This window comes from Erwinia mallotivora, from assembly GCF_000590885.1.
Classification (GTDB): domain Bacteria; phylum Pseudomonadota; class Gammaproteobacteria; order Enterobacterales; family Enterobacteriaceae; genus Erwinia; species Erwinia mallotivora.
Genome location: NZ_JFHN01000049.1, coordinates 1 through 50,612, shown reverse-complemented (window position 1 = coordinate 50,612; position 50,612 = coordinate 1). Strand labels below are relative to the sequence as shown.

The 50,612-nt window shown below is 54.3% G+C and carries 53 protein-coding genes and 2 pseudogenes; 9 read left to right on the top strand and 46 right to left on the bottom strand.

The genetic code is table 11. The features are described 5' to 3' along the window. Positions 1 to 97 precede the first annotated feature (97 nt). The 4 genes and pseudogenes from BG55_RS11330 to BG55_RS22280 all read right to left on the bottom strand — a co-directional run. Positions 98 to 667, bottom strand: a pseudogene (locus BG55_RS11330) (LEM-3-like GIY-YIG domain-containing protein); the annotation flags it as partial. 91 nt (positions 668 to 758) lie between these two features. Beyond that, positions 759 to 1,247, bottom strand: a complete 489-nt coding sequence (locus BG55_RS11325; RefSeq protein ID WP_034937651.1) for a hypothetical protein — start codon at positions 1,245 to 1,247, stop codon at positions 759 to 761. Positions 1,248 to 1,337: 90 nt separating this feature from the next. Next, positions 1,338 to 2,249, bottom strand: a complete 912-nt coding sequence (locus tag BG55_RS11320; protein WP_034937650.1) for an integrase domain-containing protein — start codon at positions 2,247 to 2,249, stop codon at positions 1,338 to 1,340. A gap of 982 nt (positions 2,250 to 3,231) precedes the next feature. Beyond that, a complete protein-coding gene (locus BG55_RS22280) occupies positions 3,232 to 4,404 on the bottom strand; it encodes a hypothetical protein (protein WP_235192752.1) in 1,173 nt (390 codons plus the stop codon). Positions 4,405 to 4,648: 244 nt separating this feature from the next. Between BG55_RS22280 and BG55_RS11310 the strand changes: the two genes are divergently transcribed. Next, positions 4,649 to 4,939 carry a hypothetical protein gene (locus tag BG55_RS11310; RefSeq protein ID WP_034937648.1) on the top strand — a complete coding sequence of 97 codons (291 nt, stop codon included), beginning with the start codon at positions 4,649 to 4,651 and terminating at the stop codon, positions 4,937 to 4,939. 45 nt (positions 4,940 to 4,984) lie between these two features. Here BG55_RS11310 and BG55_RS11305 read toward each other — a convergent pair whose 3' ends face one another. From BG55_RS11305 to BG55_RS11280, 6 genes and pseudogenes are all read right to left on the bottom strand, one after another. Further along, complete coding sequence (locus BG55_RS11305; protein WP_034937646.1) at positions 4,985 to 6,508, bottom strand: conjugal transfer protein TraG N-terminal domain-containing protein; 1,524 nt, start codon at positions 6,506 to 6,508, stop codon at positions 4,985 to 4,987. 10 nt (positions 6,509 to 6,518) lie between these two features. Next, positions 6,519 to 6,854, bottom strand: a complete 336-nt coding sequence (locus BG55_RS11300) for a hypothetical protein (protein WP_235192751.1) — start codon at positions 6,852 to 6,854, stop codon at positions 6,519 to 6,521. A 1-nt stretch (position 6,855) separates the two neighbouring features. Further along, on the bottom strand, positions 6,856 to 8,274 hold the full coding sequence (locus BG55_RS11295; protein ID WP_052018797.1) for an integrating conjugative element protein: 1,419 nt from the start codon (positions 8,272 to 8,274) through the stop codon (positions 6,856 to 6,858). Between the two features lie 12 nt (positions 8,275 to 8,286). Next, entirely contained in the window at positions 8,287 to 9,258 is a 972-nt protein-coding gene (locus BG55_RS11290) for a TIGR03756 family integrating conjugative element protein (RefSeq protein WP_034937644.1), read from the bottom strand. Continuing rightward, positions 9,255 to 9,659 carry a TIGR03757 family integrating conjugative element protein gene (locus tag BG55_RS11285; protein ID WP_034937642.1) on the bottom strand — a complete coding sequence of 135 codons (405 nt, stop codon included), beginning with the start codon at positions 9,657 to 9,659 and terminating at the stop codon, positions 9,255 to 9,257. Before BG55_RS11285 ends, BG55_RS11290 begins: the two co-directional genes overlap by 4 nt. Positions 9,660 to 9,829: 170 nt before the next feature. After that, positions 9,830 to 12,211 (bottom strand): annotated as a pseudogene (locus BG55_RS11280) (ATP-binding protein). Positions 12,212 to 12,336: 125 nt separating this feature from the next. Between BG55_RS11280 and BG55_RS11275 the strand changes: the two are divergent. From BG55_RS11275 to BG55_RS11265, 3 genes are all read left to right on the top strand, one after another. After that, positions 12,337 to 12,570, top strand: a complete 234-nt coding sequence (locus BG55_RS11275; protein WP_034937641.1) for a PerC family transcriptional regulator — start codon at positions 12,337 to 12,339, stop codon at positions 12,568 to 12,570. A 117-nt stretch (positions 12,571 to 12,687) separates the two neighbouring features. Then, positions 12,688 to 13,143, top strand: a complete 456-nt coding sequence (locus BG55_RS11270) for an Hcp family type VI secretion system effector (protein ID WP_034937639.1) — start codon at positions 12,688 to 12,690, stop codon at positions 13,141 to 13,143. Positions 13,144 to 13,160: 17 nt separating this feature from the next. Beyond that, positions 13,161 to 13,979 carry a DUF4225 domain-containing protein gene (locus BG55_RS11265; protein ID WP_034937636.1) on the top strand — a complete coding sequence of 273 codons (819 nt, stop codon included), beginning with the start codon at positions 13,161 to 13,163 and terminating at the stop codon, positions 13,977 to 13,979. Here BG55_RS11265 and BG55_RS11260 read toward each other — a convergent pair. From BG55_RS11260 to BG55_RS11205, 12 genes are all read right to left on the bottom strand, one after another. Beyond that, positions 13,973 to 14,290, bottom strand: coding sequence for a hypothetical protein (locus BG55_RS11260; RefSeq protein ID WP_034937634.1), 318 nt, complete (start codon positions 14,288 to 14,290; stop codon positions 13,973 to 13,975). The genes BG55_RS11265 and BG55_RS11260 overlap by 7 nt on opposite strands. Before the next feature lie 185 nt (positions 14,291 to 14,475). Further along, complete coding sequence (locus BG55_RS11255) at positions 14,476 to 14,880, bottom strand: hypothetical protein (protein WP_034937632.1); 405 nt, start codon at positions 14,878 to 14,880, stop codon at positions 14,476 to 14,478. Beyond that, on the bottom strand, positions 14,877 to 17,702 hold the full coding sequence (locus BG55_RS11250; protein WP_034937630.1) for a conjugative transfer ATPase: 2,826 nt from the start codon (positions 17,700 to 17,702) through the stop codon (positions 14,877 to 14,879). Before BG55_RS11250 ends, BG55_RS11255 begins: the two co-directional genes overlap by 4 nt. After that, a complete protein-coding gene (locus BG55_RS11245; protein WP_034937628.1) occupies positions 17,702 to 18,106 on the bottom strand; it encodes a TIGR03751 family conjugal transfer lipoprotein in 405 nt (134 codons plus the stop codon). The genes BG55_RS11250 and BG55_RS11245 overlap by 1 nt, the downstream gene beginning before the upstream one ends. Beyond that, on the bottom strand, positions 18,093 to 18,353 hold the full coding sequence (locus BG55_RS11240; protein WP_084276286.1) for a DUF7446 family protein: 261 nt from the start codon (positions 18,351 to 18,353) through the stop codon (positions 18,093 to 18,095). Before BG55_RS11240 ends, BG55_RS11245 begins: the two co-directional genes overlap by 14 nt. 11 nt (positions 18,354 to 18,364) lie before the next feature. Further along, positions 18,365 to 19,897, bottom strand: a complete 1,533-nt coding sequence (locus tag BG55_RS11235; protein ID WP_152542750.1) for a TIGR03752 family integrating conjugative element protein — start codon at positions 19,895 to 19,897, stop codon at positions 18,365 to 18,367. Continuing rightward, a complete protein-coding gene (locus BG55_RS11230) occupies positions 19,894 to 20,772 on the bottom strand; it encodes a TIGR03749 family integrating conjugative element protein (protein ID WP_034937623.1) in 879 nt (292 codons plus the stop codon). Before BG55_RS11230 ends, BG55_RS11235 begins: the two co-directional genes overlap by 4 nt. Positions 20,773 to 20,780: 8 nt before the next feature. Further along, positions 20,781 to 21,440: a PFL_4703 family integrating conjugative element protein gene (locus tag BG55_RS11225; RefSeq protein ID WP_034937621.1), complete on the bottom strand. Its 660-nt coding sequence runs from the start codon at positions 21,438 to 21,440 to the stop codon at positions 20,781 to 20,783. Further along, positions 21,437 to 21,811: a TIGR03750 family conjugal transfer protein gene (locus BG55_RS11220; RefSeq protein WP_034937620.1), complete on the bottom strand. Its 375-nt coding sequence runs from the start codon at positions 21,809 to 21,811 to the stop codon at positions 21,437 to 21,439. Before BG55_RS11220 ends, BG55_RS11225 begins: the two co-directional genes overlap by 4 nt. Before the next feature lie 9 nt (positions 21,812 to 21,820). Continuing rightward, complete coding sequence (locus BG55_RS11215; RefSeq protein ID WP_420889619.1) at positions 21,821 to 22,129, bottom strand: TIGR03745 family integrating conjugative element membrane protein; 309 nt, start codon at positions 22,127 to 22,129, stop codon at positions 21,821 to 21,823. A 70-nt stretch (positions 22,130 to 22,199) separates the two neighbouring features. Beyond that, complete coding sequence (locus BG55_RS11210; RefSeq protein WP_034937613.1) at positions 22,200 to 22,445, bottom strand: TIGR03758 family integrating conjugative element protein; 246 nt, start codon at positions 22,443 to 22,445, stop codon at positions 22,200 to 22,202. After that, on the bottom strand, positions 22,436 to 22,750 hold the full coding sequence (locus tag BG55_RS11205; RefSeq protein ID WP_034937611.1) for an integrative conjugative element protein, RAQPRD family: 315 nt from the start codon (positions 22,748 to 22,750) through the stop codon (positions 22,436 to 22,438). The genes BG55_RS11210 and BG55_RS11205 overlap by 10 nt, the downstream gene beginning before the upstream one ends. A gap of 309 nt (positions 22,751 to 23,059) precedes the next feature. Between BG55_RS11205 and BG55_RS11200 the strand changes: the two genes are divergently transcribed. Genes BG55_RS11200 through BG55_RS11190 form a run of 3 tightly spaced genes read left to right on the top strand, consistent with a single transcriptional unit; the run spans position 23,060 to position 26,000 of the window. After that, complete coding sequence (locus BG55_RS11200; protein WP_034937608.1) at positions 23,060 to 23,398, top strand: hypothetical protein; 339 nt, start codon at positions 23,060 to 23,062, stop codon at positions 23,396 to 23,398. A 48-nt stretch (positions 23,399 to 23,446) separates the two neighbouring features. Next, positions 23,447 to 24,697 carry a hypothetical protein gene (locus BG55_RS11195; protein WP_034937606.1) on the top strand — a complete coding sequence of 417 codons (1,251 nt, stop codon included), beginning with the start codon at positions 23,447 to 23,449 and terminating at the stop codon, positions 24,695 to 24,697. Beyond that, positions 24,690 to 26,000 (top strand): ISL3 family transposase, encoded by a 1,311-nt coding sequence (locus BG55_RS11190; RefSeq protein ID WP_034937604.1) that lies wholly within the window; start codon positions 24,690 to 24,692, stop codon positions 25,998 to 26,000. The genes BG55_RS11195 and BG55_RS11190 overlap by 8 nt, the downstream gene beginning before the upstream one ends. Positions 26,001 to 26,114: 114 nt before the next feature. Here the strand turns inward: BG55_RS11190 and BG55_RS11185 are convergent, their stop codons facing one another. The 21 genes from BG55_RS11185 to pilL2 form a co-directional block, all read right to left on the bottom strand. Continuing rightward, on the bottom strand, positions 26,115 to 27,230 hold the full coding sequence (locus tag BG55_RS11185) for an FRG domain-containing protein (protein ID WP_034937603.1): 1,116 nt from the start codon (positions 27,228 to 27,230) through the stop codon (positions 26,115 to 26,117). 105 nt (positions 27,231 to 27,335) lie between these two features. Then, positions 27,336 to 28,088, bottom strand: coding sequence for a TIGR03747 family integrating conjugative element membrane protein (locus BG55_RS11180; RefSeq protein ID WP_034937601.1), 753 nt, complete (start codon positions 28,086 to 28,088; stop codon positions 27,336 to 27,338). Continuing rightward, positions 28,075 to 30,186, bottom strand: a complete 2,112-nt coding sequence (traD, locus tag BG55_RS11175; protein ID WP_034937600.1) for a type IV conjugative transfer system coupling protein TraD — start codon at positions 30,184 to 30,186, stop codon at positions 28,075 to 28,077. The genes BG55_RS11180 and traD overlap by 14 nt, the downstream gene beginning before the upstream one ends. Continuing rightward, positions 30,183 to 30,539, bottom strand: a complete 357-nt coding sequence (locus tag BG55_RS11170; protein ID WP_052018796.1) for a hypothetical protein — start codon at positions 30,537 to 30,539, stop codon at positions 30,183 to 30,185. Before BG55_RS11170 ends, traD begins: the two co-directional genes overlap by 4 nt. 9 nt (positions 30,540 to 30,548) lie before the next feature. Beyond that, positions 30,549 to 31,181: a restriction endonuclease gene (locus tag BG55_RS11165; RefSeq protein ID WP_071995009.1), complete on the bottom strand. Its 633-nt coding sequence runs from the start codon at positions 31,179 to 31,181 to the stop codon at positions 30,549 to 30,551. Then, entirely contained in the window at positions 31,178 to 31,738 is a 561-nt protein-coding gene (locus tag BG55_RS11160; protein ID WP_084276280.1) for an integrating conjugative element protein, read from the bottom strand. Before BG55_RS11160 ends, BG55_RS11165 begins: the two co-directional genes overlap by 4 nt. Continuing rightward, positions 31,735 to 32,316: a transglycosylase SLT domain-containing protein gene (locus BG55_RS11155; protein ID WP_235192754.1), complete on the bottom strand. Its 582-nt coding sequence runs from the start codon at positions 32,314 to 32,316 to the stop codon at positions 31,735 to 31,737. The genes BG55_RS11160 and BG55_RS11155 overlap by 4 nt, the downstream gene beginning before the upstream one ends. Before the next feature lie 26 nt (positions 32,317 to 32,342). Next, complete coding sequence (locus BG55_RS11150) at positions 32,343 to 33,056, bottom strand: TIGR03759 family integrating conjugative element protein (RefSeq protein ID WP_034937596.1); 714 nt, start codon at positions 33,054 to 33,056, stop codon at positions 32,343 to 32,345. Positions 33,057 to 33,071: 15 nt separating this feature from the next. Beyond that, positions 33,072 to 33,932 (bottom strand): hypothetical protein, encoded by an 861-nt coding sequence (locus tag BG55_RS11145; protein ID WP_034937594.1) that lies wholly within the window; start codon positions 33,930 to 33,932, stop codon positions 33,072 to 33,074. Positions 33,933 to 34,216: 284 nt separating this feature from the next. After that, the gene (locus BG55_RS11140) at positions 34,217 to 35,188 is read right to left on the bottom strand and encodes a hypothetical protein (protein ID WP_034937592.1); all 972 of its coding nucleotides are present in this window, start codon (positions 35,186 to 35,188) and stop codon (positions 34,217 to 34,219) included. A 206-nt stretch (positions 35,189 to 35,394) separates the two neighbouring features. Then, positions 35,395 to 36,765, bottom strand: a complete 1,371-nt coding sequence (gene pilV, locus BG55_RS11135; RefSeq protein ID WP_235192750.1) for a shufflon system plasmid conjugative transfer pilus tip adhesin PilV — start codon at positions 36,763 to 36,765, stop codon at positions 35,395 to 35,397. A 5-nt stretch (positions 36,766 to 36,770) separates the two neighbouring features. Continuing rightward, complete coding sequence (locus BG55_RS11130) at positions 36,771 to 37,433, bottom strand: prepilin peptidase (protein ID WP_034937589.1); 663 nt, start codon at positions 37,431 to 37,433, stop codon at positions 36,771 to 36,773. Further along, positions 37,430 to 37,906: a lytic transglycosylase domain-containing protein gene (locus tag BG55_RS11125; RefSeq protein ID WP_034937588.1), complete on the bottom strand. Its 477-nt coding sequence runs from the start codon at positions 37,904 to 37,906 to the stop codon at positions 37,430 to 37,432. Before BG55_RS11125 ends, BG55_RS11130 begins: the two co-directional genes overlap by 4 nt. 4 nt (positions 37,907 to 37,910) lie before the next feature. After that, positions 37,911 to 38,504: a type 4 pilus major pilin gene (locus tag BG55_RS11120; protein WP_034937586.1), complete on the bottom strand. Its 594-nt coding sequence runs from the start codon at positions 38,502 to 38,504 to the stop codon at positions 37,911 to 37,913. 9 nt (positions 38,505 to 38,513) lie between these two features. Next, positions 38,514 to 39,629, bottom strand: a complete 1,116-nt coding sequence (locus BG55_RS11115; protein ID WP_034937585.1) for a type II secretion system F family protein — start codon at positions 39,627 to 39,629, stop codon at positions 38,514 to 38,516. Continuing rightward, positions 39,619 to 41,181 carry a GspE/PulE family protein gene (locus BG55_RS11110; protein ID WP_034937583.1) on the bottom strand — a complete coding sequence of 521 codons (1,563 nt, stop codon included), beginning with the start codon at positions 41,179 to 41,181 and terminating at the stop codon, positions 39,619 to 39,621. Before BG55_RS11110 ends, BG55_RS11115 begins: the two co-directional genes overlap by 11 nt. Before the next feature lie 7 nt (positions 41,182 to 41,188). Next, positions 41,189 to 41,677 (bottom strand): type IV pilus biogenesis protein PilP, encoded by a 489-nt coding sequence (gene pilP, locus BG55_RS11105; protein ID WP_034937581.1) that lies wholly within the window; start codon positions 41,675 to 41,677, stop codon positions 41,189 to 41,191. Continuing rightward, entirely contained in the window at positions 41,664 to 42,947 is a 1,284-nt protein-coding gene (gene pilO2, locus BG55_RS11100; protein WP_034937580.1) for a type 4b pilus protein PilO2, read from the bottom strand. Before pilO2 ends, pilP begins: the two co-directional genes overlap by 14 nt. Positions 42,948 to 42,949: 2 nt before the next feature. Further along, positions 42,950 to 44,620 (bottom strand): PilN family type IVB pilus formation outer membrane protein, encoded by a 1,671-nt coding sequence (gene pilN, locus BG55_RS11095; protein WP_034937579.1) that lies wholly within the window; start codon positions 44,618 to 44,620, stop codon positions 42,950 to 42,952. Positions 44,621 to 44,639: 19 nt separating this feature from the next. Continuing rightward, positions 44,640 to 45,083 (bottom strand): type IV pilus biogenesis protein PilM, encoded by a 444-nt coding sequence (pilM, locus tag BG55_RS11090; RefSeq protein ID WP_034937577.1) that lies wholly within the window; start codon positions 45,081 to 45,083, stop codon positions 44,640 to 44,642. A 1-nt stretch (position 45,084) separates the two neighbouring features. Further along, entirely contained in the window at positions 45,085 to 46,308 is a 1,224-nt protein-coding gene (gene pilL2, locus BG55_RS11085) for a PFGI-1 class ICE element type IV pilus protein PilL2 (protein WP_034937574.1), read from the bottom strand. 373 nt (positions 46,309 to 46,681) lie between these two features. Between pilL2 and BG55_RS11080 the strand changes: the two genes are divergently transcribed. Continuing rightward, positions 46,682 to 48,226, top strand: coding sequence for a methyl-accepting chemotaxis protein (locus BG55_RS11080; RefSeq protein ID WP_034937571.1), 1,545 nt, complete (start codon positions 46,682 to 46,684; stop codon positions 48,224 to 48,226). Between the two features lie 203 nt (positions 48,227 to 48,429). Here the strand turns inward: BG55_RS11080 and BG55_RS22570 are convergent, their stop codons facing one another. Next, complete coding sequence (locus BG55_RS22570) at positions 48,430 to 48,600, bottom strand: type II toxin-antitoxin system VapC family toxin (RefSeq protein WP_152542748.1); 171 nt, start codon at positions 48,598 to 48,600, stop codon at positions 48,430 to 48,432. Positions 48,601 to 49,453: 853 nt separating this feature from the next. Here BG55_RS22570 and BG55_RS11070 point away from each other — a divergent pair. Further along, entirely contained in the window at positions 49,454 to 49,873 is a 420-nt protein-coding gene (locus tag BG55_RS11070) for a hypothetical protein (RefSeq protein ID WP_034932960.1), read from the top strand. 29 nt (positions 49,874 to 49,902) lie between these two features. Here BG55_RS11070 and bamE read toward each other — a convergent pair whose 3' ends face one another. After that, a complete protein-coding gene (gene bamE / locus BG55_RS11065; protein ID WP_034932962.1) occupies positions 49,903 to 50,277 on the bottom strand; it encodes an SEN1984 family lipoprotein in 375 nt (124 codons plus the stop codon). Further along, the coding region (locus tag BG55_RS11060; protein WP_034937568.1) for a DUF4755 domain-containing protein at positions 50,274 to 50,612 on the bottom strand (339 nt) is incomplete at its 5' end. The genes BG55_RS11060 and bamE, both read right to left, overlap by 4 nt.

Sequence of the window (50,612 nt, the reverse complement as noted above, 5' to 3'; positions counted from 1 at the left end):
CTCGTGTTTTGTATAAGGATTCGACACCCATATCAAAACCGGTAACTCTCAACCTTTCAAGGCTATATGTCAGATCAAGTCGCGACTAATACAAATTAAGCCATTCATCAGCTACATATACCCCCCTCACGATCCCCTTCACCGTGGCCAGTATGACTTCAGCCTTACGGGCACGCTCGACACTGACACGCCAGCTAAAACGTACGGCATCATAGAGATCAACATCACCTGAGCTTCTGTTGACAGAGATAATCAGGACTTTATGTTGGAACACAACGGTTTCAGGTTGGTATGTTGCTATCAATTCTTTGATATGCGCAGCACCAAATTCATTGCTGCCAGCACCATTCATGATGTTAGTTAAACCGGGATAGGCGTCAATAAGTGCGGCTTCAACCTCGTAAGCAGTCTTTTCATCAGCCATACCGTGTCTGTGGATAATATGGATAACCTCAAGGCCCGCCAATCTTATTTCCCGAAGCTGCCTGAGTTTGTTACTGAGTAGCTCATCATCGGCTGCGGCGACCTCACCGCGCATGTGAGCAAATACACGATTACCTTTCCCTTTTCCCACATAGAAGGTGCTTCCATCCCTTGGATCAATTAATCGGTATACATACCAGCCAAGATGTTCAATAACTCCCGGTGGAAACTCATCGATATCCATGTCATCACTCCTGTCACTTGATTCATCTGAGATAAGTTAAACTTAGATATGCCGATTAACAACTCAAAGTGCCCATCAATCAGAAATTTATCTAAACAGAAAACTCAGCAATATTGACCACCTTCCCTTTGAGTACCTTATGGAAGACTCGCCTGCAATCCACTGGAATATTCCCCCAGTAAATAAGCGATATTTCTAACGACTCATAACTTGAAGATTTTGATATCAACTTTCTGTTTTCACTTCTGAGTGTGATATGAACTTTTGAAAGCTCAACCACCTTCTGTTCGAACGCTTCAAAACCATCCTTTAAAAATCCTTCACTGACCCATTTTGTCAGAGAACTTTGGAACCTAAGGTAATGCTCTCTTTCAAATATGCCAGGCCGATATCCATTTTTAAGCGCTTCCTCTAATGCCCGTTGAGAAACATAACCTGAAAAGCAAGTATGACGTGTCAGAAGATCAGGATAGGCATGTGTCAGAATAGTCCTGACCCGCCTTGCTGTTGCAGGCGTGTGTTGATGAACATACAACATCACTTTATAAACATCCTGCAAACTCTCTCGATCCTTATTCATTAAATACCCCATCAATACTTATAGAATTAAAATTATTGTAATCATAATAAGAACAGACTCGATACCACCGGGAATAAAAAATTTTAAACACTACTCATCGTTACGATAATAGACCTGCCTGATGTAACGTCCACGTCCATCTCCATGCCCAAGATCCATAGAGATCATCGCCATTACCTCTTTTTCATTATATCCCTGACTCTTATGGTAGTCAGATAATTCGCGGGCAAAATTATAGCGCATACTGTGAGGCGCTTTTTCTCCCGTCAGCCCTGCCTTCCTGACGAAATAACGATAACGATTGATCGCCTGGTGAATGCCGGGTTTATCGATAAATCGCCCATTTCGCTCTTTAGCCTCTTTTTCAGCGTAAAGGATTGCACGACGCGCCTCATCACGGTTAATAATCGTGGTGTCTCTTGGTCGCCCCCCTTTGGTCCCAAAAACAACCCGAATTGATTTATCGCCATTATCCACCGCTCGTTTCCAGGTGGATAATGATTTACAGGCTTCAATGGCTTCCTTTGTGCGCAAACCGAATGCATAGGCAAGCCACATTGTTGCCGCGATGCCACGGTCCTGTTTTTCAATTTCATTAAATGCTTTTGAAAACTCATCCTGTGTAAGAGCCGTTTTTGTTCCGTCCCGGTTTACGCCTGAGATACCCAACGCTTTATTGCTGAGCCGTTCGTTTTCCGGATCGGCCAGACGATGTTTTCCGGCCGCGCTGAAAATGCTGCGTAATACCGACATTTCATTCTGAAGAGTGCGATGGCTCAGATTAAGGCTTTTACGATAATCAATATAACTCTCAACGTAGCGAACTTTAAGTGCATCCACGCTGCGAAGTTTTATACCTGAATTTTTCAGGTGTTCCAGAAAATATCGACCTATACGCTGCCGGTCTGCAATGGTGGCATAACCGCCAGCTCCTTTTCTGGCGAAAGAGATAAACTCTTTCCTGAATCCCTCAATTTTTGAACGCGTATTTTTGTGCTTCATAAGCCCTCGTATCCTCATTAATGCAAAGTCTTTCTGCCGCGAACCACTGGTAAGCGGTCCCCGGCAGAAAGACTGGCTGATATGACCAGTACGTTGGTCAGACGTCCATGCGTGTCGGTTAGTTTGCCATCATGGCCGTCAGGTACTGTGTAGCATGGCGAGGCTGAGTTGAGTTGTTGCAGGAGCCCGTTTAGCACTCTGTGCGACGGTTTGTTGCTCCCCGTTCGTCTGATTAAGACGAACGCCTCAGTACCTGAACGATTTTCTCCTTATTTCATGTAGTTAAGACTTGAAAAAGTCATTAGTTAATTTTTGCGTTTTGCGGACGTCCGTGAAAACGGACGCAAAACAGAGACGTATTAAACGAGGCGATTTGGTGATTCCCGTGAAACCATCCTTAAAATCGCGTTTGAAGGCACGTATTACGTGGTGTTGACGTATGCCGCTTTGCGGCGTCACTTGGTACTCGTTTCACTCGAACGCAAGTGACGCCGCGCTCCTCTGCTCACAATGCCGTCGTGGAAGATGCCCAAATGTTCCAAATGGTCATAACCACGTCGCAAAGTTTGCATCGAATGCAGTCGTCAGGATTCGGGACGAAACGAAGAAAACAGACCTGACCGGTCCGTAAAGAAGCGCTGCGAAGGCAGGCTGATAGTTGAGTAAAATCCTTTATCGCGCTTAACACGATCCCCATTCTCAAAGGCTGACGGGTTTACCGCCCGAAGGCGTCGTCTCTCAGGTTATGACAACTTTGGCGTGTGATTACCCGAAGGCGTTCCTCTCAAATCACCGGAACATTGGCATGTTGCGTATTGCAACGGTACATCGGGGGAGATAGTAGATCGGACGGCGATCCTTTTTCAAGAAGGATTTGAATTTTCAGCCAATGAGATGAAATATCAGGGGTTCAGTAACGTTAATTAGGATATTACCTCAATAGCAATATCCCTGAGAAGGCAGAATTTTTCTTGCGAAAAATTTATATTTTTACGGTGGACGATTCACGCATTTTATACATCAGCGTGGCGACTTTTCCGCCCAGGAAAACGGAGAAAAGAATAAACCAAAGCCAACGAAAATTGCTACTTCTGGCTGATTCACTAAGTTCATTACCCTCCTTATTCAGAATCTTTTTATTCCTTAATAGTGATGAAAAAACACATTCGCTTGCTATTGCAACTGCTCCCAGTGCGGCATGAATGTATTTATTTTCGATAATCGCACCGCAGTACTGGATCGGTGTCTCCTGGCATAATCTTGATGAAGGTGCTAATCGAGTTACACCCTGTCCTAACTGCTTCTCAGGACACGTCTGCATGTTATATTCATTTAACTCTTCACGTATTTTCTCAGCCTGAGAATCAGACATATCATGGGCTTTATATAAACCAATCACAGTATCAGGTGTGAATTGCATAAAAACAGATGGGAGCTGATAAGTATAATCGTTAAGCTTCCCCTGAATATCAGATGCCCACTGACAGGAAAGTGCATTCTTAACAACACCGCTTCTACACTGTTCATCATAGTATTCTACCTGTTTTAATAAATAGGCACTTGATGAATTGATATCCCTGCTGGTTTCCTGATGAGCAGACTGGATTGAACTAACTTCTTTATCATGCACCCAGAATATCCCGTTTGCTGCGGCAGTGAGTATAAGAAAAATATCAAACACCGTTCTGAAAAACTCACCTGCACGAAAAGCTGCCTGAATCAGTATAAGAACAGCCCAACCTGTAAGTATTCCAGCGATAACCAGGCAGCTCATGCCTGCCGGACTGCCCACCTCTCCAGCTCCGCCAATATTATAATAATAAGGAAGCCATCTGATGGCTGGAAAATATCCTGACATCGCAAGCAGGCCGGGCAATATCAAAATAATGGCACAAATAATCACCCCGGTTATTTTCCGTAAAACATATGCAGCGGTGAGAAGGAGAAGGATAATAACAACCATGCTGATGATTATCACTGGCAACATAATCCCGACTTGTTCGTCAGGTGAAAATACCATTGTCGCGAAAGCGCTCACACCATTGTTTTCGTATCGTATTGTTGAGGCTAATCCTGTGCCATCGAGCGTCTGGAGTATGCTGTAAGCCGCGCTGTAACAGAAAAGAAAGTAAGGGGTAAGAAATTTTATAAGCACATTATTTCCTTGTTCATTAAACAAAAAATAAAAAACTTAAGTTTTAGTAAACATTCCTGCAAGCATTATTTTTCTCGTTTTCGTACACATACGAAGCAATCTGTTCGCCTTTATCCCGAACCTCACCTTCCCAAAAGTGTACAAAAAGTTGCCAATACCTCCGGTTTCCAGTAACCTGGATACATAAGAAAACCATCAGTAATATCTGGTGGATGTGCTTACCCATCACTTCACAGGTAACGATATGAGCGGAAACGGCTTTGACCCAAAAGATGTGGCGGAGATTTGCTCCCGGAAAAAAAGTAAATTAAGGATGAAGAAGGCTGATTTCAAAGAGTTGGGACGTAATGTTTTACTGGGTTCTCTTGATATTGCTACAAGTGGCTTTGTGGCCACAGGTTTAATAGCATCGTCATTTAAAACTAAGAAAAGTGCTAAGAATTCAACGAACAAATGTAATGGCTGGAACCACGGTGCAGAAGGCTGGGGAAATTATGTAAATGGAGAGAAATTGCATTATCAGGAAGATGAATAGAGCTGAACAGTTTGAACCCGTTCAGCCTTCTTTTACTACTCTTAACTACCCTTTTGTTACCTGATTAATAGCTGCTGCTTGTGCTTTTTTGCCAGCCTCTTCTCCAGCTTGTTTTGATTGAATCGAGCCTTTCTCCATTGCTGACGACACCGCAGCACCGAGCTGCACACCGGCCCAACTTAACATCCCCATCCAGAACGCAGGAAAAACCACATACATCATCCCCAGCACCAGGTTCATAATCCAGCCGTCATTGGTTGAGCTGACAAAATCAGCCAGTGGGACAGCGCTGCCTGTCAGTCCCTGCGCCGACATATTGTCATACAGAATGTTGATCAGCCGGTCATCCAGCCAGCCCGCCAGTTCCCACCAGAAGGTGATGAACTGAAGGGCAAACAACGCAAACGAAATGGTCACAATGGTTTTCGGCTCATACGCGCTGAACATCATCAGCACCGGTATGACGGTGATGATCATCATCTGTAACAACGCCTGTATCATCGGCAGCGCCTGCTTGAGCGCATCAAACCCCGGCAGCGCCTCAGCCTGCTTCAGCCCCAGACCGATGGTTGACGTCAGACGCGTCAGGTTACCCGCCACGCCGGTGGTGTTATCGGCACTGCCCACCGCATAGGTTGTACCGCCACCGGATAATCCGGCATTGCGCGGGCTGACCAGCCACTGCAACGCCACGGACTCCCACTGCGTCCCCGGAAACTGCCGCTGCATCTCTTTACGGGTGTCCTCGCTGAAGCTGGCCAGCACCCGCTGGCGCAGCCCGGATGCGCCGTCCGACCACCAGGTTTTGCAGGTGGGATAGCCGCCCTGCCCCGTGTCCGGATACCCGCTGTCACGCGCGCTGTCATACGGCCACTGGCTGCGCGGTGTCATCGCCGTGTAGTAATCGTAATAGCCGGACGTGTTGAGAAAATAGTCGCTGCCAATCCAGCCCACCGAGTTAATGGTCGCGTCGCTCAGCTGGCTGTTGCTGTTCTTCAGCCGGAAGTAAGCCCGCGAGTAGCACTGGTCGGCAAAGTCCTGCACCTCCTGAAGCAGCACCGGGTCACGCAGCTTTGTGTTCTGCACGTCAAAGCGCATCTGGCGCAACTGCGTGCCGCAGGGGATGGACGCAATCATTGCCTGAGTGGTCCCTTTTGACATCATGTGCAGAAGGTACCACCACACCGGCACCTGTGCCGTGCGGCCGTCAAAATCATTCACCAGCCCCTTATAGCCGGAGTTCTGCGGCGTGGGTACGCTGACGCCGCACTGTTTCGCCCGCGAGCTGTCAAATTTAATGGTGCTGATATCCACCGGCAGCAGCGGGATGCAGCAGAACAGCATCACCAGGAAGGAGACGTAAATAGCGTGCTCGATGCGCGGTAGCGCCAGCATACCCTTGTTACCCTCATCCGCGCCCTCTTCCCGCACCTTCAGCCAGACGCCCAGCACCTTAAACACCAGCGGCAGTGCAAACAGGCCGGTGCTGCTGAGAATGCTCCACATCGCATTGTTCATCACCCAGCCGAAGAGGACGAGAAAATATTCCAGAAAACTGTTCGCCGTCATGTCCGTCTCCTCACGCCGCGCCGGACCAGGCCACGTACTCCGTGGCCAGAATAAACAGCACCGCCAGCGCTTCGGTGCGCGGCAGGCGTAAACGGACCTGCGGCCAGCGGCGTATCACCCGTGGCCGTACCCACCAGAACCATACTGTTGCAAGACCGGTAAGGAGGGTCAGCCGCCAGGCGAACAGCCACCAACGGCTGTCATGCAGCCACTCGCGCGTCAGGTGCCCGTCCGGGTCATACGCCATAAACACCGACGCCACGGCGAACATCCCCGCCGTCAGCAGCATCATGGATAAGATAAGGAGTGCCACGCGGGCGGCTCGGCCTTTCAGTTTCATTGTCATATCAGTTCGCTCCCGAGGATGACGGCTGGCCCATCTGGCTGAAGCCCTGGTCCTGACTGCCGGTTTTCTGCTGCATCTGGTTGTCCTGGTTGCGTGCGCCCTGACGCGCAAGCGTGGTCAGCAGGCTGTTGCTGCTGATGGACTTACGCAGCTCCATCTCGTTACGCAGCGCGTTCAGCTCGCGGTCAAGCGCGTCCACGCGGCGGTCACCCTCGGCGATCGCCTCCGGCTGTTCGGCGGCGTTCGGCTCGGACTCGCCGGTGGTCAGCATCCGGCGCATGGTCAGCGCGGTTTCCACCGTATCGGACATCGCCAGCTCGCCGGCCAGTCGCTGGACCAGTGCCGCCTTGTCCGGGTCATCGCGCAGCGACTGGATGACGCCACGGGTCACCACCAGACTGCCGGTCTTCAGCCCGGCCAGGTTATCGGTGGTAGGCTGAAGCTGGCCGTTGACCAGCTTAGCAAGCTGTTCCAGGTTGGTTTTTGTCGCGTCCTCCAGTACCGGAGAAAAACCAGTGCCGGCCACCGCGCTGCCCGGCTGGTTATCGGTGCCACCGCTGGTACATTCGCTGGTTTCCCGGCAGGTGCGTATCGAGCGGTCGCCCAGCACCTTCACCACCGCCGCAGCGGCGTCGTCTGAGGTTTTCCAGCGCTGGCAGACGGTGCCATTGCAGCTGTCGGTGCCCACGCTGCTGCCGCTGGTGACCGGCAGGCTGTTCATCATGTTAAAGCCGGCTTTTGCCAGGTCGCGGCTCGGCTGGATGGCCTGTTGCCCCTTGCCGCCGCGCTTCTGGCCGCCCACCCAGGTGACCCCCTCCTCACCGGTGGCTTTGTTCAGCTTCTGGTCGCCGGAGACGGCGTCCCCGTCGCTGGACGCCACGATATCTTTGTACTCTTCGGCCACCGCCGCCTGCTGCCACTTGCTGCCCATCGTGTAGTCGGCCAGCTTTTTCGACATGTTCTGGCAGTTGAGCTGCGCCTTATCAAAGTTCAGGCCCGCCTGAAGCACCCCATTGGTCAGCATTTCATACAGGCCCGGGTTGGCCCGCTGTATGGCCATTGCCGGCATGCTCATTACCGCGCCGGTCGCGCCCTGAATGACGTTACCCATCAGGTCCTTAAAACCGCTGGTGACGCCGTTAAGCTGATTGCCAACGGTGGTCTTCAGGTCAAAGTTGCCGCACATCAAATCGGAACTCCAGCCGCCGTTCAGGCCCAGGCGGGACATGTTGCTGCGGCTGGCCGGCGGGGAGATAACTGAGCCGCCGCCGATGGAGTAGAACAGGCCGTCATTAACTGCGCCGCTCACCGCCGCACCGGAAGACGAAAGCGACGTGTCCAGGGCGATGGCCGGAAGGGAGAGCAGGATAAGCAGCGCGAAAGGTGCCGGGTAAAGACGCCGTAAAGGGTGCCGTGTCATCAGAAAATATCCTCAGGAGAAGTCGGTGCTGTAAAGGAAGGTCTGGCCGCGTCGTTTGCAGCAGCTGTAAGGCTGCCAGAGCGCCCAGGCATAATTGCCGTCTTCGGCGTTCTCTCCGCCGACGTCCGGGAAGACCGCACAGCTTTGAGAAAGCTGTGGTGACAGGCGCTGCCACTTGTGGTTTTGCGTGCCGGTGTTTTCCTGCACCGGCTCCGGGGGCCAGTAGCCCGCCGACCGCTGACCGGTCAGCGGCGTGTAAACATGAAGCTGGCCCTGACGGGTGATGATGTCGGCAACCCGCTGTACCACCACGGCGGCGGATTTGTAGCCGTCGGTCTGGGTGACAAAGCCGCTGCGGGGATAGACGTTGCCCCACATGTTGCCGGCGGTCGTGCTGCCCACCTCCCGACTGCCGGGCACCAGTGCCTCCGGATAGAGCGCTTCCGGAACGCCGGTGCGCCAGGTCAGCGCATCGAGGCCGCTGGCAAAATACGGCATAAAAGGCGTGGCCGCGCTGCTGCACGAGTAGCCGGGTACCATGCCGCCAATCAGTTTTGTCGCCGGGTGACCATATGCATCACCGTAGTAAAAATGCAGGTTCTGCTTACGTGTGCCGGGCATCTTCATCTCCTGCCGCCCACCGCCGGTTTCCACACCCGCAGCCCCGCCCACAAGCGCACTTTCCGCGCCGTCTGCCGTGCTGCTGACCACCGACATCTCCGTCCACGGATTGGCCCCCGGACTCAGATAGGCGGATACCACCGCTTCGGGGATAAAATGTGTCACCTTTACCGAGGTTCTGACCGTGCAGCCCACCGGCGTGCAGAACAGCCAGTAGCAGATGCCGCTGATGCGCCAGCTGATGCAGTCCGGGCTGACTGCGCTGGAGAGCAGCCCGGCAGTATTGACGCTGGCGAGTGAACCGGTGCAGGCAAACAGCGCGGCCAGCGTCAGCCGGCGGGAACGGCTGAGTGACCGGCTCATGGCTGTCTCTCCCGCCAGCCCGTCAGCTGTCTCGTGGCCACGGCGATATCGGTGGTGCCGTACACCACCCATTTATCGTCAAAGACCACCGCCGGGTATTTTTCCAGCCCCAGTGACCAGGCGTGCACCACGCCGGCATACGCGTCGGCCAGCGCCTGCTGATTTTTCGTAAAGTCGGGGGAGGCCACCACCGCCCTCGCCTGCCGTTCAGCCTGCCCCGGGTCGGCGGGAAGCGGACCAAACAGCTCTGACTGAAGGAGGTCTGGCGCATCGAGAAGGGTGACCGTCACGTCCGCAGGCAGGTCAGCCGCCACGGGGTGGGCACCGTCGGTGTAAATCACCTTGCCGGCGCTGACGCCGGTGGAGAAAAGTAATGCTGCAAGGCATGGGAATAACCGCATAGTGAAACGCTCCCTGAGTGAGAATTATGCTCAGGGTGCGCTCAGGTGGTGACGGGTTCAGCAATTAACTCTGAGCCGGAAACGGAAGATTAATCCGTGAGCGCCCTCTGGTTGACAGAACCGGAAAAATGCACCCTCCGGATGGTTGACAGAACGGCGTTTTTGCACCGTCACGCCCCGCTGTCGTTATCCTGCCGCCATTGCAGGTAGTCTTCCACATCCAGAAAACCGGCCGCCGCCGCGTTACGCTTCAGGCTCCAGCGGGTTTCACCCTCGCGGGCCTGCGGCTTCCAGCGTTCGGGAAGCTGCTCAGCTTCTGCAACCGGACGGTACGGACCCGCCTGCTGCCAGGTCCGCCGCGCCCACGCATCCAGCTCTTCATCCACCGTAGTCGTGCTCTGAATCAGGTACCAGACCACATAATCCGTCAGCAGCTCAGCTGTCGCCCCGGGGAGTAGCGTGAGATACCGTGCACGCTGTTCCTCAGCCATTTTTTCCATCTCATCATCATCGGGCGGCGGACCGGCCTCTTCGCGTTCCTCAATCTCTGAATCCATGTCAGAGATATACTTCTCCCACTCCTGCTCGTGGATTTGCCGCTGTTCCGCGTGCTCCGCCTGCTTGCTCAGCGACTTCTCAACCCCTTCTTTCACCACCCGGTCCCACTCCGGTTCAGCAGGTGCATACGTATCTGACTCAGCAAGCTGTGCGTTGAGAAATTCCAGGCGAAGGGTATCTTCAGGCTCGTCCGTGGCACGGACAGCATCCGCCACACCGTCATCACCGATCACCCCCGGCAGGCCTTTTTTCTCCCGTCCGGTGCTGGTACGCTCGATCAGATAGCGCTCCCGCCAGGCAGTGCCGGTCGCACGCTTTCCTTCGGCTTCCAGACTGGTGGTGTACTTCATCAGCCAGACATGGATATAGCGCTGACGATCGTGAGCATGGTGCGTGCTGATATCGTGAAAACGCTGATAAAAAGCCTCGTCATGACCACAGTCCATGCTGTCGCCCTGATGGGCCACCTCATGTTCAGTCAGGCTGAACAGCCGACTGGCGGTAAGCAGCGGGTCCGTTTTCAGGCGACGGACAATATCAATATTGTAGGCAATATAGGTTTCGCCGTCGGTCCAGGCATCAGACGTGGTGGACTCACCCAGCAGCACCTGATAGCGGGTACCCCCACGCGTATAAGCCTGCCAGGACTTTGTTGCCCCGCTACACAGCGCGGCATAATGACTCAGGCACCAGCGTAACGCCGTCCAGGCCCGTCGGGTTTCCTTATCCAGCTGTTTTTCACTGACCACACGCGTCCGGTCAATGAAGTTTGCACTCAGCGTATCAAAATCAATGAGGACGGCATCAGACTGCCAGCCACTGCCCCAGCGCTCAGGCGCTGAAAGCCCCTCCCGATATGCCATAATGTTGCTGCGGATACGTGCAAGGCAGGCCATAAACTCGTCTTCATGATAACAACCAAAGCGGGTCAGGGTGACGGGATGCAGCACCGGTGCAATGCCGGCACGCGCAATCAGCTCACCACGGGGGACCTCCCAGCCATAACGCACGAGGGTAAAACCCCGTTTATTATCATCCGGTGCCACACAGCGGCAGCGGCGTAACAGGTGCTCCAGCGTAACGTGCTGCCTCCCCGGTAGCAGGGTGATCACCTCCTCACCGTTGAACAACGTCTGAAGATCGCCCTCTCCGGCCAGCAGCATGCGAGCTGATTTCTCACGACGTGACTCCGTTTTACGGTGGCTGCCCTGCGTATCCGCAAACGCGCCGGCCATCTCAGCAAACCGGGCCGCGATGGACTTCCAGACCGGACAGCTTTTGCGCAGGATTTCGGTGCGCGAAACGTTCAGCGCAAGCGGCTTTTTACTGACGATGAGCCCGCCAACGCCCCACTGGTGGCCAGGGTCGTGGCGGACCAGCACGCCCTGATTGTAAATGGCCACGGCTCCCTCCTCGCGCAGGCGGTACCACGCCTCATCGTCTTCCGCGTCCTATTTTTCCAGCGCCGGCTGACGGGTGATCACCGCCCCGTTCAGGCTGACGATGACCGGCGTATAGCGAACCAGGTCACGAATTTCCCGAAGGCAGGAGAGACGCTCCTGACTGTTCAGCGGCTCGTACCATTCACCGGTCACGGAACAGCCCGCCACTGCGGTCGTCAGCTCATCCAGATCGTAGTGGTAACCCATCTCACGGGTGTCCACCGACATCTGCCAGAGATTTGAACGCCACAAGGTGCGGGCATGGGCCATAATCTGGCCACGACCCAGCCGGAAGCGGCCATAGGTGGCATCCCCTTCCTGATGTGGCGTGCCAAACCGGCCAAAATAACGTTTCACATCCTCATGGGAGGCAAAGCCCCGGCCATCATCACGGCAGGCAAAGCCTTCAGCGGTGATGTCAACGTTCACCTGTTTCGCGCCGGCATCGACGCTGTTCATGATGAGTTCGATAACCGCCTTCCCGATGGAACCGGCCTGGCTGTAAATGATGTGATGAATGATTTGAGGATCAAGTTCAAAAGGACAGCGCATAAAAAGACTCCGTTATGAAGGTTCCGGCGCTATTTTCAGGATATGTGTCAACGGTTAAATAAAGAACTCTGACCGAAGATGTGAAAGAATCCTCGCAACAGTGAGAATGACCGTGGTGGCATGTGATGGAATTGAGAGATACGCTGGCAGAATGCCTGGAAAAAAAAGGCCAGTGGCGACGTGCTGCACGTCGCTGGCTGGCCGTCATGGATAAAACAACAGATGACGGTAACCGTGAAGCTATTGCGCTAAGACGGGCGCACTGTATTGATATGGCGGCAAATGTGCCACCGGATGGCAGACGCGCTGAACACCGCCGATGCGGTCAAACGCAAAGCCGCGTTAACAGGGAATATTGATAAAAAGTCATCTGCCTGCGAATAATATCTGCCACGAAGGCCCTGTGGCGTTTGCTGCAATTTTACACGCGGTGATGGTATATTAGCGAAATTAACCATTTAGCAGCGGACTGAGTCGTGAATAATCTTTTTCTGAAGGTCGAAAACGTCAACGGTGAATCTAAGGATGCCGCCCACGCCGGCTGGACCGATATTCTCTCCCACCACTGGGGAGTCAAACGCGCTGAGGCGGGCAACAAAAGCGCTAATCACCTAAACCTCACCGTCCAGGCTGCCGTGGACAAATCCACACCTGCCATTTTTCTGAATGCATCAAATGGTAATAAACTGAGAAAGGTTGAGCTGTCCGCCTGTAAGGCAGGCGGGACGGCGATAGAATATTACCGTATTACGCTGGAGAACGTCTTCGTTGCCGGCGTCATTCTCAATGACAGCGGCGACGTGTCATCGGTGGAATATGAGTTTCAGGCCGATACGGTGAAAATGCAGTACTGGGAGCAGAGCGCGACGGGCGGCAAAGGTGCCGAAACCCGCGCCGGCTGGGACGTGAAAAACAATACCTCATCATTTTGAAATAAGGAGAGAACGCTATGGATTCGGCATTACTGTCAATGATGCAGTCGGGCGGCAGGAACAGAGCCTGGGCTGAAACAATGGTCAATATGGAAGCCCGCAAGCTGGTCAATCTTGCCAGCCAGCTCTCAGCCTTCCATTTGTCTGACGGCCTGACCCGGATAAAGTTTTGCCAGGAAATTAAGGATGTTGTTGAGCAGCAGTTCGCGCTGGCCCGCAAGGCCAAATCAGACGAGGAGTGCATCGCCTGCATTTCCGCACTGCGTGCCGAGCAGGAAAACCTTTATGAACAGAGCCGGTTGCTGCGAATGAAGGCAGCAAAGCTTTACGCGAAGGTGGAATTTGTCAGAGAAAACAACAAAATTGTGGGTTACGTGATTTCTGCTGTGAATATTGTTATCTCCGGCGCAGCCATGTTTGGCGGAATGATCATGATGTCAACCATGACACCAATTGGTGTTCTTGCCGGAGCGATACTTTTTGTTGATGGTGTAAACGGAATAACTAAAGAAGCCGCACATCTTCATTACGGTCAGCAATTTAAGACGGAGGGAATCGTTGCCGATGCAAGCATGAGTGCTGCCAGTTATATGGGCTTTAAACCTGAGTCGGGTCTGGCATTTTACAATGCTGTTACCCTTGGTGCCAGCGTTTACAGCATATTCGGCATTGCGAAAAAAGCGGGCGCATGGCGATTATTCAGATGGCTTCCACGAGATTACTATCGCAAAGTAGATACTATGAGCAGACCTAAATTAACGATGAAAATTGTCCAATATGGGGTAAAGGCTAAGGTTGTATTTGACCTGATTACGACAGACCACAACGATCAATAATCTTTGTTTCTTCTTCTATATCGCCATGACTTCCAGGCGAGCATCGGCGGTTGTACGAATACGGCAACCGCTATGCCGCAAGTCAGCCCTATTGAACCTGAGAACAGACTTTGCTCAGAGCCAAAAAAGAGAAGTAAAACAAAAACAGCCAGGCAACAGCCGACAACGCATGCTGCTATGATGAAACGATTTGCCAGATCCTGAATCGCCTCACCCAGCGTTCCACCATAGCTTTCCGTGTTATTCCTTATCTTCCTGATATCTGCGGCGCTGAAGCCAGCGTGCAGTAACGCCTCTTCACTGATTTTCATCGTCTCTCATCCTTAATGCATCACCTGCGAAGGTATACCAGAAATTCGCAGGCACATCACGATAAAAAGCCACACATGAGTGTGGCAAAAAGGTCATCCTGTCGCGGGCTCTGTGCCGCCCGCACCCGCAACCTGCGGCTTACGCAGCCAGCAAACTGCGCTGCCTGCATAACCCACAGGCCCGTTTAACTGCACACCACGCCGCATGCCACCCGGTCAATCTCCTTCAGCACCCACAGCATATCGGTGGCATCGGGTACGCATATATTCCAGCGAATGCCGGTCCTGAACTCGCCTTCTCCCGGCCACAACGTATTGCCGGTAACGGTGATGAGAATATCCAGCGTTCTGTTCCTGGCATCGTTCAGATGCACCGCCAGACAGCTGCGACGCCCCACCCGGTGTGGGTACGCCGACAGCAGCACCGGCTTGTCCAGCCGCCTGAGAATTTCATCCTGAAGCTGTGCCAGCGCCACGCTGTCAGACTGGCCGATGGACGCCAGCCCCTGCGGCGGAACGGTAAAGATGACGGTGGCAATCAGCGCCCTGTCAGGGACGACCGATGGCGGTTCCATGATCAGTTTTCTCATTCTGTCCCCTGTTCAGTATGCAGGCCACGACTCTCATCCAGTCGGCGTGCAACGTGGAAAGCCGCCTCCAGCTCGCTACAGTGCATCTGGTTCATGATTTCCCGCCGTTCGGCTTTTTCCTCTTTCTCTGTCATCCCCAGCGCCAGATAGAGACTGGGCGGCACGGCGCGAAAGAGCGACTGCACCTTACGCGAGAGGATCACCCCTTCAGTATATTTCCTCGGGAGTTTGGTGGCCGACAGCAGCATGGTTTTCTGCTCATCGGTCAGCGTTTTGAAACGGGCAATCTGCTCCACCTCATCCGGCGGCATCACCAGACAAATCCACCACTCCGCCATGTTCAGCATTTTTTTCGCCGTGTCGGGAAAGTCAGCCAAGTTCTGCGTAAACAGCCACAGCCACGCGCCAAGCTTCCTCCACATTTTCACAATTTTGGTGGCATACGGACCCAGCAGCGGATTGGCGGTGACGATGTGCGCCTCGTCGATGGGCACGAGGGTATCGCGGTCGCTGTACTGCTCGCGTTCTGCGATATTATTGATGGTGTTCAGCAGGGAAATCACCGCCACCGCCATCTGTGCCTCGTAGCCTTCGCGGGCCAGCGTGCCGAGATCAACGATGGTCACGTCCGCTTCCGGCCACGGCGTGCCGGGACGGTTGAAAAGCTCCCCCTCAAACCCTTCGGTAAACATGCGCAGGGCTTCCGACATCTCTTCCGCACGCGCCCGCCGGGCGGCGGTCCGTTTCTCACGACCGTCCTCCCCGATGCTGACGTCACGGGCAATATTCTGCAATGCAAACATCAGATCTTCCGGCAGCATCTGCCGGTTTTCCTCATGCACCTTACGGGCGGCAATCATAATCGCCTCGCGGATCATGCCCCGGTCTGCGCGGGTCATCCTCCCCTCCTCCGCTGCTTCACCGCCGGTTATCATCAGGCGGGCCGCAATCTCCATTTCGCCCAGTACGTCACGCTCCTCATCCTTATCGTCTTCATCGCCCCCGTCCTCATCAATATCCGGCAGGTCCTCCTCACTGACCATCAGCGCATCCGGTCTGACCCGCATCAGCAGGTGCGAGTCGGCAAACGGTGCAAGAGAGATAACCTTACCCGGCTTGATGCTCACCCGGTGGACCGTCAGCCCCAGCGTGGCACAGTAGTCGCCAAACAGCCCGAAGCTGTTACCGGCTTCCAGCAGGAAAATGCGCGGCCGGTAGATAGCCATCATCTGCGCCAGCTCACACAACGCCGTGGCTGATTTACCGGCCCCGGTTGGACCAAACAGCACCTTATGGGCGTTCTGAGTGCGGTCGTTCTTGTTGAGAGGGTCCACGGAGAGCGGCCCGCCCCCGCGATTGAAAAAGGTGAATCCCGGATTGCCCGTACCGGTATCGCGCCCGTAAACCGGTACCAGGCAGGCAAAATGCTGCACGAACATCAGGCGGGTGTACCAGTTATGCCTGTCCTTCTCCGGGTTGAAACACATCGGCAGCGCACGAAGGTAGCTGCTGAGCGGGCCGACGTCGTGCTCAGGATTGACCGGCTCCAGCCCGCAGTTCAGCAGTTTACTGCTGAGATCCAGATAGCGCCTGTCCAGCGTCGGCAGGTCACGCGCTTTAATCAGCAGGGTCAGCGACGCTCTGTAAAGCTTGTGCTTGTTGCCGAGGTAGGTGCGGGCCGTGGCCGCATCCTCACGCGCACGCAGCGAGTCCACGTTTTCGCCCATCGAATCCCGGCTCAGGCGGGCAAAGTTTTCCTCTAATTTGTCCTGCGGCTGGATAATCAGCGTCATGGTCAGCACCGTGCCCTCCGGGAGCAGGCCCATGATGGCATTAATGTTATCACCGCGCCGGACCTCACCGGTCAGATGCCCGGTGGACGGGGCATTGCGCAGGCGGGCCACCGGAACCGCCCTGTGCGCCACCTCATCAAACCACCATACCCCTTTTTCCGCATCGCTGCGGGGCCGGGTAAACCACAGACTTTCGCTGAAATCATTAAGCAGCGGCAGCTCGCCGGGTGCATCGTCGCTGTGCCGGGCGCAGCGGTACAGGGTGGCTTTATCCACCCACGTCGGCGAGGGATTAAACCAGCGCAGCAGCCAGCTGTGGATCTGTTCACCGTTCTGCCGCTCGCTACGGATACCGGCCCCGCTCATCGCCGAGGTCAGCCGATCGCAGACCTGCTTCAGCAGCACCTCCGGGGCCATCGGATCGCGGTATGGCGTCTCCACCCAGCGGTAAATCACCATCCTGGTGCGACGGATTTGTCCGCGCCACGGGGCACCGGTGACGGCATCATCCAGAAACAGCCCCTGCTCAACGGCGACGTTTTTCAGGTGACGCGCCTGCTCGTCCAGCCAGGCGCGAGTGAACGCAGTCCCCTGCGCACGGGGTTTAACGTAGCCGCGCACCCGGTCCATATACGCGGTAAGATCGGACTCATCCTGACAAAAAAACTGTACCACCCACTGGTGGGAATCCAGCTCCGGTAAGCTGTCCTGGAGTGCATTCTCCATCACGTCGCGGATCTCATCCAGCCTTGCGGCGGGACGCCCTTCGGTGCCGACCGGGGTGATTTCATACACCGCACCAACCGACACGCCGTCATCCAACAGAATGCACTGGTGTTCCGGCAGATACTCGCCCCAGGGGATGTGGTGGATTATCGAGGGGGCGGTGTCGTACAACCGCGCCTCATCGGCGCGGGTCACCCGGCCTTCACGGGTAAGTGGCTCATGGCCATTCACCGAAAACGGCCCGTCACCGTGCTGATGGGCATCCTGCGACCGCGACCGGCGGCGAAACAGTGAAAACGTCATCACAGATCCTCCGTGCGTTCACCGGGCAGCGCGTACTGCACCTGACTGTAAAAGGGGAACACGGTGCTGTAGCCGGGGACCGGGGTACTGCCCTCCGCCAGATGCGGAAAGACGTACATCACCATGTCCGGGTTAGGCAACCGGGGAAAGGTCTGCTGAATTTCATTTTCCTGCGTGCGGCTGTAGCTCTCGCGGGTCTGCTGCGAAATCACCCGCTCACCGTCAGAGACGGGCCTGCGCAGCGTGGCGCGGCTCTCGTTGGTGGTATGCGTCACCGACGCGCCGTCGTTCCACATATCCAGCATGCTGCTGTCGCCCGGCGGCAGCATTTCATCCTTGGAGGTACTGCATCCGGCCAGCGCCACCGCCAGCAGCAGCGTGGCCAGCAGTTTACAGTTGTTCATCCGGCACCTCCGCACCCTCAGCGCCACAGTAAAATGCGGAAATTCTGATACAGCGGCCATCCTGAAGCGGAAAGAGGATATCATTGCCCTCCCGCGACAGCTTGAGACCGACCGCCAGCATCGCCCAGTCGGTGACGTCATGCGGCTGGCCTTCCCATTTGCCGTTATCCTGCCTGACCAGACCGGCATAAAGGCGACCACTGAGCGGCGTGTAAGCGACGCGATATTCAAGGTTCTCGTTGTGCATTGCGGTCCTCATCAGTCCATGCCCGTGCCGTTGCCGGCCAGGCTGAAGTCGTATTTCACCTTGCGGCCCTTCTCTTCATAATCGATGGCCAGCTGGCGGGTAATGTGCAACGCCACCTTCTGGCCCGGCGGGACGTAAATGGCGTCGAAGGTCTGGCCGTATCGCGCCTTCACCCAGTCCACGGTTTCACGCATCCCCCCGGCAAAGGCCTTACCCAGCACCGCCTGGCCTGCGTCTCCGGTCAGGCTGGAGGTCACGCCACCGTAGCCGTTGGTCTGACTGGTGTTCTGATTCGCCGCCAGCGCATCGCCGGCTGACGTGGCAGCGGCCAGGCCGGCGATGGTGGGCAGATAAGTGGAGGCGTTACTTTTGCGCGTGCCGGAAATACAGGGAATACCGTTGTCATCAGACAGCCAGCCGATGCCGGCATTATTACTGCCGCTGTTACTGCTACCCTGTGCGCCCTGACTGCCCCCGTTGTTCTGCCCGTTGGGCGATGGCAGGGTACGGACCGTGCCGTCGGTGAAAACAAAGGTGATGCTGGTAATGGAGCCGCGTACGCAGGAGAGCGTCCAGTCGCCGGTAGCGGTGCCGGAGACGATAGCCCCCTGCACGTCGGGCAGCTCAATGCCGTTGGCGGTCAGGTTGTCTTTACCAATAATGACCTTGAACGGATAGGGATCGGTGACCTTGCCGTCGACTGGAATCCGCCCCAGCAGCGCGGTCATCGCCCGGCTGCCGACCAGGGTCGCGTTCTCCGGCAGGGTATAAACGGGGTCAGTATTCTTCTCCGCCTCATTCATGGTGTTCTGTACCGCCGTCGAGGTTTTAGCCGCCGTCTGCCGTGTTGCATCGGCTGCCTGGTCAAACGACGTCGCGAAGGCAAAGCCGGTGGCGTTGTTTTTATTACCGTCCGTCACCGGCTTTCCGCCGGAATCGGTGGCCACACCGTCCTTTGGCTCCACCCATTGCAGGCCGTCCGAAGACGGTGCCGATGCCGTGCCGCTCTGGCCGCCGTCATACCCCAACCCCACCGGGATATCACTGCCCGGCCCGCCGTTTTTCACGGAAGACGCCGTGTCACCCCCGGCGTTTTTTTGCTGCATCTGATCCATCAGCCGGCTGACCTGTGCGCCTAGATCCGCAACCTGCCCACTGAGTTGTGCTCGTTTCTGCGCCTCTTCATTGCGTGCGGTGCTGACCGCCTGGCTTATCTGAGTATCCACATTGCCGTTAGTGGTTTTCAGCGCTCTGTTCTCATCGCTGAGCTTTTTATTGTCACCTTCGAGGGTATTGAGACGGTCCTGGACGCGGCGAAAGTTGCCCACGATGGTGCGCAGGGTATCCTGCGGCGTGTCACCCTCAACGCCCAGCGTCCGCAGGTCTTCCGGCGTCAGGTCTTTCAGCGTGCCGGCAGAGGCTTTCTGCGTCTGGCCGGGCTGGTTTTCTTTGTCGGAACAGGACCGCACGGCCACCATCACCGTGCCTGCCAGCAGCACCGGCACGGCAATTTTTACAAACAGGTTGGAGGAGGGTTTCATTATTTTTTCTCCTTCCGGGCGCGTTCACCGGCGGGTCGGGTCACGGACGGTTCGGCGATAAATGCGCTCTCCGGTCGACCGGACGTGACAAGGTACAGTACGGAGGTGTCCTCCGGGGTACTGGCCCGCCCCAGCCAGCGGTGCTGAAAGGTGGCAGTGGTGAACTGACCTTCGATGACGCGTGGATCAAGGACGATTTTCCCGGCAGAGCGGTTGCGCACCTGGAGGGCCACCACGCTGCTGCCCTGAAGGCTCCAGGCGGCCATCGGCGTCACCGTCACCGGCTCGGACGGCATCACGGTGGTGAGGTTCGACGGCAGCTTCAGCGACACAGGGCTGATACCGGGCACAGCTTCGACGGTGCGCAGTGGTCCGTAAAGATTCTGTGCGGCATAGCGGGTCAGCACCACTGGCAACGGCGCGTTAAGCTTTGGCGTTTTGCGGCTGGCGGGCGGGCTGTCACTCTGTGCCGGCTGTCGGCCGGTGCTGTCGCCGTCACTGCTCACCGCCTGTTTGTCACTGGCGGAGGCGGTGGCCACCTCGCCGTCATAGACGATTTTCACCGGCTCCGGTGTGGTTTTCCCCGGCGTCGCCGAGACGTCCAGCAGAATGATTTCGCCGTTCTCCTTGTTTTGCAGCTCAATGCGGGTGACCGGAAATGCCGATTTCGCATTCAGATACACCACGCCGCCGGTGCTCTGAATACGCAGCAGGTCATTCAGCGAGGGCGGAAAGCCGACGCGCACGTTTTTATTCACGAAGACGATACGCTCCTGCCCGACGACGAGTGGGATCTGCAACGGAATGCGCTCCCACTTCATCAGCTCAACGGCCTGGGCCGCAACGGATGCCAGCAGCAGGGCTGGCGCTATCAGCATGCTCACTCTCACGGTTTTGCTCCTGACGTTTTCTCCGGCTCCGGCAGGGAGGCCGCTTCGAGCCGCTGCGGCGTGCTGTCATAGCAGTCCAGCGCCAGTCCGAACGGGTTGCGTTCCGGATCGCCCTCCCAGCGCACCACTTTAAGCGGGTAGCGGACCATCGCCCGCTTCACCAGTTCGCTGTGGACGTACTCATCGGCCACCAGATCCAGCCGGACCACCCAGTTGTCGTCATCAATGATTTTGACGCTGTTCGCGCCGTAGCCCCGGCGGGGTATCTCATAGACCACCCGCACGCGGTCGCGCAGCTCCCCGGTGTTTTTGCGCATCTCCGCGTCTTTGTTCAGAAAGTCCAGGCAGGCCGGCGTCAGGTACGGGTTCATCTGGGCAATTTTGGCCGTGTAGTCCACATCACCGTTATGCGGCCACGCATTCAGCTGCTGAAAAATATAAAATCCAAAGCTGTAAACGGTGGACGGCGGGATAACCCACCAGGCACGGGTACTTCCGGAGCGCAGATCGGGCGGGTTGTGAATGGTCAGCGTCGAGGGCGCACGCATCCAGCCCAGCGAGGTAATGAGCAGCCCCATAAACAGCAGCAGGCAGGCAATGCGCAGTGAAAAGATATGATTATCGCGGGCGGTCATGCCGTTGCGAAAGCGGCTCATGCCTCACCTCCCCGCGTCACTGCCCGGGTGCGTTTCATTTCCCAGGCGCGGCTGTCCAAAATCAGTGCGCGGGACAGCCCCACACGACAGCGCAACTCCTCCAGGCGCTGCCAGATGTAATTTTCCGGCTTGCCGCGCTTGTAGCTGGCTATCCAGCCGCCTCCCAGAAAAATGACCATAAGCGGCATCAGCAGCATGCAGGTTGGAAAAGCCAGCCAGCCGAGGAACGGCACCATCGCCAGCGGCATCGCCGGCGCAATACCGGCAACTATTCCAACGACAGCCGCAAGTAAAAATTCCCCGGCGGTGAACCCTTTAAAGACCACCGGCGGGTTATTCAGTCGGTCAGGAAGAAAATCGATGACGGCCATCGGCGCTCCTTAAAAAATATCCGCCGCTTTGTTAGCCAGATAGATAACGACCAGGATAAGGAGAATACCCACCACCAGATAAATCAAAAACTCCGTCCAGGCCGCCTTACCCTTGCGGATATCATGAAACGAGGTGATGACGGCATGGGCAACGGCCAGAAAAGCGCCCACGCTGACAATCAGGCCCAACGCGACGCCGCCCACTTTGATGTAGCCCATAATTATCGGGTAGGTCCCACCTCCGCCACCGGTAGTAGGCTGTTCAACCGGCGGCAGGTCGGCCAGTGCCCTACCGGCGAACAGAAATCCGGACAGCATAAGGCGTTTTGGGTACTGGCAGACAACGTGCCGGAGCCAGATAAAAAAGGGTTTCATAGCGGTATCCTTATCAGTGGAAAAAGAGGAAGAGGGTCAGAAGCCAGAGCACAATGAGGCGGATGAGCAGTTCATTAAACTGCCGGAACGTAACGGCCTTGGTGGGCAGGCCGCGATAGGCATGCACCAGCGCCCAGGCACTGAACAGCAAAATGATGACGGCCAGCGTGCCCAGGATCAGGGTGTTAAGCTGAGCGGGGGTCAGGCCGCTGCCGGTTCCCGCACTCCACCCGGACACCTGAGAATCATTCATCGCCATGCCGGTTCCTCAGCGCGGTAGCGCCCGGAGACGGCTGAAGGCGCAGCAGGCTGCGCCCGCGAGGGCTCCAGATAGGTGCCAATCCCCTGCCTCATCGCGGCGATATCATGCGTGGCCTGCTGGTAATCGAAATAAAAGCGGGCGTCCTGATTCTGGTTGGCCACCACGCGAGCGCGTTCGAGTCCCGCCTGAACCTGATCAAGCTGACGCATCACCAGCGCCAGCTCGTCTTTCTCTGATGCGTGGCACTGCATAACGGGCACCACGGCCATCAGCAGGGCAATTAGGGGTTTAATGTGAGGCATCTTGCGGCTCTCCCGGATAACTGGTAGTGGGGAGAGTGAAGCAAAGCGGCAGGGGTTACAGCAGGAAATTGTTTATGGGGGAATGAAGATAAATAAGGCTATGATGCGAAGGGTTGTCAGGTCATTTAAAGGTTAAATTTAAAATTTAATGAATCCGGGATTTAGCGAAACCTACACCAAATGTAATTTAGTATATAAATAGGATTTTAGTGTTGTCGGTATAAGCTAGATACCATATAATTAAAAACGTGGAAGACATCCACACTGACCACCTGATAGGCAGGAGGCAGTACAAAAGGAAAATGAGCCATGAAAAGCAACATTCAAGATTTGATCATTGGTCAGATCGCTGACGCAGAAAGCGAACAAGCTGCAAATCTCGCATTCGCAATTCGTGAAGCAATCGCAGAGTACAAAGATAACGGCGGAGATAACGAAAACAGCTTCTCTGTTGATGCCAAATATAACGACGGCGAATTCAATGCTCAGTGCTCTTTCTCGGAAGACATGTCAATGACGGTCATGTATTACGTGGGTACTGACAATGAAACAGTCCAATCCTTGTTTAACCTTCAAAATGAAAAAGAACTTTGCCGTATAGCAGGCTTGATGCTCAGTGAAGGCTGGGTATCTGGTTTTAACGGCTAATACTTTTAGTAAGCCCGACTCGTCGGGCTTTTTGTTGGAGAAAAACAGATGATCGCTACTCACTCCCCTAAGATGTTCAACGCTCGCATTAAGTCTCCTGCTATATCAGCAAAGATTGAAGGCCATGCTCCAGATAGCATGGTCAGTTCTCAAACAACCCACATGCGTAGAGAAACGTGGGCGGCTCCGGCAAACGCGGCTGATATGAAAAAATGGAGGGAAACGGTTGCAAAACTCTCCTGTGATTATGCTCTTGAGCTGTGCCTGCCTGATATTACAGATCCCCAACTAAAACAACTGTTGGTTCCCGTTGACTGGCGTAACGACCGATATGTCAGTGTCACGCCCGTTGCCAGCATGGGAGTTATACACGAGCTATATCATAGGATTTATGAGCAAAACCTCCCTCACCGAAAGTGGATCATTCAGCCGACACCTGCGGCAATAGCTAATCATGGTGAGGCTTTGCTTTTGCAAAGAGGGGTTGTCCGCATGTTGCGTCGAGGTCCTGCAAAAATAACCCAGGGTAGTTGGCGAGGTGATTTTGTACAGCTTACAGCTCACTGCGAAGGCATGAATATATCATCCGGCATGGTAGCAGTTGGATTCCCTGCTATAGCGGGCATCGGTGGGTTTATACATTCTCTTGAGCGTAAAATCGGTCAAGATATTGAATTCGCTTTTGGTATTAAGTCTGCTGATTGGGTGTCTGGAGTGCCAAAGATTAATGTTCATAGAACTTCCAATGGATCTTCACCTGGTCGTGTTAAAGGTGGCAAAGTTACCCCTGCACCAGGGTATTCCACAGAAGAAATTGTAGCAAACTGCGAGATTGTTTTGTTGCTAAAAACTAAGGCTGATCCTCTGGAGCTGCGGGATATTTTAGTAAACACTCACAGGCTAGCCGGTGGTCGCTTGTTCAATATTAACGTTTCTGTCATTACTGACGGCATCCCCCCTAATGCCAGCTATCTTATAGATGCATCATCCGATATAGAAAGAAAGCGTAAAAAAGAAGGCGTTGACAGTCTTCAGGCCGCGCTGGAAATGTACGCAATGGATGGAAGTTGGATTGATGGAGAATGGCATCAGCCCCGAAACGGATACACGCTTAATCAAACTGGCTACGCATTTCTGGAGCGGCCAGTGCAGCGGATGGCAACCAGGGGCAATTATCCGCACGCCTGGGCTGAATCTATATTCTCGTTGATCACACAGGGCAGTATGACAGAAAGTTGTTGGTGGTCGAAAAACAGCAACGAAGCCGGAATTTTCTGGAAAGGAAATTCTGTTGTCTAATATTCTCAATTGGCCTGATTACAAAGTGCTACAAGTGACCGAACTGGAGCACGATTATCAGGTGCACGCCGAAGTTTCCGAACAGCCCACATACTGCCCACACTGTAATTACTCCGAGATCATCGGATTTGGTCGGCGCGATGAAGTAATCATGGATACGCCAGTGCATGGAAAACGCAGAGGCATCATGCTTAATCGTCGCCGTTATCGTTGCCAGTCTTGCCGCAAGACGTTTTTGGAACCTGTGCCGCATAAGGACGACAAACGACAGATGACTGACCGCCTGATCCAGTACATCGAGCGTGAGAGCCTTCGGCGCACGTTCTCTGGCGTGGCCGAGGATGTAGGTGTTGACGAAAAAACCGTCCGCAACATCTTCGCCGACTACTGCGAACGACTTGAAAAAACGCTCAAATTCGAGATGCCGCAGTGGTTGGGCATTGATGAGATCCACATCATTAAACCCCGCTGCGTGATCACCAATATCGAGCAACAGACCATCGTCGATATCCTGGACAACCGCAGCAACACAACAGTCACCCGCTATTTGAGCATGCGTAAAGACCGCGATCAGGTACGATATGTAGCAATGGAGATGTGGGAACCATACCGTCAGGCAGTTGAAACCATGCTCCCTGAAGCAACGGTAGTCATCGATAAGTTCCACGTCGTCCGGATGGCAAACGAATCACTGGAACGCGCCAGGAAAGCTATCAGAAGCGCCCTCACGCCACAGCAGCGCCGTGGGCTGATGCGAGACCGTTTTGTGCTGCTCAAGCGCCGCCACGAGCTGACAGCTGCTGAATCCCTGCGCTTATACGGCTGGACATTGAACTATCCTGAAATTGGGCAAGCCTACGAGTTGAAAGAATCTTTTTTTGAAATTTGGAACTGCAAAAATCGGCATCAGGCGCAGGAAGCCTACTACGTCTGGTTACGTCGGATCACACCTGATATGAAGACCCATTTTGACCCGCTGATTAAGGCGATAAGTAATTGGCATGATGATATTTTCGCTTACTTCGACCACCCCATTACCAACGCCTACACAGAGTCGTTGAACAACCTGATCCGTGTGGTGAATCTTGTTGGCCGTGGCTACAGCTTTGAGGCGCTGCGAGCCAGGATCCTGTTTACCGAGGGCTTACAGAAGATTAAGAAGCCTCACTACCAGCTCCAACGGAAACCTGAGGACGCTATGGGCAAGATGCCAATCTATGCTATTGCGGAGACTGGCCCGGCAACCATTCACGGTGTGGACATTTCAATACTGGCGAAAGAGATTGAGGCAGGGCATTTATAGCCCTGTTTCACCCATAGTCTGGATACCCAAAATTTATAATGACAATCTCCATAAAGGGGACAGGTAAACACTAAAGATGAAAATAGAATTTAAGAAATTTTCAATACGCAGACATTAAATATATTTCTTTAAAATTTTCTCTTTCATATATAAAGTATATTCCGTTAGCTCCGGGTAAATAAACTCCCGAGACACTCCATAATGTTCAAGCTCAGCTTTTATGGCATTAACACTCTCTTTTTTAATTACAACTTTTAAACAATTACTTTCTGAAAAATCTTGCATCCCATCACCTAGATTCCGAATCGTATTTTTTTCTGTAAAACTACCATCTTCGAAAATTGGTTTATTGATTATATTTGAAAAAAGCAGCAAACCTTGCTGATTTTTGATGCGCTGATTAATTGGAAGAGGCGAAATTATCTGTAAATCAGGATTATAGATACTGATTGAGCTGTGGGACTGCCGGTAGTTAAACCCATCATCTTTGACAAAGTCATTTAGCAATTTTGTTATTTCTTTATCATCTTTCAGACCAAAAGCGTGTTGGAGAGCTATATAATCTGGATCACCATTACCTTCACATAGTATAATTTCTTGGCTTAAATCAAAAAAATTAGCATCGTAACTATCCAAGAATTTAATTGCCTCGCGCGTATTTATTATATTTTCCCCGTCTGCCTTTTGAATAAACGGTTTCATTAACTGATAGAATTTTAGATATTTTTCACGAGAAACTTCTATTTTATTCTGAAAGACACCGCTTGACACCTCATTATAGCCACCTTTTAAAATGAATACAGCAACATCATTAACAGGTGAACGTTCTTCCGTAGCAAAGTAAAGTGATATCAGAGGATTTCTGGAAAGATCGACCACACGCGTCGGTAATCGATAATGCTGAGCCATAACGTGTAGGTCAATGTCATTTAAATCGTACCCTTTGATAATATTAACTTCCGAGTACAGAACAAACTTATCTTTGAAAGTATCAAATAGTTCTGATGCCAACCGAGAATGCATAATTTTGAGTGCCAAATCTTTCCTCATACCCTTCACAGATAAAGGCTTTATAACATTCGATTTCAAAAACCTACAAAGTGTTGATTCAATTCCCCACTTTTCATTAGATTGACCACGGAAATACAGTTGCCGGTTATCATTTTTCTTAGCAACTAAATTAACTATCTTTAAAAAGTCTCCTACACAGGCAATATCATGCTTAGGCATAGCTAATCCTCTGAATTTTGGTAATAAACATATCGGCAGCGAAAATTTTTTCATTAGAAATACATTCATTAGGGCCAAATTCTAATTCATACCTAACAACATCACTCACAAATACTTCTTGAATGCCCCCGTCACCACGGCCAGCACCCCACCGACCAGAATCGCTGATGGCAGTAAAATGAGGTTTGGCCAGACGGCGGTGGGCCAGGCCAGATAGAGCATGCAGGGGCCATACAGTGCCGGTTTGATAAAGCGTTTGGCGTGGTGATAGACAAAACTGGACTCATACCCTGCCCCGTAGCGCCGCAGATCGCGGCGCACCAGCCCGTCAACAATGCCGGTGAGGATCACCAGCCCGAACAGCGGCAGGCTCAGGAACAGAATCATCACCCGGATAAAGAAAATCAGCGTTACCCACACCGTGGCCTGTAAATAAACGCTCAGCCAGCTGACCAGCGAAGCGCCCAGCCCGTTAAGCGCGGGGATCAGCCCGGAGCCCTTCTCACTCAGCGTTTTAAATGACTGCATCCACTGGCTGAAGCCGCTGTCCACAAAAAGCCATTGCCAGGCCAGATGCACCCACCGACTGGTGGTCTGCACCGGCGCGGAAATCAACAGGCTGCGGGTATATCCCTCTGACAGCCAGTGACTCTCCGCCAGCATCACCTGGTAACTGTGCGACGCGCCGGCTTCCGGCCACAACAGCGCAATGCAGGCATATTCAATCAGCAGGCTGACCAGCAGGACGCCAATAAGGCTGACCGGAAAATCCCACAGCAGTGTGCCAAAAAAGCCTGACTGGCGAGGTTGCGAAGGCGCACTGCGCTGCCTGTCGTTATTACTGTCAGACTGCGACATCTATCCCCCCGGCATGGCTCATATCACCGCCTGTCCACCACGTTTCACCGCTGCGGTAGTTCTTCTCCATATCATCCGCCAGTTGCTTCAGACTGGCAGGCATATGCGGATCATCATCATTTGCCGGCAGGGGCATGCGAATTTTCCACAATCGCCCGCCTTCCAGCAGCGCGAATGCCTGCCCTTTAGGCAGATTGATGATGTCGGCAGGGCTTATCATCGGCACTTTGATCAGGCTGACCTGATCGTTGACGTTACTGTTAAAGTCGGTGCCTTCACCCGGTCTGGAGACGTCGGTCACGCCGGAGGTCAGCGTTTTCTGGTACACATCCACGTCCGGCAGCTGATCGGTCAGCAGCATGGCGGTGTTTTTCTCCCGCACGCGCAACATCACCAGCGTGTTGAAGTTCCCAACCACCTGGTTAGCCTTCGCTGCGCTGCCAATCCGGGCCTCAATATCCGACAACGTCTGGGTGTAGGCAGTCACCTGGAAACCGGCACCGCCCCCCTTGTTGATGAGAGGAATGAATTCGTCGCCCATCAGTTCGTTGAACTCATCACAGTGCAGGTTAATGGTCACCTTAGCAGCGTGCCCGTCATCACCGTCACCCAGCCCGAACTTGTAGATATGACCCGCTTCGGAGACCAGATCGGCAAACATGCTGTTACCTACCGCTGCGGCCACGACAGAATCAGATAAAGCATCGAGGCCGACGTAGACCACGCCCCGTGATTTGATGATATTGTGCCAGTCCAGAATCGGCCTCGGATCGTCCAAATCGGTATAATCGGGGGCCAGTAGCGCCGCTGTTTTACCTGTGGTCAGCTTCTCCAGCAGCGGCAGCAGGGAGGCCACAATTTTATCGAAATAGGTGCGGTCATACTGCACGGCGCTGCGCAGGCCATCCAGTACCGGATCCCAGAGTTTTTTTCCCTCCGGGCTGCCCAGCACCTGCTCGGAGACCCAGATTTTCAGACCGTTAGGCCTGCCCTGTAAATGACGCGGCAAATCCTTTTCACTCAGGCCACTCTGCATCAGCGCATCGACCGTGGCCATCAGCTGGGGCGCTTTCTCACTCAGCAGATTTTCTACATAGGTTTCATATAACTCGCCAATGTTGGTGACATACCGGAGGATCAGCCCGTAGTCCGGCCGTTGCCCCAGGGCAACCAGCGCACGGGTGATGATGTTGACAAAACGCCAGGCAAATTCACGGAACGCGGCGGAATTTCCCTCCCCGGAAAGCTGGCCGGCAACGCGGGAGGCGACCTCAGAAATACGGCTGAAACGCCCGACGGCATTGTACCTGGCACTGATATCAGGCCATCCGAGATGAAACACCCAGAAGTTATCCTGCCGCCCGGCGCGATGCGATTCGGCGTACATCCGACGTAGCAGGTCTGCATCGCCCTTCGGATCAAAAACAATCACCACTTCATGCTCACCGGCGGCGTTTATCCGGCGAATATCCTGGGTGATCAGCAGCTCGGCCAGGCGGGTCTTTCCGACGCGGGTAGTGCCGATGACCAGCATATGACCCACGCGCTCGCCCAGGTCAAAGCTCACCGACGATTCGTCCGGCTCCACGCCATGAAACATCGGGCTGCCACCGACCGGCGGCAGGGGGCGGAACGGGTTCAGAGCAGAGTCTTTACGGGTCAGACGGCACAGCCAGGGCAGGCTGTACTCCATCTTTTTTTCCATCTCACGCGCCATGCGGTAAAGCACGGAGGGCTGTACGTAAATTTCACTCTCCGGGCGACGCGCTTCCATCAGCCGCTGGGTATGTCGTGGCGACCACTGAAAACCCTTTCCCAGAAAGAGGTGACGACGGCTGACCGGGATCTGATCGCTGGCCAGCTGGTAACGCGGAAGGCGACGGATGTTACGGCGGTAGCGGATGATTTTCATCCCCTGCGCGGTACGCCTCAGCGCCAGCACGCCAAAGCCCGCCGCCGTTACCCAGCTGACGGAGGGGGCCAGCGCAACCGCCCACGGGGCGGTCAGGCAGATAACGGTGGCGCTGCCCGCAACGCTCGCCGAGTAAAGCTCAACGGCGGGACGGAGCATGGATTCCATCACATAGCGATTGCTCATCGGCCTCTCCCGCTGTTGCTGTAGCGGTTCATCGGCCAGACTATCAGACAGTGCAGAACGTTAATCATCTCAGTCATCAGCCCCATAATGAACAGCCACGGAAGCAACAAGGAGGAGAGGTGTTCGTTTCGCGCAATGCCCTCTACCAGCGCCAGGACGTTGAACGACGGAAATATAAAAATGGCAACCGGCAGCGGAATGAGAAAAATAACGAAGCCACAGCAAAAGATAATCATGGGACGTACCACAAAGGCCCGGAAGAGGAAAAGCATCAGTTCGGTTAAAATTTCCATCGGCAGGTTGTTGCCGGGAAGGCGAATAAAATTGTCTGATAATGTTTTAAATGTGGGCATAACGATTCCTTATCGGGTATGGGAGTTAACCGGGGAGTGAAGGTCTGATGTTTTTGCTGAACGGCCTGCCCGCTCAGCCTGACTCTGCCAGTGGGGATTGCCCTCCAGCAACCAGAGCAGCCGCTGTCCGCTTATCAGGGTGACAGCGGGATAACGATGTAATGCGTCCAGACTGACGCCGCCAGTGCGCCCGGTGTGAATAAAAAGCCCCCGGCAGCCTTCCCGCGCGGTAAGCTGGCCAAAATCAGCAACGTGTCCCGCACTGATGGAGGCTGAATAGCGCTTTGCCTGAATAAGCCAGCGTCGGCCATCAATCCACACCTGCCCGTCTGCTCCGCCATCCCCGCTGTAGCGGGAATTGCGCCGGATGCGATATCCCTGCCGTGACAGTGCCGTCAGTAACATTTCTTCAAAGACGTAAGGATTCATTTTACGCAGCCAGGCAAAGCGGGCGGCCTCGTCCCGCAGCTGTGGCAGGCGGGACAGCGCCCTGACGGCCTGTTTCTGATAGCGCCGGTGCCGGCGCTGGCTGGCCGACTGACGTCCGTATGCCAGCGCGACCGCGAGCAGCGTCAGAACCGCAATCAGCAAATAAAACGGGTGCACACGCAGCACGTCCATCACCATTGCCGATAACATCATTGTGAAATGCCCGTTGCCGTAATTAACGCCGGATAGTGCGTGAGATTTAGTCGGTGTGACAAATCGCTGCCCCTGACCGGAACCATCTCCACGCCCGGAACCAGCTGGCGCAGCGTGGTCAGCGCCGGCTCATCGTGGACGTTGATCACCATGCCCGTGGCGTTCTGCTGCCGGAGTTCCGCCCCGTGCTGCGTCAGCCAGCTTCGTGAAAGCGGGTCATCGCCCACCACGAATACAGACGGCATGCCCGGCAGGCTGAGCGGACGCGACGCAAACTGACCGGGCGTCATTTCCGGCGTGCTGACGGGAAGCATGTCCGATATCGACAGCGACGCAGGCGGTTGCAGGTTTTCCGGTGTCTCCTGCTTTCCGGGGTCGGCGTTCACCGCATCAAACAGCGGTGCGGTGGACTGACCGCCCAGATCACCCACGATGGTCAGCGAGGCCTCTGCAAACGTTGTGCAGATAAGCAGGCCCGAAAATCCGACCAGCACAGTGCCGATGAGAGCACCTGTAAAAATCAGTCTTGATAAAATATGGCGCAGTATGCGTGTCATTTGGGTTCAATCCAGGTCAGTGAAGAACGGGCCAGCGCCAGCGGCTGGCCTTTAAATTCGCCCTGCGAAGGTGTGGTTAACTGATTCAGTTTGCGGCTCACGATGGCCATATAGACTGATGCGGCCCTGCCGCCTGCGGGATGGTGGTAGCACCCGGCTGCACGTATCCAGCTGCCGGGGCGTGCGTCGTAGCAGGCGCGGAGAATGCGGGCAGCGGCGTGCAGATTGAGCAACGGATCGAACGCATCACGAAATGAGGGGAAAAAATGGCCGTTCCAGCCCAGATTCACCTGCGCTATGCCCACGTCGATGTTCTTCAGCGGCCAGCGCTGAATAAATCCCAGCAGTGCGTTGAATGCCTCCTCGCGGGTCTCATAATGATACCCCCTGCCCGCCACGTTGATCGTCCAGGGCCAGGGCTTGCTGCCCCAGGCGGTCTTCCGGGTACTTTCAGCCATCGCCAGCGAATAGAGGGATTCGGCAGGTACGCCTTCGGCAGCGGCAATCTGACGGTAAGCCTCCGGAACGCTCTGTCCGGACGTGGCGGCGGATGCGGTTTCACCGCCTGCGCCCGTCATCAGACAGAGTGTCAGTAAGAACGCACTTACCAGGCGGCCAGCTGCCATCCGCTCTCCCCCTGTTGCAGGATAACCGGCATCTGACCCTGCCCGTAGCGTAACCACAGGCCGTTATCATGATTCAGCGTTATCTGCCGGCTACGCACCTTCTCAACCGGAATGTTGTGGCGCACGGCCCAGGCGCGAATGCCTTCATCACTCTCGTCGCCCACCAGATAAATATCGACCGGGCGGTTATCGGCCAGTACCGACGCCAGACGCGCATCACAACGCGTGCAGTTATCCCTGACAAACAGCGCCAGACGCCCCTGGGTGTCATGGGCAATACCGCCCGCGTTGCTGCCCATGTTGACCGATAGCGTCTGAGGATAAAGGCGCAACCAGGCGGCATTGATTTCACGCTGGAACGCCAGTTCTTTTTCGCTGCGCTGATATTCATGCTTCACCCACAATTCAGCCAGCCGCCTTCGCTCGGCGCTGTTGTCCGTCTCCACGCCCAGCGCAGTCAGCGGATCAATTCCCGGCGACATAATCCCTCTGGGCCCCTGCATCAGCGACTGATAGCGGCTCCAGTCACTGTCGGAAAGGGACCACTGCTGCGCCTGCTGCACGGAATTATCGGCCCCGGTGACAGACTGCTGTGATTGCGTGACGTTGCTGTGCGTCTGAGCCGTCTGCACCGACGCGGCCGGGGCCAGCAGGGGCAGCCATAACAATGCCGTCAGCATTCTCTTTTTCATTTGGGTTTTTCCTTGTTACTGAATAAAGAGCCGGTATTCACGGCCATTAACCACAAACAGCGCCGAGCGATTTCCCTCAACGTCGCGCAGGGTCCAGCCGTCGATGCCATCACCCACCGAGAGCAGACGCATTGACGATATCTGCGACACGCCGCGCGGAATAACCACAGCAAAAGTCTGACCGCCACGATGCTCAATGCCGGTCATGACGAACGGTGCAGCCGGCGTCACTGTGCGCCTGACTGACCGCTTAATCTTTTTTGCTGAGGGGGTCGCTTTTGCCGGGGAGGTTGCTGACTGGGAGGGCGCGTTTTTTGGCTTTTCGGGTTCGGCTGATTTCTGACTGAGCTGATGATTCACCGCTTCAAGTGCCGTGGCAGACTGCTGAACGCTGTGCTCCAGGGAACCGAGCCGGTTCGACAGCTGAACAATATCCTGCTGACTGCCGTTGCCGGCATCGTGCAGTTGCTGAATCTCCTGACGCAAAGCCTGAATGGCGGCCACGTCAGCCCCTGTGTCTGCCTTTATCTTCACCACCTCAGCAGGCAGGCTTTCCAGAGCCTTCAGACGCGTTTCCATCGCGGCAACATTTGAGGTGAGCTGACCAATCTGTCCGTTACGGAATGCAGCATCCAGTGAGTTAACCCGGATGGTCAGGTCAGAAATTTTGCCCGACATAATCACCACGGCAACAACTGAAAAAAGCACGGTAACACCCAGCACAACCATGCCGCCGGTGCGCACAGCCTGCCGAATGTTCAGAGGAAAACGTTGACCTGATGGCACTGATGAAACGGAAGGCGTTTCGGTGTGCAATTGCTGTTGTTCAGCCTCGTCCCGACCTTCGGGGTCGGGTGAAGCGCGATGAAGAGACATTGCTGGATTCCTTATAGCTGCTGTGCAGAACAGCCATAAGGTGCTGAATACGTCAGGTAATGGCGATGATTAACTCATCAGCCATTTTTGAAGATTTTGCTATAGGGTGTTTCCGCGCGATTACGATGTGTTCAGGTTCACAAGAATTTTCTAATCAATGGTCCTTAGAAATGTCCATTTCTTAAAATGCTGTCGCTTATATGGAATCTAACTGCCTTTAGGAAGTAGATGATTGTAGATGTGAGTCATTAATCACTGCTTCATGACTTACGTGCTGCGGCATTTTATAAGGTGTAAATTTTTTTATGGCATCCTTTATATTCAACACTATCAGTCCCAAAGAAATAATCATCCTCATCAAACATACAATTCATTATAAAATGAGTGCATCCCCTATCACTTATTTTTTTGAGAGTTCCACTTTTTACAATATCTGAATCTTTATGATTTTTATTCAAACTTGGCTTGAAGTAATTAATTAACCCAACCTCACAAATAAGAACCTTATCTTCATCTGCAAGCTCAAGTAAGTCTCTGGGTTGTAAATCAATATAGCATCCGTGCAAACTCATTGATTCGTATTTTGGTGTAAAAAAATAGAGATGAATTTCTTCAGCGTCAGAACATTCCGCTTGCGCCTGCTGTAAATGCCCATGACCTTTCATTCTTTTTTTCAATTCATTTGCTTTTCCGATGTATAAGATTTCGCATTTAACGTTGCTATCACCGGTATCTCTTAACAATTGATGAGCAAATAGCGGCAGTTCTATTCCTTCCTGATGATGATTGCTCAAACTGCTAGGTAGTAGTTTGATAGTTAATGCTCTATTTTTCCTATCCATTCTTTCCGTGGATTGAGTGACGTAAATAATTTTTAATTCTGGATCGCTCTTGCGCAAAGCGGGATTGGTACTTTCAACATATATAAGATTATTTTTAATTTCACTAGTTGACAAAAGGAGCCCCTCATCTAATATTTTTAGCCTGAGAAGGATTTCTGAAATTAAAATTCGATGAGACTTTGAAAAAAAACCCTGACTTTCATATTTAAAAGATATAGAACAGTCTTTATTTATTTTTACTTTTTTGAATCTAGATTTTGGCTTTTTAACGATAAAATAAATACGTCCATTTTGAAATTTATCTATTTTCTCAAGATGAACTTTAAACTCCCTATATAATTTCTCTGGAGTGATAAAAAAAGCATCAGCCAGATGGGATTTGAAAATTTTAAATGGAGGCTCGATATTTTTCATTTATAATATCCATATTGACAGTTTCGTCTCAGAATCTTTTTCTCCAAGACTCTATCACTGTCTGCGATTTGAGTTATTACTCGAATAGTATAGAACTTAATCCTGTAATTTGTCATCCATTTAAGTTAGGTAAAATCTGAGCTAATCCATATAGAGGTATCATTTTAGCTATTCCAGAAGACAACGGTACATTGCTTACATACCTTTCACAATCTTGCGCAACTCGCAACCGAAACAAAACACGATGTTGAGGATCCATTGTTCGGCGTGGTAATGGTCCAGCCGTTTGCACTCACGTCCGGATAGCTGCTGTCAGGGCTGTTGTTCGCACCCCCGGTCCATTTAGTCTGCATATATCCTCCGGAGACCAGCCTGGAACACGTTGGACAATATGCCGTCTGCGATACCAGGTTAAGGCAGGTTCCGCTGCTTTGTACCGTGAAGGTATCGAGGGGAACACCTTGCAGTTTCCACACGCCGCTCTGACAGGATAAAACCTGACCTACAGTATCACGACTCACCAGACCATTTGGCGAACACCCTGCCCCCGCCGTATTGATTCCGTCGAGTTGCAACACCTCTCCCGTGGACAAACGCCCGTCTGCACGCAGGCTTCCCCCTTTAATCTGAACGGCGGTGTAAATGTTCTTGTTATTAACGGCCCTGACCCAGTCATTGTCCGACATGTAGAAACCGCCACCATATGTTTCGTTAAGCCAGCCTTTGCCGTCACGGGTCACAAACCAGCCGTTGTTTGAACGTATATCATTGTTGGCCGTCATCGCGTTGCCCGCCGTCACGTCGGTCCCGGCTGTGACGTTCTGTCCGCTCACGGTGGCGTTTGCCGACATGTTGCCACCGGCGGTCACGCTGCCGCTGAATGTGCCGGTCACCGCATTCACCGTTCCGGTGTTATTCAGGTTATTGCCGCCCATATCGATGCTGGTGTGCATGGTATTGAGGTCAGGCTTGCCGGTAACTGAAAAGCGATACAGCCTGTCGCTTTCACCGCGTGCAACGCCCAGTTCATCGGCTGTCAGTAATGCCGCGATATGCCCCTGCGTGGCGCTGACGCCAAAACCTGATAATGGCACGCTCCAGCCGCCCGCCGCACCTGTTGCCACACCTGCGGTCCAGATATAGCCACCCATGCCGCTGGTTATATCCATCGATATCTGACGCAGGGCCATAAACGGCAGCGCCGTACCGCCCTGCGTATAAATCATCGCCTGCAACTGATCGGTATTCGTGGCATTACGTATCAGGACCGCCTGATAGCCCTGCCCGTCCGTGGTGGTTTCACTGAATCCCTGCTCCAGAAAGCCGGTATTCTTCAGCATCGCAGGCGTCACGGTGACCGGTGCCCCGGCCAGCAGCGTGTCGTAATAACGGCCGGTATAGCTTTTTACCGCCTGAGTAAAACGAGATGTCTGGGCCGCCGTATTCATCCATGCCCGTCGGGTCAGCCAGTCGCCGACCTGCGAATAGCCCCAGACGCTGACCAGCAGCAGAATAATCAGCGCAGCGCCCGTGCTGAGTATCGCCCAGCCCCGATCGGTATGTGGTTGCTTGAGCACAGAGGTCACCATGTAATTAGGGGATGATAAAGTCTGATAAGGGTCATGACGATCGCCCCGGCACTCAGCCACGGCCCCATTGGCCCGCCCTCCCGCAGGCGGTTTACGGAGATTTGCCAGAGCACAAACAGCACCACGCCGGTAAGGAGGGCATAAAGCCCGGCAGTCCCCCCCAGCCAGGCCCCGATACCGCCAGCCAGCCAGACGTCGCCCAGCCCCAGGCACTCACGCCCGCTCAGTTTTCCACTGAGGTAGCGCCAGCCGCTGAAAATCAGCAGCGCAGCGCCTGAAGAGAGCAGATGAGACGTAAAATCGTTTGAGAACAGCGCAGTGATAAGACCCGCAATCAGGCATCTGACCGTCTGCTCGCGGGGCAGCAGGCCCGTCACCATATCGGTCAGCGACAGCCTGAATAAAAAAAGGCAAAAAACGCAGGCCAGCACACGGTCCGTTACGGGTACCGGGGCCAGTAAAATAACGGTAACGACTCCCGCATAAATCCATCGTATTTCCGCGTGCCCGGAGGGAGAACAAAAAAAAAGGATGCGGTGTTCCGTGGTCATCATGCTGAGCCGCACAGTGCGTGCCATATAGCGGAAAAGGCTGAGGCACAGCGGGAAAATAAACACCGCAAAGGGCCACGGCATGCTCAAGGTCATCAGCGTCAAAGTGGTATTCCCCGTTCTTTCAGCAGCAGCTGACGATAAATGGCATAAATCCGATCCGCATAAGATTCGCGTGTCTCATGACGGTCCCTGCGAAAACCAGCGTTGTAGGAGCCGAGGCAGTTCCAGCTGATGCCACAGACCTGAAAATGGGCCGCCAGTATCCGGGTACCAATCTGCACGTTCAGGCAGGGACGGGTCAGCAGATCCTGGGAGTTGCTGATAACCCCCTCTGCTGACAGCAGCGGAATATGCGTCGAATTGACCTGCATAAGGCCATAGTCGGTGCTCAGCATACGCCCGGATTTTTTATCGCGATTGATATTGATAGCAGTGGCGCGCAGGTTGCTTTCACCCATCGCAATGGCCTTAATCAGCAGCGGATCGATATGGTATTTCGCGCCCGCTGCGTCAAAGCAAAAGGCCATTGTCCGGGGGCAAAAAAAGATGAGCAGCAGGATCAGCAGGCGCAGCATGTCGTTACCCGTTGTGCGTGAATACCAGCGTGTTATTACCACTCATACCGCTGTTCTCTGAGCAGGCCTTACCGGCTGATTCTGCTGTAACGATACCGTCGCTGTACGCCGTGCTGTTCAGGGTTATGGCGCTGAACGCTCCCGCAGAACCGAGCTGTGTAGCAATGGCAATGCAGTCTGCCTGCGGAACTTTCTCCAGGGTCACGGAAAACCCGTTATTGAAGCCATCTGATGCCACCGGTGCAATCACGACCTGACCGCCATAGCTGTTCCAGAGCGTCGCTGAACCTGAACTGGCCGTTCCCTGCACGGTCATCCCTTTGGGTGCGCCACCCAGCTGGATCAGCGTTCCTGTCATCGTTGATCCGCTGGTAAAGTTGTAACCGCCCTGCCCCTGCTTAAGCTGCTGCGCACTACTCACCAGCGACTGGATATTGGTGGTTTCAACGGCAACCGACTTTTTACCCCAAAGACCATAAATCATGCTCCCGACAAAGGCGATCACCACGATGGTGCCCAGCGCAATATTGCCATGTTCAAGAACGCCCCAGCCGCGATCGGGCTGATGCTGAGGTTGCGGTAAGGTTTGTACTGACATGCTGTTTCCTTAATGAGGGTTGATGGCGTTCATGTCCTGAATCTGCATCACCATCAGCAGTATGAGTAAGAAAAAACTCATAATCAGAACGAGGGAAAAGAGTTTGGTGACGTTGGCCCGACGGGCAACGCGCACCAGCGCCTGCTCCAGCCAGCGGTCGGCATAATTACCGATAAGTTCAGCCGCACCGTCGCCGTTATCCAGCAGGGAAAGGTAGTTAACCGCTTCCCGGCTGGGAAAGTCATACCCACAGTTGCGCAGCGCCTGACCGAGTGAATTCCCGTCATGCATACAGTCCATCGCGGCTTCAATCCGCTCCCGGAGCCACGGTGAAGCAAACCCGTTCAGCGTTTGCAGGGTTTTCAGCTCAGGCACGCCGGCACCGAGTAATGCGCCAACGTTCATCAGAAACACCGCCCCCTGAAGGTCTTTGTAAACCGACCACGGCAGCAGGAAATCGGCGTAACTGCGCAGTCGCCCGCACCAGCGCGGCAGTGACCAGAACGCCAGCAGGATCAGACTCACACCGCCCCCTGCCGCCACCATGCCCCAGTCACTGCTCCAGTGCGCCACACCGTTCATTATTCCCAACGCACCGGTCCAGCGTTCTGGATCTGAAATTTTGCTCAGCGTGGGCACCAGAGCCTGATTATTGGCGCTGAGCAACCCCGCGCTCAGCAGGGCCAGTGCGACCGGATACACTGAGGCAAAGATGACCTGTCCGATGATGCGCCGGCGGGCAACAATCAGCTTATCCGCCTGCAACAGCGCACGGGGAATATTGCCGGTCTCCATGCCCGCGCTGATCAGCGCCGCCTCTTCATTTGGTGCCCATGCGGCCAGCACGTCCCTGAGCGAGCGACCGGGCCGGTTGTCGCGCACGCCTTCAAGACAGTCCTGGATAAGTTCGGAATACGGGTGCCAGCGCCGGCCAAAATCCGTATGCACGTCGCCTATAAGGGTAAATGCCTCTTTCAGCGCCTTGCGGTTTTCAAGCAGAAAACGCAGCGTTTCATAAAAAGGCTGGCGGTACTGACCTGAAAACGTGGCCCTGACCAGCCGGTAACGCAGCCATTCCGGCAGCGACATCTCACGAAGCGGGCTGAAACGGGGTTCAGTGCTCATGTGGCACCTCGCAGCGCATGGTGTCATCCTCATCCAGCGGACAGATTAAATCGCCCTCCAGCGGGTCAACGCGCCCCTCTGCCAGATAACGCATCAGGTGCATCCGGCGGGTGATACCCCCCTGATTGACCCAGTGCTGACGGGCATCCGCCGGACCGTGGGAGAGCCACAGCTGCATCAGACGGGCATCGGTGCGCACCACTTCCGCGATGGCCATGCGCCCGGTGCCCCCGCGACTGATGATGCGACCGGTCAGCGGCACCGTTTTACGACAGTGCTCACAGCCTTCCGGATTGCGGAAAAAGAGATTTTCCGGTGAACATACGCCCTCAACCGTGCAGTATTTAATCAGACGCGCGCGGCTGTCGTTATCAAGCTGGCTGGCGTGCACAGCCCACGGCAGGCGGCAGTGTTCACACAACAGGGGCACCAGCCGCTGGCCAATAAGGCCGGTAATCAGGGAGGCATCCGCAATCAGATGCCGGTCCACGCCAAAATGCTCCATACGGCGCAGGGCACCAATGGGGCTTTGCGTGTGCATAGTGGAAAACAGTGCATGCCCGGTCTCACTGGCATAAATCGCCGCAATCAGGGAATGCAGATCACGCATCTCACCGTTGAGGATGGCATCAGGATCGAGGCGCAGCGCGGAGGCATTGGCGTTATTCCAGGCACGGCTGATGGCCTCAGGGGAGTTATTGTCCGGCATTACCGGCGTCTGGATTGCGCCGGGAATGCGTCCTTCAGGTGGGTTTTCCAGCGTCAGAAGACGTTTTTTACCGCCCGTCAGCGTCAGCCAGATATCGCTGAACACACGTAGCGTGGCGCTCTTACCAGACCCTGTCGGGCCGGTGACCAGCACCATGCCCTCCGGCAGACGCAGAATTTGCATGATGAGCGTGATTTGTTCGGGCAGGAATCCCAGCTGCGGCAGCGTGGGAATGTTATCGCCGTCATCCGGAATGGTACGCATCACCACAATCAGCCCGTCCGGCGTGGGCCGGTGCTCGTAACGAGCACCAAACAGCCCGGCCCGGCGGGCAAATCTCGCATCAATGCGCCCGGACTGTTCGCGACCGACGAAAAATGACTGCTCACGCACGTCGCACATCGAGATATAGATGGTCGAGGCCAGGGTCAGCCCCTCTTCATAGGTCACTTCATCCACGCTTTCCAGTTCCCCGTGGACACGAAGCTGAACGATACACAGCCTGCGGTCGGCACTGATTTCAAGATGAATATCCGACGCACTGAACTCCTCAGCCAGACGAAAATAGGCGATAACCCGGTCCTGAGAGACGCTAATGTCCCTGCGTTTCAGGTCATCTTCCCCGATTGCCAGTCCCTGCCGCACAGAGGCCTCGCGCCGGCGACCCAGCTCGCTGAGCGTGACGAATTCCGTCCGGGCCGCAGGATGGTTGCGGGTAATATTTACCACCCAGCGCTGCACCCGCGTGTCCTGACGCCGGTTACTGTCAATAAGCAGCGTGATGGCCTGCCCCGGATGTTGCTCGGCAAACACAAAATCCACGATCTCTTTATCGGGTGTCATCTTGACCTCAGAAGGAGAGTTCAGAGTTGTCGCTGAGGCGCACGACCGTGGCCGTTACCTCGGTGACGCGCTTTGATGTGCCGGGGATCTGGTCCCCTTTTGCCACTTCAGTCACCCCGCCGTTGGGCAAAAGAATGCGGGCCCGCAACTGCGTACCGCGACCGTAAATTTCCTGTAATCGCACGGCGCTCACGGTCTTTTCGGTGCTGCCAGCGGATGTGGGTTGTGCCGCACCGGGCTGGGTCACGGCGGGTTGCTGCATGATGAGCGGAGCGCTCCGCTCAGCGGACTGCGGGGAAAGGCTCTCGCGCAGCTGCTGTTCAAGCCGTGCGGTCTGCACCTTCTGCTCAAGGATTAAATTTCGGGCCTGAACCGCTTCCAGTTCACCCAGCGTCACGTTTGGTGGCAGCGTGTCGCCGGTGCCGGCGGCCAGCAGTGGTCCGCTGAACATGACCGACAGCAGCAGGCAGGCTCCGGCAGGATCAGTTCTGCGCATAAATGCTCCCCTTAATGGTGTAATCGAACCGCCCCTGCGGGCTCATGGTGAGCGACACGCTGCTCAGACGTAGCCCCGAGGCATCGAAGTCCCTGAGCAGCAGCTCCGGTTGCAGGCGGGTGTTGACGGTAAACGTAAATTCACGCCAGTCCTGAAGCGGAGCGGTCCGCGCCTGCCCCGGCGCAACGGCGGGCGGTTTGACTTCGGTAAAGGTGACGCTGAGATTGTGTCGTTGGAGATGAGAGATAAAGCGCATCAGCTGGGCATCAGCGCCCTGCACCGCTTCATCAATGTTTTTTAGAGTCGGTTTGAGGCTGAACGGAATAAAGACGTCACCGTTTTTTCCCCCTTCCTGAAGGTTAAACACCGCAGAATGCCCCAGCAACTGACGCACGCGAACAGCAAAGTCTTCGACGGTCGCGCCGGGCGTGGCGACATAGCGCAGTCGCAGACCCGCTGCCACGCATTCACCGTTGGTAAAACGCCAGCCCGCCACGGAGGCAAACAACGGCGCACGCGCCAGCCAGCAGTTATCCAACAGGTCGGATAAAGTCGGCTGTGCCACCCAGGGATGCGCGGCATGAACCGGAGGAAGGGGCTTCACCGGGACCATTGCCTGTCTGGCACGAAAAGCCGCCATAGCGGCGGCCTGCTCTGCTTTCTGCTGCACGGCATCGTGCCAGTAAACGCCTGCCGCAATCAGGACGGTGATACCCGCCAGCGGCAGCAGAGCGCCGACCGGCGTCAACCGCTTACACAGGCGGCAGCGCTTCAGCTGTGTCCGTGACAGCGGTTCAGTCAACCACATCGCCTGCTTCTCTTCGACCGCCCCGGCGGCACAGCGCATTCCCGTGGCGTCATCATCGTTGAAGCGCAGGAAGTTTTGTGCCGCAGACTCCACCTGGGCACGGGTCCCGGTAACGTCGCCCATGACGGAGAGCTGGCCGCCACTGGTCGCCAGGAATACCCACAGGTCCCGGTCGCGGTCCAGGCGATAAATGCCCCAGGCGTTGCCCCCCTCTGCCAGCTGAAATGCCACGGCAAGGGAGAAGACGCCACGGCGGATGCGGCCCGGCGTCAGGTAGCCGTGCATTGCAATACCATGACGGCCCGCCACGATGGCATGCGTATCCGGCGATGTTTGACTCCGAACCAGACGTGACATCACGCCGTGTGGCGTTTCCCAGCGCAGCCCCGCCGCCCATTCGCGACGGCGGTGGCTGACCAGTACGCCCGTGCGCACGGCTGTTTTTTTACTGATTACGGTCATGCTTACCTCAACAGAACGGGGGTGATCATGATGACCAGCGTGGTGCGTCCCCGCGTGCCGGTCTGACCACCGCCCAGGATAAAATTACCCGGCGTGAAGGTGCCCTGCTTATCCGCCGAGAGGTTCTGCTGCTCAGAGCCGGTCAGCACCAGCGTCTGGCCGGAACGGAGATTCACCTTGCGCGTCAGCCCCTCGGTGGAGGTGGTCGGCAGATCGTTACGGGTGTTACCGTCCTGGCTGACAAAGCTTTCAATCTTCGGCGGGCTGGTATAGCTGAACGCAAACTGCAACTGCACGTCGCCGTTCTCCTGAATAAACGGCAGCATGGTCATAAACAGCCCGGTGGTGATGGTCGTGGTGGTCATGGTGGAGGTCACGCCCACGTTGGCCGTGGCCGTCGAGCTGGAGCTCGACAGGATGCCCTTCTGGCTGGAGAGCTGATAGGCAACCGGCGTGAGGTTGGCGCTGGGGTCGGTCTGATTCAGCGCCATGCTGACGTTGCCCTGCTCTGACAGCGCCTTAATCAGCAGGCTGGAGCCGGAGAATTTCGCCGCGTTGCCCGTGGCGGTGTCCAGAATAGAAATCCCGGCGCTGGCCGCCGAGGTTGAGGCATTGGCCATCGAACCGGTGAGGCTTGCGCCAACGTTTTGCAGGGACTTGTAAACAAGCCCCCAGTCAAGCCCAAGTTGCTCGTTACGGCTCTGCGTGACGCTGACTATCTGCACGTTCAGCTGCACCTGGCGGCTGAGAACTTTGTTCTGATATTCGATGTAGCGGCCAATGCGATCGAGAACGTCCGGCGTATCAGTCACGCTCAGCGTACCGGTGGCCGCCGACAGCCAGAAGCGCCCGGACTTCGGCGTCACCATCTGCTCGATGGTTTTGCGGATGTCGTCATACAGGTCGCTGTTCAGGCCGTAGTCCGTTTTCTGATTCGAACTGACGTCGCCGGTTGTGCCGCCACTGGTGCCCCCACCGGAACCCAGCTGGTTACCGGACCCGGAGCTGATCGACGCGCTGCTGTTGATTTTGGTGTTCAGAATGACCAGCTGGAAGGTACGGGTGTCCTGCTGATAAAAGTACACGCCGCCGCCGTCGCTTCGCCATGACAGCCCCAGTCCGCTCGCCGCCATGTCCAGCAGGCCACGCACATCACCCTGATATTTCAGGCCCCGGATCAGTGATGGCTGACTCTGCACGCTGGCCGTCTGTCCGGAAGTGCCGCCCATCTGGGCCAGCGGAACGCGACCGTTGTCATCGGGTGCGGGCAGCTGTCCCCGCATCTGCGAGGTGACGACGCTGCCCGTGGAGGTGTTGCTGACCGCCGCAAATGCATCCGGCGTGATGGACACACGAATGCCGCAAAGCGCGGTGATACGCTGGCCCAGTTCCGGCAGCGAGATACCGTCCGGACGGTTCAGCGTCACCTGACAGGCTGGCAGGTTCTTTTCATCGGGCGTCGAGACAACCGGGGCGACCGGTTGCAGGTTGACCCAGGGCTTGTCCGACCACACCACGGTGGGCTGGGAAACGGCCTGACTACTTTGCAGAACGCGCTGCGCGGTATCAGCCTGGCCCGTGGCCTCTTTGTCCATCCTGCTGATTTCGTCCAGCGAACATGATGACAACACCAGCACGGAGGCCAGCGCCGTCAGGCAAAAAGGTAAGCGCATCCGCAGCTCCCGTTTGGAGTTAGTTAAGGTAAACAATGCTGCCCTCCGTCATACCGGACGGCAGGGCCAGATTCATGTCGGTGCCGTCCGCCATCCTCAGCCGTCCGCCGCTGACTATCAGTGCCAGCGCAGAGGTAACCGAGCGGTCCTGCAATGCGGCAAAGACGCCCTGCGTCGCAGGCACCCATATCCAGAGTCGTCCTTCCTGAATGACGCTCTGAATACGGGTATCAGGCGCGGGCAACATGCCCGTTTGCGCAGGACTGACGGGACCGTCGGCCACCGTACGGCCGTGACGCCAGTTATTGACCGCATCAGCGGTGCGCAGCATCTCAGCGGCCAGCTGGTCAGGCAGGATCTGCGCCACGCCATAGCGGATATGGTCACCGGCATGACGCTGTGCCTCACCGGCCATCAGTGCGATAAACAGGCACAGCGCCATTACTGGCAGGGCGAATCCCATTTCAGTGACCTCCGCCCGCTGGCGTGTCGCTGACGGAAATCAGGCACTGAATGCGGTTAGCTTCAGCAAACAGCGGCTTCTCCGCCTTGCGGTAAAGGTCAAAAATCTGCACCAGCACGGACTCGAAGTTACCGTGCATGACCAGCGGAGCCTCAATGCGGTAGTCCAGTGATACCGGCCAGATGACCACCCAGTTGCCGCCGTTGCTGCACGGTGCTTTTGATGCCCAGCCGGTCAGCGTCTCTTTCAGCGTGGAACCGGGGTCGGCACGCCATGTTTCTCCGGCGACCGGCGTCGTCACCGGCGTACCGGCAGACCAGGCGGGCGTTAGCGCACTTGCAGGCGGTGCCGGAGGCAGCGAGGTCACGGGGCGTGGGGCGCGGGGCTGAACAGGCGGGTTTGCAGCTGACGTGCTGCCGGTCGCCTGGGCTGCCTGTTTCTGCAACCCGGATGTCGGCACGGGTGGTGTGCGTGCCACGCCGGACGGCGCAGCAGGGGGTTTAACCGTTGAAGCTCGGGCTGCCGCGATGACCGGTGAGGGCACACGCAGACTCTGAGATTTAAGCACGGCGGCGGGCGTGACGACCGTCTCCCCGGTGAAAGGGTCGCGCGGGAGCGTGGCGGATGGGGTGCGCGACACGGCTGGCGTTACCGTAGGCATGCTGACAGCGGCGGTGCGCGGGGCCACTGAAATTTTCACAGCTGTCGGGGCGGAAAGGTCACGGTACTGGTCACGTAACCCGAAACACACCTCGCGGTTGACTTCATCCACCTTCAGCCGCCAGGCAGGACCGGCGACGACCTGCAATGCTTCGCTGAGTTTCAGCGGCCCAATCGTGCGCTGTACGGCAGGTAACGGACGACTCAAAAGTTCTGAAAAGGCCGACGTGGTGGCTGAACACAGCGAGTAGCCGGACTCCAGCAGCAGGTAACGAAATCCCTCACCTACCGTGTTCACCAGTTGCGCCGGCATGGTGATATCCACCATCTGGTTAAGGGGATCGAGCTGGGCATCTGCCGGGCGCGTACTGACCAGCGTATAGCGATCGTACCTGACCACCTCAGGCGTGCGGTTACGGTACAGATCATCAAAGCGTGCGGGCTGAACGTAACGGCCCGACGGATAGGGCGACGCGGTTGAGGTTGTGTCAGTGCAGCCGGCAAGCAGAACAGAGCAGGCAAACAGCCCTGCCCCCGTTGCGGCGCGTCTGGAAGGTACTGCCATCAGGATTCACCCCAGGAATAGTCTCAGTCAGGGCTGCTATTCTGGCGGTGATTAAAAACCGGACAATACGAAACTCTTTCACGCTTTCCAGGAAAAACATTCCCCTTCGGGGCAACGCCGTCAGGCCACAAAAGCCAGTTTTGTACCCTGACGGCGTTTTTGGATTAGACGCTGAAAACCGGTTTTCTGGATTGAGCATGACGGTTGGACTGTGTTGACAGCCTGTTAACAGCATTCATAAACCCTTTTTCTGTAACGGAAATTGCACACGATAACTTCTCCGATAGCAGATGAAATTATCAGAAACTGCATATTTCTTCGCCTGTGCCGATAACAAAAACGACACATCTTTTCCCAATAACGAGAACTGAATATGAAAATATCAACACGACTTGCCGCAGGTTTTGGCCTGCTCATTATACTTTTTATCATCTGCACCAGCATTGCACTGAACGCGCTTAATCGGGCCAGCGATGGTATGGATGATGCCGTTAACGTCAAAATGAAAAAGTATCAGCTGGTACTGGACATGCGCGGTGGGCTGAGGGATATGGGCATTGCGGTGCGTAACATGGCTTTGCTCACCGACCCACAGGCCATGAAACCTGAATGGGAGCGACTACAGAAACAGAAGTCCCTTTATATTGAAAACCGGCATGCTCTGGGTGAGATGATGAAAACCGATTCAACGCCCGAAGGCCGCGAAGTATTAAGCCAGATTGTTGAAACCGAAGGTCCGGCACTGTCCGCGCTGGAGCAGGCAGGCCAGCTCGGACTGGCTAACCGGGCGCAGGAGGCCACGATTTATCTTATGAACGTCACGCGTCCGGCACAAAGCGTTCTGCTGAAAGCCCTCAATGACATGACACAGGTACAGATGAAAAATACACAGTTCGCCGTTGAGCAGAACAGCAAGGCGGCCGATCGTGCATCACTGATACTCATTCTGCTCGCCGCCACTTCGGCTATCGTGGCAGTCGGAACCTGCGTCTTTACCATCCGCATCCTGATGCGTCAGTTGGGTGGTGAGCCCGCACAGGCCCAGTCTCTGGCGGCTACCATCGCGTCAGGCATTCTGACGACCTCAGTGTCGCTGCGACGTAATGACACAACCAGCCTTATGGCATCGCTTGACGGTATGCAAACGAACCTGCGGGGACTGGTTTCTCAGATTAAAGACTCTGCCGCATCAGTGGCACTGGCTGCGGACGAGATATCACAGGGCAATACGGAGCTCTCCTCCCGTACCGAGCAGCAGGCCGCTGCGCTTCAGGAAACTGCCGCCAGCATGGAGCAGCTCACTGCAACCGTTAAGAGCAACACCGCAGGCGCACAACAGACCGCAGTATCTGCGCGAGAAGCCGCATCCCTCGCCCGGACAGGTGAATCTGACGTAAAACGCATGTCAGAAACCATGCACGACATCTCGCTTAGCGCAGCAAAGGTTCGCGATATCACCTCTGTTATCGAAAGTATTGCCTTTCAGACAAACATCCTCGCACTTAATGCAGCGGTTGAAGCTGCCCGTGCCGGTGAAGAGGGTCGGGGCTTTGCCGTAGTAGCTGGCGAGGTCAGAACGCTTGCCCAGCGCAGTGCTACTGCCGCACGGGACATCAAGCAGCTGATTGAACAGGCCGTGGAACAGGTGGAAAGCGGCGTTGAAGTCGCGGCAGGCACCGGGCAAAGCATACTGAAAATTGTTGGTATGGTGGGCGAGCTGGCAGAAGCAATGGATAATATTTCACTGGCCTCTTCAGAACAGATGCAGGGCATTTCTCAGGTCAGCGTGGCGGTCAGTCAGATGGACGGCGTCACGCAGAATAATGCTGCGCTGGTCGAAGAATCCTCATCAGCTTCGCAGTCACTCTCAGAGCAGGCCCACGCATTACGTGGCATGGTGGATACTTTCCAGGTCTGATAAGCAAAAGTGGGTGAAGCACTTTATTTCTCATCAAGATATCAGGTAGATGTAAGGTCAGCGTTTCACGGGGGGGCAAATCGAAAACCGTGTGCGCTGATCAATTCTGAACATTTCCGATCACCAGATGAAACAGTGTTCAGGGTAATTACCTGACCAGGCATCAGAAGCTAAAACGCCGGAAAACCGGCGTTATGGATGCTTCAGGTTCGGGCATTCATCAGTCTGATTCCGTACTGACTGAACACCGTATCCGCAGAAACGAGGATCAACCCCTCCATCTGCGACTGTGCAATAAGCATGCGGTCAAACGGGTCACCGTGATGTCGCGGCAGTTCACCCGCCTGTTCAGCGTGACCGTGAATAATTAGCACACCTTGCCGGCGCCGCGCACTTATCTACTGGTATTCTTGCCCAACTCAATGTTGTAAAAGGTAATTCGATAAGCGGCAGACTTGATCGTATTTTACAGGCCCGCCGCTTTAACAGCGTCCGCGAATAAGACATTGAAAACAGTTGAGACACCTCAGGCAGTCATTAATAGCACGGGTCTTGACACACGCCGTTTGGCAGACAACATACACGCTTAGCCTGCTGAGACTCTTGAGCCTCACCATTTATCATCCCGCCATCAGCATGAGCCAGAGGCAGCTGAAGACTGATCACTGTCATACCAAGCATTAATGCGCGTAGCAATTTCGATTTTATGTAATTGAGTTTCATAATAAGTCCTGTTTAATTGATCATCAGATATAACTTAATCAGAGCACCTGTCAGGGCGCGCTCAAATACTAAGTGATCAAAATGCATATTTAGGTTCCATCGGTTGAGAACTGGGAACGGGGTCCGGGTAAAAATGGAACAGCCAACCAACTGAAGGAATGGCGAGCGCGGCGCGATAACCCTCGTGGTGAATGATCTCGATGAGGACAGCTGCAAGGAAAGAATATCGTCAAAAAAAATGCCGGACGTGCCGGCATGGATGTTAAAAATCGCAAAGTGAGTCAACTCCAGAATGGTTCCTTTAACCTAAATCATTATAATTATTTTATATTCTTGATATATAACGTATTATTTATAAACTGTAAAATATTTGGTAAATAATTTAAAAATAAATTATTAGAAAATTATCAATTAATAGTTTAAGCCTATTGATTTATTAAATTTATATGTTACTAGTTATCAATGTCAGGAAGACAATTTTATTTGATTGCAAGGACGCAACTTATGAACAAACTGAAATATATTTCTCAGGAAGAGAAACTTATACTGTTGCTACAAAAATATGTTGAAAGATTGAAAGAGTCTGGTTTTGGACAGGAGAAAATCATTCGATATATTTGGCTTTTCTGCGTGGGATATTACATAAAATATTACTTGCCAATTAATCAAAATAACAAAATAGATAGTTTTACGATTATTGCCATGCTATCAAATGCTTTGATAAACAGCACTGACAGACTTGTAGAACATTTGGGATATGAGCATGAACTCACTTTTCTTTTCAGGTATTTAATTCACTATGTTATCAATAACAATGTTGAAGCTGAAAGTATATACAGTAAGGAAAGAGCAAAATACGAAAAAGCACTTTTATCAGATAAAATACATGCTGTTAAGAAAAAAAGGAAAGGAAGAAGACTGTAGAGACTATTATGCCTCTACATGCCATTTAGTTAAAAGCCGTTATGAACTGAGTCGGATTTAGAGCTAAAATTCCAGTCGCTTACTTTGTCTCCTTTAAAAGTGACAGTCAATGACTTTGATTGCGTGTCTGATCCAGAAGAAAAAAGATTAATAATAGGCACATAAGTTAATGCGGTCATATCTGATTTATAAGAAGAGTATAACCATTGTTCTTCATTACTACCCGTACTGGTCTCACGGCCTGGCTTGCCGAAGGAAGCAAGAACCTCATTCTTCGTGGTTTTTCCATTTTTGATTTTCGTGCTTACACTTTGCTTCGTCTCATTTGAAATAGAATGATTTCCAGCTGTTGAACTGCAACCAGCAATTCCGAAAATGAGGAACGAAAAAATAATCTTATTCATTTCACTTCTCCATTGATAACATTATCAAAAATCCGACACCAGCGTTGAAGTTGTTCTTCTGTGTCTTTAATTCCTTTAAGGTGGTGAAACTTCCCTTCACGTGGATAGAATTTAATTTGCCAAGTGGGAAATTCAATATCATTGACTCTGATAAAAAAACCAGAATTTTCAATATTATTGTGTTTGATAGATTGATTGTGTCCCGTTGCTCCTAAAATACTAACAAGGTCAAAAGCGACAATTTCACCTCCAGATTCAATTTGGCAATACCACTTCTCAACCTGATCAAAAGAGTAAGTTTTTTCACGTTTACCGTTTTTCAAAGTCAACTTTCG

Excerpts from the sequence above, each read along its gene's own strand:
- BG55_RS11325 (WP_034937651.1), bottom strand. The coding sequence starts at position 1,247 with ATGAATAAGGATCGAGAGAGTTTGCAGGATGTTTATAAAGTGATGTTG.
- BG55_RS11320 (WP_034937650.1), bottom strand. The coding sequence starts at position 2,249 with ATGAAGCACAAAAATACGCGTTCAAAAATTGAGGGATTCAGGAAAGAG.
- BG55_RS11310 (WP_034937648.1), top strand. The coding sequence starts at position 4,649 with ATGAGCGGAAACGGCTTTGACCCAAAAGATGTGGCGGAGATTTGCTCC.
- BG55_RS11305 (WP_034937646.1), bottom strand. The coding sequence starts at position 6,508 with ATGACGGCGAACAGTTTTCTGGAATATTTTCTCGTCCTCTTCGGCTGG.
- BG55_RS11300 (WP_235192751.1), bottom strand. The coding sequence starts at position 6,854 with ATGACAATGAAACTGAAAGGCCGAGCCGCCCGCGTGGCACTCCTTATC.
- BG55_RS11295 (WP_052018797.1), bottom strand. The coding sequence starts at position 8,274 with ATGACACGGCACCCTTTACGGCGTCTTTACCCGGCACCTTTCGCGCTG.
- BG55_RS11290 (WP_034937644.1), bottom strand. The coding sequence starts at position 9,258 with ATGAGCCGGTCACTCAGCCGTTCCCGCCGGCTGACGCTGGCCGCGCTG.
- BG55_RS11285 (WP_034937642.1), bottom strand. The coding sequence starts at position 9,659 with ATGCGGTTATTCCCATGCCTTGCAGCATTACTTTTCTCCACCGGCGTC.
- BG55_RS11275 (WP_034937641.1), top strand. The coding sequence starts at position 12,337 with ATGGAATTGAGAGATACGCTGGCAGAATGCCTGGAAAAAAAAGGCCAG.
- BG55_RS11265 (WP_034937636.1), top strand. The coding sequence starts at position 13,161 with ATGGATTCGGCATTACTGTCAATGATGCAGTCGGGCGGCAGGAACAGA.
- BG55_RS11260 (WP_034937634.1), bottom strand. The coding sequence starts at position 14,290 with ATGAAAATCAGTGAAGAGGCGTTACTGCACGCTGGCTTCAGCGCCGCA.
- BG55_RS11255 (WP_034937632.1), bottom strand. The coding sequence starts at position 14,880 with ATGAGAAAACTGATCATGGAACCGCCATCGGTCGTCCCTGACAGGGCG.
- BG55_RS11250 (WP_034937630.1), bottom strand. The coding sequence starts at position 17,702 with ATGACGTTTTCACTGTTTCGCCGCCGGTCGCGGTCGCAGGATGCCCAT.
- BG55_RS11245 (WP_034937628.1), bottom strand. The coding sequence starts at position 18,106 with ATGAACAACTGTAAACTGCTGGCCACGCTGCTGCTGGCGGTGGCGCTG.
- BG55_RS11240 (WP_084276286.1), bottom strand. The coding sequence starts at position 18,353 with ATGCACAACGAGAACCTTGAATATCGCGTCGCTTACACGCCGCTCAGT.
- BG55_RS11230 (WP_034937623.1), bottom strand. The coding sequence starts at position 20,772 with ATGCTGATAGCGCCAGCCCTGCTGCTGGCATCCGTTGCGGCCCAGGCC.
- BG55_RS11225 (WP_034937621.1), bottom strand. The coding sequence starts at position 21,440 with ATGAGCCGCTTTCGCAACGGCATGACCGCCCGCGATAATCATATCTTT.
- BG55_RS11220 (WP_034937620.1), bottom strand. The coding sequence starts at position 21,811 with ATGGCCGTCATCGATTTTCTTCCTGACCGACTGAATAACCCGCCGGTG.
- BG55_RS11215 (WP_420889619.1), bottom strand. The coding sequence starts at position 22,129 with ATGCTGTCCGGATTTCTGTTCGCCGGTAGGGCACTGGCCGACCTGCCG.
- BG55_RS11210 (WP_034937613.1), bottom strand. The coding sequence starts at position 22,445 with ATGGCGATGAATGATTCTCAGGTGTCCGGGTGGAGTGCGGGAACCGGC.
- BG55_RS11205 (WP_034937611.1), bottom strand. The coding sequence starts at position 22,750 with ATGCCTCACATTAAACCCCTAATTGCCCTGCTGATGGCCGTGGTGCCC.
- BG55_RS11200 (WP_034937608.1), top strand. The coding sequence starts at position 23,060 with ATGAAAAGCAACATTCAAGATTTGATCATTGGTCAGATCGCTGACGCA.
- BG55_RS11195 (WP_034937606.1), top strand. The coding sequence starts at position 23,447 with ATGATCGCTACTCACTCCCCTAAGATGTTCAACGCTCGCATTAAGTCT.
- BG55_RS11185 (WP_034937603.1), bottom strand. The coding sequence starts at position 27,230 with ATGCCTAAGCATGATATTGCCTGTGTAGGAGACTTTTTAAAGATAGTT.
- BG55_RS11180 (WP_034937601.1), bottom strand. The coding sequence starts at position 28,088 with ATGTCGCAGTCTGACAGTAATAACGACAGGCAGCGCAGTGCGCCTTCG.
- traD (WP_034937600.1), bottom strand. The coding sequence starts at position 30,186 with ATGAGCAATCGCTATGTGATGGAATCCATGCTCCGTCCCGCCGTTGAG.
- BG55_RS11170 (WP_052018796.1), bottom strand. The coding sequence starts at position 30,539 with ATGCCCACATTTAAAACATTATCAGACAATTTTATTCGCCTTCCCGGC.
- BG55_RS11165 (WP_071995009.1), bottom strand. The coding sequence starts at position 31,181 with ATGATGTTATCGGCAATGGTGATGGACGTGCTGCGTGTGCACCCGTTT.
- BG55_RS11160 (WP_084276280.1), bottom strand. The coding sequence starts at position 31,738 with ATGACACGCATACTGCGCCATATTTTATCAAGACTGATTTTTACAGGT.
- BG55_RS11155 (WP_235192754.1), bottom strand. The coding sequence starts at position 32,316 with ATGACGGGCGCAGGCGGTGAAACCGCATCCGCCGCCACGTCCGGACAG.
- BG55_RS11150 (WP_034937596.1), bottom strand. The coding sequence starts at position 33,056 with ATGAAAAAGAGAATGCTGACGGCATTGTTATGGCTGCCCCTGCTGGCC.
- BG55_RS11145 (WP_034937594.1), bottom strand. The coding sequence starts at position 33,932 with ATGTCTCTTCATCGCGCTTCACCCGACCCCGAAGGTCGGGACGAGGCT.
- BG55_RS11140 (WP_034937592.1), bottom strand. The coding sequence starts at position 35,188 with ATGAAAAATATCGAGCCTCCATTTAAAATTTTCAAATCCCATCTGGCT.
- BG55_RS11125 (WP_034937588.1), bottom strand. The coding sequence starts at position 37,906 with ATGCTGCGCCTGCTGATCCTGCTGCTCATCTTTTTTTGCCCCCGGACA.
- BG55_RS11120 (WP_034937586.1), bottom strand. The coding sequence starts at position 38,504 with ATGTCAGTACAAACCTTACCGCAACCTCAGCATCAGCCCGATCGCGGC.
- BG55_RS11115 (WP_034937585.1), bottom strand. The coding sequence starts at position 39,629 with ATGAGCACTGAACCCCGTTTCAGCCCGCTTCGTGAGATGTCGCTGCCG.
- BG55_RS11110 (WP_034937583.1), bottom strand. The coding sequence starts at position 41,181 with ATGACACCCGATAAAGAGATCGTGGATTTTGTGTTTGCCGAGCAACAT.
- pilP (WP_034937581.1), bottom strand. The coding sequence starts at position 41,677 with ATGCGCAGAACTGATCCTGCCGGAGCCTGCCTGCTGCTGTCGGTCATG.
- pilO2 (WP_034937580.1), bottom strand. The coding sequence starts at position 42,947 with ATGACCGTAATCAGTAAAAAAACAGCCGTGCGCACGGGCGTACTGGTC.
- pilN (WP_034937579.1), bottom strand. The coding sequence starts at position 44,620 with ATGCGCTTACCTTTTTGCCTGACGGCGCTGGCCTCCGTGCTGGTGTTG.
- pilM (WP_034937577.1), bottom strand. The coding sequence starts at position 45,083 with ATGGGATTCGCCCTGCCAGTAATGGCGCTGTGCCTGTTTATCGCACTG.
- pilL2 (WP_034937574.1), bottom strand. The coding sequence starts at position 46,308 with ATGGCAGTACCTTCCAGACGCGCCGCAACGGGGGCAGGGCTGTTTGCC.
- BG55_RS11080 (WP_034937571.1), top strand. The coding sequence starts at position 46,682 with ATGAAAATATCAACACGACTTGCCGCAGGTTTTGGCCTGCTCATTATA.
- BG55_RS11070 (WP_034932960.1), top strand. The coding sequence starts at position 49,454 with ATGAACAAACTGAAATATATTTCTCAGGAAGAGAAACTTATACTGTTG.
- bamE (WP_034932962.1), bottom strand. The coding sequence starts at position 50,277 with ATGAATAAGATTATTTTTTCGTTCCTCATTTTCGGAATTGCTGGTTGC.